The organism is Bariatricus sp. TF06-38A (assembly GCF_027690675.1).
In the GTDB taxonomy this organism is placed as follows: Bacteria; Bacillota; Clostridia; order Lachnospirales; family Lachnospiraceae; genus Allocoprococcus; species Allocoprococcus comes.
The window spans coordinates 1-57,671 of sequence record NZ_JAQFCE010000012.1; the positions used below are offsets into that span (position 1 = coordinate 1).

Consider the following 57,671-nt stretch of genomic DNA (forward strand, 5'->3'; position numbering starts at 1 on the left):
CGAGAAATCAGGAGAGACATTATCCAGAGTCGGCACGACGGTAGACGGAGTTACAGAGGTAAAGATTCCGGATGAATTACTGACACACAGTGCGACAAGTAATTACCGGATCTATGCTTATATCTATCTGACAGATGAGACTTCAGGAAACACCAAATATGAAATTACAATCCCGGTCAGGGTACGTAGTAAGCCAACCTCTCCGGCAGAAGATCCAGAGACGGATCCGGATCTCTTTAGGGAGACAGTAGTAGCGGTCAATGCATCTGCTGAACGAGCGAAGATGGCAGAGCAGAATGCAAAGGAAAGTGCGACAGAAGCCGGTAAGTATGCTGCTAGTGCATCGGAGAGTGCAGTTACAGCAGAAAAGACCAAGGAAGATGCTCTTAGGAAAGTCGGAGAGAAAAAGCAGGAAGCAATCGAAGCTATCCAGAATCAGGAAGAGACTTCTGTAGGCAAGATTACTACTCACACTGATGGCGAGATCCAACGGATTCAAAATCAGGTTGCAGAGTCCAAGGGAGAACTTGAACAGACCATTATAAATGCTGGTGTTTCCGAGGAAGAACTGGATGAGTCTATTCAGACTGCTAGTGACACTAAGACAGCACTGGACAAGTCGGTGGAGCTGGCGGGAACTGCAAAGACAGAGTTAGATACGTCCATCCGGGAAGCAGGAACTGCCAAGACTGCATTAAATGAGTCTACAGAGACGGCAGGAACGGTTCAGGAGACTCTGAGTGCGACTGTGAAGCAAGCGGGTGCATTGGACACTTCTCTTGGTGAGAATATTGAAATTGGGACACAGCTCAAGACAGACCTTACAGCATCTGGCGAGAAAGCAGTCCAAGATATTCAGGCAGCTGGAAGTGAACAGCTGGGTAAGATGCAGGCAGTGGCGGAAGAGTTCACAGCCGATCGGGAGCAGATTGCGACCAATAAAGAGGATATTGGTTCGCTAAAGGAAGATTTATCCAACAAAATTACAAAGTTCTATGCATCGAATCAGGGCGAAACTCATCTTGCCGATTCTGACAATGGGAAAATCATGGATATGATGCTGTATGGACGGAGTGAACAGAAGCAGTATCGTGGCATAAATTTAATTCCTCCTAACATTAAATATGGAGACTTTGTAGAAGTTTCGATTCCAAAAGGGACAAAAGTTTTTGCGATTACAGATGGAACAAGTGTTATGGGTGGTAACTTCCGTTTTTTTAATGCAGATAAAACAGAAAATATGTGGTTCGGAATAGACAAAGGTGTTACTATTGCGACAACTATATTAAAAATTGATGCTAAATATGTGCAGAATCTTATATCACCCGTTTTCGATTTATCAAAAATATGTTTAGGTATTGGAAATGAACCAATATATGAACCCTATGTTGGAGGTCAGCCATCCCCATCACCAGATTATCCGCAGGAGATAAAAAGAGTGGTGAATCCTACAGTTAAAGTAACAAATGAAGATGGGTTAAAGGTTCAATCTGTTACACTTAACAATATCACCCTTAACGCAATATCAGTCTCAAGTGGTGGTAACGTCACAATCGACGGTCAGCAGTATATTGCGGATAGAGTTGTGGAAAAAGACGGTGTATTTGGAATCGAAAGAAATATCCGAGAAATCCATACGAATACAAAAACTATGAATAACAGCGAGGAGTATCCTGGATGGAAAAAAGTAGAAGGCATAGCTGATGCTACATATTACAATGTGGATCCCGTAGGAGAGTCCAAAAAACTTACTTTTATATCTAATTTTACACAGGCTAGTTTTTTGCAAAATAATAAAGGAACAAATAATATCTTGTACTATGTAAAGCATATTATTGGTTATTCACAATCTGAATTGATTGCTAAAGCAATAGATGTAGATATGTATATCAGATTGCAAGATGCTATATTTGAGCCTCTTCCGGGGGATATACAAGCTAAATTGCGAACCCTTGTCACCAACTACCCAGTAACCAACATCTCCGTCATATCCGATCAGTTAGACGGATATACAGTATTTAACTATCCGATTAGCATGGCTAATGGATGGAACTATGTAAAACAGCAGTTAGGAGACACTAGAGACTACATCTACGACATGGATGCTAAGGCGCAGGATATTGACATCCAGAGCGCAGAAGCGTATGTCAACAGTGAGTACGCAGTAGCACTTGCAGAATTGGAGGTATGATTATGTTATACAAGACGCTGAAAAAATTAAAGGAAAGAAACGGTCTGACAGAAGATCTGAAGAATAAGATTGACATTTTCTTCGCCACGGGCAGGATTACTGAGGAACAGTATAATGATCTGATGGATATTGGCAATGAAGAAATTCGCTAAATGGGGCTTTAGCTAATTACATTTTTCTAAAAAACCACTAAATACAGAAGTAACCAATAAAAACAAAAAGGACATTCCTTATGAGGAAGTTGGAGAGGATGCTACGGAAGAAACCGACACAGAATAAGTATTGGAAATCGCCCCTTTTTGCCGTATAATAGCGGTGAAAGGGGGGATTTTTATGGATTCAAAAAGTTGGTTAAACAGAATGAAGAGCAGAAATGATATGTCTAGCCGTCTTATACATCTGACTAGAGGAAAGAATGACGATGAAGCGTTTGAAAATCTTTGGAAGATATTGATTGATAAAAAAATAAAAGGCAGCGGTAGTGGCGGATACGTAATTGGAGCTACAAAGGCTGTGTGCTTGCAAGAGCTTCCATTGACTGCTATTGTAGAAAATTTGCTTTACGAAGATAGTTTAAATGATAAAATTAGATATTCTCCGTTTGGAATAAGATTATCTAAACCTTTTGTGTATAAAAAAGGCGGAAGACCTGTGATCTATGAAAATAGTACGCTTATGAAAAACTATCTGCCTGAAAGTGAATACTGGAGAATTGTTAATTTGAACCTCACAGACAAAGAATCTTGTATGGATTGGACACATGAGCGAGAATGGCGTGTGCCTGAAAAATTAAGATTTAGCTATGGATGTATAGAAGTAATTGTAAAAAACGGCAAATATTATAGAAAGCTAGTTGAACGATGCATCAGTGAAGATAGAATGGACATATTAACGGAGATTCGCGGAATAGTAACACTCAATAGTATACGTGCATAATTATCATCGAAAAGTATCGAAAATCTCACAACCATTACATTATCTGATACAATCAAATAAAAATTGTAAGAGAGGTAATGAAAATGGAGAAATGTGAATTTTGTAGCAGAAAGGTACTCTTTGGCAAAAAGGATATGAGCAATCTGTTGGGCGCACGGCCTGTGGTACTTGCTAAAGGAGATCCGGTAAAGCGGTTGGAGTTGTGGTTGCTTGGCGGTGAAGTTGACGAACAAAGTGTACTGCATATTGGGGTATCTGATTACGGCGGTGAAGAAAACATGATGGAAATGAATATACCGATTAACTACTGTCCGAGATGTGGCAAGAAATTATAACAGAATAACAGACAAAAGGCAGACTCTTCGGAGCTGTCTTTTTTAATGGAGAAAATATGGATATCAGAGCAAAACCAGAAAAATCATTTTCATAAAATATACGAAAGTGAGAATAGAATATTGAAAGCATTTTTATTACAAACATATATGATCGCACTGCCGATTTTTCTTGGATACATCGTGTGGTTGCTACAAGAGCAGAAAAAAACGCTAATAGCGCTGGAACAATGCTACTTTTGAGAGTACAGCTTATCGAATACCACGACAAGTATATGAAACTTGGAACAATACCGTCATATGCATATGAAAATTTCTGTGAGATGTATAAAGCGTATCACAGGCTAGGCGGTAATGGAATGATAACGAAAATGATGCATGAAATTGAAGAATTACATTTGAAAAAGAAAGAGGTATAAACATGAAAAATATTAACTGGGTTGTAAGAATTAAAAACAAAGCGTTTTGGGTTGCACTGATTCCTGCTGTACTTCTGTTAATTCAGGTTGTTGCAGCAGTGTTTGGTTATACCCTTGATCTTGGTGATCTTGGTAACAAACTGCTTGATGTGGTTAATGCAGTATTTGCAGTTCTTGTGATTCTTGGTGTTGTAACAGACCCAACAACCAAGGGTATTACTGACAGTGATCAGGCACTTACTTATACAGAACCAAAGAAATAAGAGGTAATCAGCTATGACAAATCAGGAATTTATTGATCAGGTTGCAGTGTACGTTAAAAAGTACGCTGCAATTTTTGGTATATGCGTACACAGTCCAATCATTGCACAGGCAATCTTAGAGAGTGGGTATGGCAAGTCAAAACTTGCTGCCACCTATCACAACTATTTTGGTCTTAAGTGCGGTACAAAGTGGACTGGTAAGAGTGTGAACATGAACACACAGGAAGAATATGAACCGGGAACATTGACAACGATTGCTGATAATTTCAGGGTCTTTGATTCAATGGAAGAAGGGGTTAAGGGTTACTTTGAATTTATCCATTTATCCCGGTATCAGAATCTTAAGGGAATCACAGACCCTAAGACATACCTTGAAACAATCAAGGCAGACGGTTATGCAACAAGTTCAACATACGTTCAGAACAATATGAACTTGGTTGAACAGTACGAACTTACAAAGTATGACAGCGGAAAGAGTGATAATATGAGTGACAGACAGAAGCCGGGAAACTGGCTTGCACAGTATGAAGGTATTGCAGAAGGTAGTGAACAGCACAAAGCTATTCTGAAAGTATTCAATGATTCAGGACTTTGTACAAGGTATAAAATGACGGTCAATGACGCTTGGTGTGCAACGTCTGTATCAGCAGCATTCATTGCAGTTGGTCTTTCCAACATTTTCCCTTGCGTTGAATGCTCTTGTGAAAACATGATCAACCTTGCAATCAGTGCAGGTATTTGGGTTGAAAATGACGCTTATGTACCTGACGTTGGTGATGTTATCCTGTATGACTGGGATGATAACGGTGTTGGAGATTGTACAGGTTGGAGTGATCATGTTGGTATCGTAGTATCTTGTGAAGGTTCTACGGTCAGAGTTATTGAAGGTAATAAGAGTAATACGGTTGGTTATCGTGACATTGCTGTGAACGGTAAATACATCAGAGGATTTATCACACCGCATTATGTAGCAGGTGGTTCTGTTACACCGCAACCTTCCGGTAAGAAATCAGTTCAGGAAGTAGCCAAAGAGGTATATGCAGGTGAATGGGGTAACAACCCGGAAAGAAAGGAAGCACTGGAAAAAGCCGGGTATGATTATCAGGAAGTTCAGGACGCTGTAAATGCACTTGTAAATGGAAGTACACCGACACCTTCAAAATCTGTACAGGACGTTGCAAAAGAAGTTATCAATGGTCAGTGGGGAAATAACCCTGACCGTCAGAAAAAACTTGAAGTAGCAGGTTACAACTATCAGGAAGTACAGAATGCAGTTAATGCGATCTTAAAAGGAAATGCTGCAACAGACTTGACCGCTATCGCAAAAGAAGTTATTCTTGGTAAGTGGGGTAATGGTCAAGAACGAATTGACCGCCTGAAAGCAGCAGGTTACAGTCCTACAGCTGTACAGAAAAGGGTCAACGAATTAGTATAACAGATGGTTCAGTGGTGGCATTGCCACCGACTTGCCACCATTACAAACATACAACACAAGAACGCACAAGGCGGTAAAGTCTGAACTATTAAAAAATACTTGATTTTATAGGCTATTTGAGAATGTACAAAGCTGTACAAGGATTTAAAAACAGAACACTTAACAAAGTGTGCATGTCGAAGTCGTGTGTTGTCTACATCGGGTGAATTCGTAGAAGTCCTTAATTTCCGCGAAGACAATGAGGAGAGTTCCGAAGAAACAACTGGCTGTAAAGCCAGTGTTTATGCGGAATTTGACGAATGTACGCGATCTGAGAATTTCATAGAAATTCTCAGATTCAGGCAATTTGCGAGGTATATGAGTTTCACACCCACAGGCAAACAAGGCAAGAAAAAGCAGATTATGAACGGCATCGAAGTGTCAGTAGTATTGCATCTGGTATGAGGAAACACATTCGGATGGAATTAACATTTTTTATTCAATAGCATAGAAAAGAACCGAAAGGACGCTTGTTTGCGGGTTTGCAGGCTATGCATTTAGAGGGCGTTGCCTTTTGCAACACTTTTGCAACACCTTCATTGAAAAAGTGATTTGCAACAGCAGTCCTTTATTTCTTCTTCCAGCTGGCATCTGCATCGGTACCGATGCTGGGGCTGGTCCAGAACGGTGTAGGCGCCAGTATCCTGACACCGATCATTTCTCTGCTGATCATCCTTGGAGCTATCTCCACAGCAGTAAATATAATCTCCGGTATTGTGACCCGCTGTGTAAATGCAGTGGAGCGCCGTATGGACCGCTCGGCAAAAAAAGCGCAGGAACACCTTGGAAGAAATGCAGTTTTCACAGCGATCTTTACATTCCTGGCATTTGCCATCGCACAGTTCGGTCTGATGACAGTTGTTAAAAAGGGATATGCATACCTTGGATATGCGGCGTTTATTACATTGTTTGTACCGTTTGTTGTACATGCCGTTGCGACAAAGGGAAAAGAGATCTGAAGAATAAAAAGCTGAACAGAAAATCCCCCGTTGATCCGTATGGCAGGATCATCAGGGGATTTTGTCAAAGTTCACAAAAATATTATAAATATTTTATTAAATATTCCAGATAGACAACATATATTTTTTCTGATATTATTATACACAGTTATTAAATAGTTACGAATCAGAAGGATTGTTACTGAAATATTTATTTATCGTCAGGCAAGACCTTATAGTAGTATAGGAATAGGTTTGGGATAGGTTTTCTATATACTGTAATGGTCTTTTTTTATTTGTCTGGCAGCGGGGGAACAGGAATATGGTTATCTATAAGATTTTGAATAATAATCTGATACTGTCCAGGGATGGACAGGGACATGAAGTTATTGTAAAGGGCTGCGGAATTGCCTTTCAGAAAAAGAAAGGACAGCAAGTGGAGGAGTCCAGGATCGAGAAGATCTTTACTGCGGAAAATGCCCAGATCAGCAAGGAGATACAGGGTTATCTGACTGCTATTCCGGAAAAATATCTGGACTTTGTGGAAGCTTTTGTAAATGAAGTGAAGGAAAAAGAGGGGATGAAATTAAATGACAGTATTTATTTTTCCCTTAGCGACCATATCATGGGTGCGATCTCCAGACTTGAAAACGGGATCCGCCTTCAGAATATGCTGCTTCTGGATATCAAGCAGCTTTATCATAAGGAATATGAGATCGGCTTGGAATTACTGAAAAAGGTAAATGAGATGTTCGAGGTAGATCTTTCTGCAGATGAAGCAGGATTTTTTGCATTGCATTTTGTGAATGCGGAAGATGGCGGCAAGACGGACAGCTATCAGATTTCCATTATCGTACATCAGATCCTGGACATCGTGGAGAAGTATTATGACAATATGGAATTTCAGGAGGATAATCTGTATTATCAGCGGTTTCTCACGCATCTGAAATATTTTGCCCAGAGATTCCTTCATAAAGAGCTTCACTATGATGAGAATCAGGAGCTTTTCAAGATCATCAAGGAGCAGTACAGAGAAGCTTACGGCTGTGTAAAAATGATCTATCTTATGATGGAAGAGGAATATAAATACGCTATGACTGAGGACGAAATGCTGTATCTGACGATTCATATCCAGAAGATCACAGAAGACCATAAACGTCTGAAAAATCTGTGAAAAGAGATTGTTTTATAAATTAGGTGTTAATGGATTGTTACTGAAATACGTGCCATGTGCGTATCTTTTCAGGCAAGACCTTTAATATAAATTTCAATATTTATTATTAAAGGAGGTCCCCAAATGAAAAAGGACTATGCAAAAACTGCAGACACACTGATTGCAGCGCTGGGCGGAAAAGATAATATCACCCGTCTGTTCCACTGCATGACAAGGCTTCGTTTCTATGTGAAAGACAGATCGAAGATCAACGAGAAAGAGATCTTAAAGCTTTCTGAGATCTCCGGTGTTAACTGGCATGAAGATCAGTTCCAGGTTATCGCAGGAAACGAAGTAAACGCTGTTTACAAGGCATTGGAAGACAAAGGCGTTCCTACCGATGATGCACCGGCAGCGAACTCTGACAGCTCAAAGAGTGTTGTTTCAAAAGTTATCGATGCCATCACCGGATGTATGACCCCGATGATCCCTGCCCTGACTGCAGCCGGTATGATCAAAGTTGTACTTACCCTGCTGACAACTTTTCATCTGGTATCAGAAACAAGCAGTACCTACCAGGTGATCAGTTTTATCGGAGATGTTACTTTCTACTTCATGCCGTTCCTGATCGCAGCAAATGCTGCCAAGGTTTTCCGCGTGAACCAGTCACTGGCGCTGTTTATTGCCGGTGTTTACTTAAGCCCTACCTTTGTAACCATGGCAGCTGGTGATGCGGCCATCACACTGTTTGGTCTGCCGATCACAAAAGCAACTTATTCTTATTCCGTTATTCCGGTTATCCTGATGGTATGGATCACACATTATATTGAGATTCTGGTTGATAAGATCACACCGAAAATGGTAAAACTGATCCTGAACCCGACACTGGTAATTCTGATCAGTGCACCGATCGCCCTGATCGTAGTTGGACCGATCGGAACAATTATTGGTAACGGACTTGCGGTAGCCATCAACTTCCTGTCCGTAAAACTTGGTTTCATTATTGTAGGTATCCTTGCAGCAACCTTCCCGTTCATTGTTATGACCGGTATGCACCATGCGCTGACACCGATCGGACTGAATGCCATTGCAACCGGTGGTGCCGATACACTGATCTTTGTATCTCAGGTATGCTCTAACCTTGCACAGTCCGGAGCTTCTCTTGCAGTAGCTGTAAGATCCAAGGACAGCAACATGAAACAGCTGGCAAGTGCAGCCGGTGTTTCCGCTCTTATGGGTATCACAGAGCCTGCTCTGTATGGTGTTACACTGAAACTGAAAAGACCGGTTGTAGCAGCTTCCATCGCAGCCGGAATCGGTGGTATCGTAGGAGGACTTCTTCAGGTTTCTCTTTACATTGCACAGAATTGTATCATGGCGATCCCGGCGTTTATCGGCGAGAAGGGATTAAGCAATCTGATTTATGGAATCATTATGATCGCGGTATCTTTTGGAGCTGCTTTTGTTCTTACACTTATCTTCGGATTTGAGGATGTAAAGGCTGAGACAGAGGATGAAGTACAGAACACAGATACAGAAAAACAGCCGGCACAGCAGAACGCTCCGCTTGTAGATAAGATCGAGCTTTGTGCACCGGTAGCAGGAACTGTAAAAGCACTTTCCGATGTTCCGGATAAAACTTTTGCTGATAAGGTTTTAGGTGACGGAGCAGCGATCGTTCCATCAGAAGGAAAGGTTTATGCACCGGCAGATGGTACGGTGGCAAATATCATGGAGAGCAAACATGGAATCATGTTTGTGACAGAAAGTGGAGCAGAAATTCTGATCCACATCGGACTTGATACTGTAAATTTAAATGGTAAATATTTTAAATCCCATGTTTCTGATGGAGATAAGGTAAAAAAAGGAAAGCTTCTTGTGGAATTCGATATGGATGCCATTAAGAAAGAAGGATATGATCTGATCACACCGGTTGTTGTGACCAATATTTCTGATTATATCAAAGCAGTATGCATGGAAAAAGAAGATGCAGCTGTAAATGCAGGAGATAAATTTCTGACTATTGTATAAGAATAACAACGAAACATCAGGCGGAGATAACAGATCCGCCTGATGTTTGTAAAAAGGAGAAAATTAAAATATGAAAAATTATAACCGTATGCCGGAAAACTTTCTCTGGGGCGGAGCAACTGCTGCAAACCAGTATGAAGGCGGTTGGGATGAGGATGGCAGAGGCCCGTCCATTGCAGATGTCCTGACAGGAGGAAGTGTGGATAAGGAACGTCGTCTTACACCGCCGGCACCGTTACCGGAAGAATTTTATCCCAATCACCAGGCAACTGATTTTTATCATCACTGGAAAGAGGATATTGCTCTTTTTGCAGAGATGGGATTTAAGGTATATCGTTTTTCTATTTCTTGGTCCAGAGTGTTCCCAAATGGGGATGAGGAAACTCCAAATGAGGAAGGCCTTAAGTTCTACGACAATGTGATCGATGAGTTGAGAAAATATAACATTGAGCCGCTGATAACGATCTCTCATTATGAGAATCCCCTTCATCTTTCTCTGGAGTATGGCGGATGGAAAAGCCGTAAGATGATCGATTTCTATCTTCGATTTGCAAAGGTTTTATTTGAGAGATATAAAGGTAAGGTAAAATATTGGCTGACTTTTAATGAGATCAATATGCTGACGCAGGACTTTGGTGCGGTATTCTGTGCAGGAATGCTGGACCCGAAGGATGTATGTGAGCAGAGCCGTTATCAGGCAATGCATCACCAGCTGGTAGCAAGTGCACTTGCAGTTTCCATGGCTCATGAGATCAATCCGGAGTTTATGCTTGGCTGTATGCTTGCTTATCACAATGGTTATCCATATACCTGCCATCCGGATGATGTCTTATATGCACAGCAGTTTGGGCAGATCCACAATTCCATTGCCGGTGATGTTCATGTAAGAGGATATTATCCGGGATTTGCAGCGAGATACTTTGAGGAGCACGGAATCCAGCTGGAGGTTCTTCAGGAGGATAAAGAGATCCTCAAGAAGGGTACGGTGGACTTTTTCACCATCAGCTATTATTCCAGTAGCTGTGTCAGCGTGACAAAGGACGGAGAGAAAACGGCCGGAAATGGAAGTGACAATCTGAAAAATCCATATCTGAAAGCTTCCGACTGGGGCTGGCAGATCGATGCAACTGGTCTTCGCTATGTTCTGAACCAGATCTATGACCGCTATCAGATTCCGATCATGATCGTGGAAAATGGTCTTGGGGCGGTGGATCAGCTGACAGAGGATGGAAAGATTCACGATGATTACCGTATTGAATATATGCGCCGCCATATAGAGCAGATGAAGGAAGCAATCCATGACGGAGTAGATCTGATCGGCTACACCTGCTGGGGCTGTACAGATCTTGTCAGTGCCTCCACCGGAGAATTCAAGAAGCGTTATGGTCTTATCTATGTAAATAAAAATGATGACGGGACCGGAGACTTTTCCAGAATCCGCAAAGATTCTTTTTACTGGTACAAAAAAGTGATTGAATCCTGCGGGGAAGAGTTTTAAATGAATCAACTGTGAAGCAGTTATCTGGTGTAGAATTATGTAGCGAATGAGGTTGCTTTTATCCGGTTGACGACAAAATCCTGGAGTATGACAATGTACTCCGGGATTTTTTGGGAAGGTTGACTTTTACACGGTAAAGTGTAACACTTATTGTAAGTGACTAGGTAATTGCGAAACTCAAATTTGAAATATGAGAGCAGTTATCCACAATAAATGGAGATGATAAATGCAGAAACGTTAAATGATGAGATATTTTAGGCACACTTAAATAAGCCATAGGTCTTATTAAGTTGGTAAGTCCTATGCTATGAGAGGCTTTAAGCTTTGAATATATTCGTGGTGATTGATCTTATCTGCGAGAACAACAGTAATAAGTTGGGTGATACCGGCAAGAATCAGATCAGCATACAGAGTCTTCTCATTTTGGGTTCGGCGTCCTGCAAGACAGAGATTGTCTTTGATGTGGTTGATATCCCTTTCGACAACAGTTCTGATTTTATAGGTATCATCCCATTCTTCGGTGCCACGGATCGTTCCGGGATAAGCACGAAGATCCTTTTCTGGGTAGATGTAGACCATCCGCCCACATTTAGAAGAGGTACAAGGGTTGTCACAGAAACAATGACGATGGGCTTTTTGAGTTGGTTTATCATAAATCCATTTCATTTTTGGACAGACAAATTTATATCTCGTTACTCCACTGCGAAGTTTGGAAGTGCTTTCGTACTTCATTTGTAAAGAAGGATCATGGGGACAACACGGAATACCATCTTCATTGATAGAATAATCCAGATTTTCAAGTCCGGATCTTGCATTCAGCGGAATATAAGCTTTCGAGAAATGTTTGTCATTACCAAAAGTGTCACCGGTAAGAAGGCTCTTATAGAGCTGTGCGGTATCGAAAGCAGCATCACCCAGGAAGGTTTTTGGATTAATCAAAGGATGCTTGGAAAAGAAGTCCTTCAGTGTCGGGATTAAAAGCTTTGAATCATGAACACATTTATCTTCGTCAGGGGAATCGGATTTCTTTTCGACAACGATATCAGGATGTGAAGCCATAAATTTTTTGTTATAAAAAGATATGTGGCGGATGATGCCCAGTCCGCTGGTGACAATGCCGAACTTGAAGACATAGCAAAAATGCCCGTCGATGCATAGAAATGATTTCTGAAAGAAATCGGAATAAACTCATCAATATCGATATGGGTTTCCAATAGAGAAAGAAACGCAGATTTGTCATTTTCAAATTTTTCCTGGCAATCTGAAAAAATATCTGCCAAAGAAAGCTGTTTATATGGTATCATAAGTATCAGAATAACTCCTTTCTTGGATGTAGGTTTATAGTTTTTAGTCAACTCGATTATACCATATCCGGTGAGGAGTTATTTGCTTTTAGGTAACAAAAAATGCCGTATTTATGCGGTGTTGTGGCGTTTCGCAAACGCCTAAATAGTTAATAAAGAGAGGTGCAGATGCTATGCCAGGTATACTCGTGGTTGAAGATGATGAAAATTTAAATCGTGGAATTACATTTTCACTGAAAAAATCCGGATATGAGGTTTTTTCAGCAGAATCAGTGAAAAAAGCGAAAAGAATTGCAAGTGATAATAATGTGGATGTTACCATTTGTGATGTGAATCTTCCGGATGGGAATGGACTGGAATTTGTAAGGTGGATGAGATGCAATTATAATACATACATTATTTGCCTTACAGCACTAGACCAGGAGATGGATCAGGTTATGGGATATGAAGCAGGGGCAGATGATTATATTACAAAGCCGTTTAGTCTTTCGGTACTTCTTTTGAAAATAGAAGCACATTTCCGTCGCAGACAGGAGAAAACGGAAGCCGGAAAGATGATTTCGGGAGATATCGTATTTATCGCAGGAGAAATGAAAGTCCTGATAAAGAGTCGTGAAATCAGTCTGACAAAAACGGAGTTGAAAATGCTGACTTTTTTTCTTCCGAATCCGAAACAGATTCTTTCAAAAACACAAATATTGGAAAATGTGTTTGATCTGGAAGGGGATTTTGTGGATGAAAATACAATCGCTGTCAATATCAGAAGACTCCGTGAGAAAATCGAAGACAATCCGGCTGCACCGGTCTATATAAAGAATATCAGAGGTCTTGGGTATATATGGAATCAGGAAGTAAGGCAGTGACAAAGAGATATCGCAAGAAGATTACAGTAGTGATCTCCTTGGTATTACCTGTCATATTATTGTTTGCAATATTAAATTGCTTTACCACGTATGTGTTTTATGAAGATTATAAATATAAAATGAATCTTATGACAGAGATTGCTGCAAAGGAAGAATTTTCCGGACTGGATGTTGTTTCGGAATTGCTTAAGGATAAGGATATTGAAACGAACGAACAGGGAAGGCAATTATTGGAGCAATATGGATACTGGGGAAATAATGGGAATACATTTTATTCACAATTCCGGCATCAGGTTATGGTGACCGGTGTTGTAAGCACTTTGATATGCGTGCTTCTTTTGACCTTTTTACTTTATTGGAAGAAAAAAGAAGGTGCGTGTCATCAGAAAATTTTAGACCAGTTGGAAGAAATTCTGATCAGATTCCGTGAAAACAAATTTGATGATTTACTGAAAACGGAAAATCATGCAGAACTGGAAAAATTGAATGACCAGCTTGAAGCAATCGGACATCATATTCAGTTGCTAAAGGAAGAAGCAAGGGCAGAAAAGGAGAACACGAAAGAAATGGTTTCTGATATTTCTCACCAGTTAAAGACACCTGTTGCAGCTTTGGATACATGTTTTAGTGTGCTGATGCAGAATGACTTAAGTGCCACAGAACAGGAGGAGTTTTGTATCCGTTGTCGGAGTGCTCTGGATGGACTGGAGACATTATTGCAGTCGCTTCTTGAAATATCCAAGATGGAAACTGGACTGATTCAGATTAATAAGAAAAAACTTCCGCTTATGGATACTGTCATATCTGCTGTGAACCGCACTTATCCTAAAGCGGATGAGAAAGAAATTGAATTCGTTTTTGATTATGAAAAAGAGCTGGAAACATGCACGATTATGCAGGATAAAAGGTGGCTTGGTGAAGCTGTGATCAACGTTCTGGATAATGCGGTCAAGTACAGTCCGTGTGGTTCAAAAATATTTATCCGGTTACAAAAAAGAAACGATCTTGTAAGAATGGAAATTGAGGATCAGGGAATTGGTATTCCGCAGAATGAGTATCACAAAATTTTTCAACGATTTTACAGAGGAAATTCCAAGGAGGTCATGGAAAAGAGTGGTACAGGAATCGGACTTTTTCTATCGAGAGAAATTATCGAAAAACACGCAGGTACGATTACGGTAACCTCCGGCAAAAAGAAAAAAGGAAGCACGTTTGTGATTCAATTACCATATGTTGGTTAAATTTTAAGTGAGCAGAAATCTTACAATTCTGTAAGACTTCTGCTCGTTTTTTGAAAGTAAAATGAAAGATTGCCCTGATACAATTTGGATGTAGGTTGAAAAATGACCAAATATATAAACAGGCAAAGAAAGCGTGCTGAAAAGGTACGCTTTACAGAATTGAAAAGGAGGCAACACATGAGTGTGATATTAGAAACCAAGCAGCTTTGTAAGTTTTATGGCGCAGGTGAGAATCAGGTCAAAGCGGTCAATCAGGTGGACATTCAGATTGAGCAGGGAGAATTTGTCGCAATTGTTGGAAAGTCAGGTTCCGGTAAAAGTACATTACTTCATATGCTTGGAGGGCTAGACACCCCGACAAAAGGCAGTGTTACTTTAGCAGGGAAAGATTTATACAGGATGAAGGAAGATGCCCTTGCTGTTTTCCGCAGAAGAAAAATCGGATTTGTTTTTCAGGCATTTAATCTGGTTTCATCTGTTAATGTCTGGGAAAATATTGTACTGCCACTGGGGCTGGATGGAAGAAAAGTGGATGAAGCGTATGTAAATGATATTATTGCAACTCTGGGGATTGAAAACCGGATTTACAATCTGCCAAATCAGTTATCCGGAGGACAGCAGCAGAGAGTAGCAATTGCAAGAGCACTGGTGAATCGTCCGGAAATTATATTTGCAGATGAGCCGACAGGAAATCTTGATTCTAAGACCAGTGATGAGGTAATCGCTCTGCTTAAGATGACAGCAAAAAAATATGGACAGACAATTGTAATGATTACCCATGATGACGAAATTGCACAGGTCGCTGATCGTATTCTGGTGATTGAGGACGGACAGGTGGTGGATTTCAGATGAAGACAATAAGCAGAATTGCATATAGCAATGACAAAAAGAACAAGACAAGAAGTATACTGATTATGATGTCCATATGTCTGACTACGATGCTGCTTGTGATTATCAGTACTGTGGGAAATGGAATGATCCGTTTACAGAAAAGTCAGGCGACAGGCTCATATGGAAGCAATTATGGTCTGTTTGTTTCCGCAGACGGATCGCAGTTAAAAGAAGTAAACCGCCGTGCGGAAATAGATGCTACAGGCACTATGTGCACCGAAGGTATCATAAAAGGCAATGAAAAAGGCGGGTTTGTCTGCATGGATGAGACTGCAAGAAAAATGCTTCCTTATAATAAAGAATATGAGTTGAAGGAAGGAAAGTATCCGGAAAAAATGCAGGAAATTGCCGCAGGAAGAGCATTTTTTCGTGCAATGGGGTATGGTGATGTAAAGATCGGAGATACGGTTACACTGGATTACCGCGCAGGGATGCAGTCAGAATATAAGCCGGAAGAATTTGTTGTCAGCGGAATCCTATATGATCGGGATGAGTATACCATCGAGGCATCTTATGTTGCTTTCGGGTCACAGGAGTTTTATGATGAGCACGTCGCAGAGAATGACAGACAGTATAATATCTATTTTACGTTAAACGATTCTGCAAATGTATCTATGAATAATATTGAACCGGTTATAAAGCAGATTGCAGCATCTTGTGGAATCGAAGAAAAAAACGTTATAGTCAATGATCTCTATTTGCAATGGGTCTTGCAACCGAGTTATGAAACGATTGCGGTATGTGGAATTCTGATTCTTGCAATTGTACTTTTCTCTGTTGTGGTCATTTATAATATTTTTCAGGTCGGTATTGTCAACAAGATACAGGAGTATGGAAAAATCAAGGCTCTGGGAGCGACAAAAAAGCAGATGAAACAACTGATCTTCAGAGAGGGTATGTTTTTGACAATTTTTTCAATACCGGTTGGATTGCTTCTTGGTTTTCTGATTGCAAAATGCGGTTTTAACTGGCTGGTAGAACAGGGAAACCTTGTATCAACCCAAACTGGTTCTATGGGAGTCCAAAATCAGCAGGTGCCACTGTTTTCCCTGCCTGTTATATTTCTATGTATTTTCGTATCATTTCTTACCGTTGCTTTGGCACTGCGCAAACCAATGAAAATTGTTTCACGGATTTCACCTATCGAAGCAACACGGTATTTAGAAAATGCAGAAACACACAAAAAAGGAAAACGAAATGGCAGAAAAAATGTCACCGTGTTTTCTATGGCAATGGCAAATATAACGGGTAATCCAAAAAGAACCATTGGTACTATCCTCACACTGGGGCTTTCCTGCGCATTGTTTGTGATTATCTCTAATTATGTAGGAAATATTGATACGGAGCATGAAGCACGTCTTTCCGTTAATCATGGACAATTTGAACTGCAGCTTGACTATTCTGCTGAGTATGATGAAAGATATCCGGAGAATAATCTGGATACGATTCTGACGGATGATCCATTGAATGATTCGCTGATTGAAGAAATCAAAAGCATTCCGGGAGTAACAGATGTCATGACGAGAGAGATTGTTTCTGTAAATCTGAACGGAACAAGATTTCCGGCTGATATTGTGAGTAAAAAGGATTTTGATTTTATGCGCCAAGAAGGGGATATTGGCTCTATGGACTATGATCAGGCGGTAAAGAATGGTGATATTTTCTTTGGCTGGTCAACGTGGATGGAACAAGATGGATATGCTCCGGGTGAATCCATTGCATTTGACTTTGAAAATGGAAGTGGAACCTATACCTATCAGGGAAAGATTGCAGGATCTTTTGTAAGTGCGGACACTTATCTTGTCATTCCGGAAGGTGTATACCGTTCCATGAATCCGAGGGGAACAGCTTATGGATATCTGTGGGTGGACTGTGATAAAAAAGATGTTGCATCTGTGGAACAGAGTCTGAATATTTTGATTTCTAATACTTCGCATATAAAAATGGATACCTATCATGCACAGTTACAATCTGCAGAATTCGCAGCCCGCATGATGAAGCTCGGCTGTTATCTGTTTATGGCGGTTGTGGGACTCATCGGTTTTATGAATATGGCAAACACCATGATCATCAATATCACCACGAAGAAGCAGGAATACGGTGTGCTGCAAGCGGTAGGCATGACCAATAAGCAGTTGAATCTGAGCTTACAAATACAGGGCTTGATTTTTACGGTTGGCACCATCTGCGTCGCGCTTGCTGCCGGTCTGCCCCTTGGCTATGCACTGTTTTCCTATGCGAAGCATAATGGGATTTTTGGAATGAACGTTTATCACGTTCCTCTTATCCCGATTCTTGTTATGATTCTTCTGGTTGGTATTCTACAAATTGTACTTTCCTGCGTTTTAAGCAGTAATCTGAAAAAGGAAACGCTGGTAGAAAGAATAAGGTATCAGGGATAGCAAGTATTGTTGGGATATCCTCAGTATCATAACAGGAATTAAAAGCACTTGGCTTCAAAAAGTTTTGTACTTTTGACAAAATGCAACCGATATAAGTTTTTTGAAAACTGTCGTTTGGTAAAATCTATTCCATTTTTAAAAGCCTTGCGATAAAATATGTTCTGTGAGACGGTTGTTTTACTTTCCAAGGGAATGGTCGAAAGTAGAAAAGTGAAGGTGGACTTCTTTCTGGAGGATATGGATTTATCTGAATTCAAGGGAAAAGCAACTTATGAGCAGATAAAGGCATATGTACTGGAACAGACAGAACTTAAGGTTTCATCACTGTATATCGCACAGATTAAGAAGAAGTGTGGATTAGATGTCGGTGAGAACTTCAATCCGGCTAAATCAGAGAATGCGAGACAGCCACAGTGTACACCGGAGAAGGAAGATGCGATTATGCAGGCATTTAGACATTTTGGAATCATATAGATTGTGGATAAGCAGTATCATGTGTTAAAAATATAGTGAAGTATGGGAAAAAGGACATTCCGGAACTGTAGATTTTACAGGTCAGGGGATGTCCTTTTTGCAGATATGGAAGTGTTCAAGGGACAAGGTAATAATACTGATGTATTAAGACTGATTTGAGAGATGTGTGGATGTTGTGACAGCACTGATCTTAAAATATGGACCGGCAATAAAAAGAAAATGGATTTTACGTGATTGGATAAAAAACATACAGGCTGACTGCTTTTGGAGAAGTTTAGCCTGTAAAAGATATCAGCGGTATTTCGATTGTATGAAAGCTATTGTAAAAAATGATGCAACATGACATAATCGGATTGACTAAAGCAACATAGATATTTATAATATAGACAAAACGAAAATGACATGAACGGAGGACAGGGTAATGGAGAAAACGGTAACACTTGAAGAGGCATTAAAAAGAATTGAGGAGCTGGAAAAAGAGAATGCAGAACTTCGGGAGGAATTGGAGTATTACAGAAATCGTAAGTTAAGCGGTCGTCAGAAACATAACGCCAAGTGGATGGCAATTTATAATGATTTTGTTGTTGGGTATGAGAGCGGCATGACAATGGTAGAAATTGCGAAGAGGAACAATGTCAGTGAGCGGACGATTTATAGGTATAAAGCGTATTATGACAAACTGAGGGAAAAAGAGGAATAGACCATTTTACTGACGTCAGTAAAATGGTTTAATGTGGGAGGAGAAAGTCTAATATGGAAAAGAAAATGATAATGAATTATAAGAAAAGATTTGATGAAATTAGGCATGAAGAAAACGGAGTTGAATTTTGGTATGCACGTGAATTAATGCATTTGCTAGATTATTCAAAATGGCAAAATTTTGAAAATGTTTTATTAAAGGCAAAAGTTGCTTGTGCAAATAATGGCATTGTAGTAGAGGACCATTTTGCTGATGCCAGTAAAATGGTTATTCTGGGAAGTGGCGCAAATAGAGAAGTAGAAGATTATATGCTTACACGTTATGCATGTTATCTTATTGCAGAGAACGGAGATCCTCGTAAAGAACAGATCGCTTTTGCACAAAGCTATTTTGCAGTTCAAACAAGAAAACAGGAATTGATAGAAGAAAGGATTTCTTATATTGAAAGAACTGAGGCAAGAGGAAAGCTTCGAGAATCTGAAAAACGACTGTCTCAAAATATATATGAACGTGGAGTTGATGATGTTGGATTTGGACGTATCCGATCTAAGGGGGATCAGGCTTTATTTGGAGGATTCACTACAAAACAAATGAAAGAACGTTTAGGAGTGCAAGATAAAAGGCCGCTTGCAGATTTTTTACCAACACTTACTATTGCTGCAAAGAACCTTGCAACTGAAATGACAAATTATAATGTTGAAGAAAAAGACTTACAGGGTGAGACGGTTATTACTGTTGAGCATGTTGAAAATAATACGTCAGTTAGGGATATGCTGGGGCAGAGGGGGATTAAGCCAGAAAATTTGCCCGCATCAGAAGATATTAAAAAATTAGAACGTAGGGTAAAGAGAGAAGAAAAGAAGTTAGCTGAGCAGTCGGGAAAATTGACAAATGAATAAACTGGGAGGTTAGGTTATTGAAAAAGAAAACAAAATGCTACATATATACTCGTGTATCAACAGCAATTCAGGTTGATGGTTACAGCTTGGATGCACAGAAGGACAAACTAAAAAAATATGCAGAATTTCAGGATATCTACTGCCATGCAGGTGGACGCGAACATGAAGCAATCCTTAGTGTAGAAGACTGGAAAACTGCATAGAAAATAAGAAAAAGAACTGGTGTTAAAAGAATAAAGACAATCAATTAACACAAGAGGAGTTTGGCAAATTATTTCATGTTACCAGGCAAACTGTTTCAAATTGGGAAAACGGAAAAAGTTATCCTGATTTGCAAATCCTTGTAAGCATGAGTAATCAATTTAGCTCGTACCCAGTGCTCTTTAAGATAAAGTGGAAATAGTGCAATTTTCACATGATATTATACAAGAATTACATAGAAATATATCGTATTATTGATATGATATTCTTGAATTGTATGTGAGGAGAAAAACTATGGCAGCGGAAAGAAAAACATTAACACAGCTATCTGTGCCAATATGCTTAGAAACTTTATTTTATATGCTTTCAGGTATGGTTGATACGCTTATGCTATCATCTGTAAGTGATCAGGCTGTAGGAGCAGTGGGAACAGCAAATACATATATAGGTGTTTTTATTATTATGTTTGGAGTAATATCATCGGGTATGATAGCCGTTATGTCACAAAATATCGGAGCTGGAAGACCGGGGATAGCATATCAGGCAAGGCAACTTGGACTTATATTCAACGCATTGATAGGTATCGTAATGTCTGTCGTTCTTGCTACTTTTTCTGGTGGGATACTTAGAATCGTAAGTATTGCTCCGGCTTTGCTTGAGCCGGCTGAAATATATCTTAGAATTGTTGGCGGCACATGTTTTTTAAATGCACTGATTCCTATTTTCTCCAGTTATTTGAGAGTGTTTGGATATACAAAACATTCTTTGATAGGAACTGTTGTTGGAAATGTTCTCAATATAATACTTAATTCAGTATTTTTATTTGCATTCAACTGGGGTGTGATGGGAGTTGCTGTTGCCACGGTTATTTCGAGAGTTGTAAATCTTATTATTGTAGCCGGCATGGGGGCTGTACTTGTAAAAGCAAAGCAGAGTCCTGAGCGAATTACATCAAGAAAGATATTTGCACAGATTGTTAAGATTGGTTTTCCTTCTGCGCTTGAAACAGCACTTTACAACATCGCAATGACATTTATAGTGCGTTTTATGAATCAGATGGATGTGGATGGAATGAATGTTACAGCGCGTTCATATGCGATACAGATTGCAAATTTCTCGTATTGCGTGGGAGCTGCCCTTGCTCAGGCAAATGCAATTATGACCGGCTGGAGAATTGGAGCAAAAGAGTTTGAGGAATGTAACAGGGGGACGAGAAAAGCTGCGATATATGGTATCATCACAGCGACATGCTTTTCCGTGACCTTTGCATTTGCCGGACATTTTATCGTGCATATATTTACGGATGATACACAGATGATAAATCTTGTGGTAAAGTTGTTAATAGTAGATATATTTCTTGAACTTGGAAGGGTAACAAACCTTGTATATGGGCAGGCGTTAAAAACGAGCGGAGACGCATTTTTCCCGGTTATATTAGGTGCGATATTTATGTATTTGTTTGCAGTTGGCGGAGCCTATTTTCTCGGAATACACATGGGACTTCTGGCTGTAGGAGCATATATTGCTATGGCAGGTGACGAATGTGCGAGAGCAGTGGGAATGGTACTTAGATGGAAGAGTGGAAAATGGAAGAGTAAAGGTCTTGTAGAAGTATAGGAGAGAGTATGTACTTTGAATTAAAGGAAAATAAACCACATGGTACAAAGGATGATCCGTTTAGTACATATCATATAAAAAATGAAGGACGATCATTTCAGATACCGGTTCATTGGCATGATGAACTGGAAATTATATATGTAAAAAGTGGTTTTTTGACTGTAAGTATATCAGGAGAAAATTATATTGGAACCCCCGGGGATGCTTTTGTAGTGTCGCCGGGTAATCTGCATTTCATGGGTTCACAGACTGGTACAGTGGATTATTTTACTTTCCTTTTTCCATTAAAATACATATCTTTTTGCATAAATGACATGTTGGATGATAAATTACTGGAGCCGTTAAAAAATGGTCATCTGATGATAAGTCCAAGAGTAAAAGATACAGCAAAAGAACTATGTGAGCAGTTGGTTGAAATATATATGGCAAAAAACAAGAAAACTAAGCCCCAAATAACTGCTCAGATAAAAACAAAAATAATTCTTTTACAGTTTATTCTTGAAATGTGGGAGAAGGGCTTTGTAATCGAAAATGATAAAAGCGGGAGAAATACTGTAGAAAAAGAAATGATTTCATATATACAGCAGAATTTTATGGAAAAGATATCATTAAAAGAATTTAGTGAGCAGTTTCATCTTTCGGAAAAATATATATCGCGATATTTTAAGGAACATTTTCATATTACCTTTTCGCAATATATAACACATTTAAGGTTAGAGCATGCAAAACAGCTGTTACAAGATACGGATATTCCTGTTACAGAGATTGCAATGCAGAGTGGATATCAGAATGTAAGCTATTTTATCAGAAGCTTCAAAAAAACATATGGAGTTTCTCCGTTAAAATATAGAAAAAAATAAGCCAGGTATATGGTTAGAAAGGAGAGGATATCCCGGTAGAATCAGAAAATCTGCCGGAGAGATATCGAGAATGAGTATGGGAAATAAGAATAAATGGTGGAAAAATGCAGTTGTATATCAGATTTATCCGAAAAGCTTTCAAGATTCGGATGGAGATGGAATCGGTGATATTCCAGGAATTATCAGCAGATTGGATTATTTGAAAAAACTTGGAATAGATGCAATCTGGCTCTCACCGGTGTATCGTTCGCCACAGGATGACAATGGATACGATATTTCAGATTATCAGGATATTGAGCCGATGTTCGGAACAATGGAAGATATGGAACAGTTATTTGCGGAGGCAAAGAAACGCGGAATCCGAATTATGATGGATCTTGTGCTGAATCATACTTCAGATGAACACAGATGGTTTTTGGAGGCAAAGAAAAGCAAAGACAATCCGTATCATGATTATTATGTGTGGCGTGACGGAGAAGAAGGTATTTACCCAAATGATATGAATTCTGCGTTCGGAGGACCGGCATGGGAGTGGGTTCCAGAACTGGGACAGTATTATTTTCATCAGTTTTCAGTGAAACAGCCAGATCTGAACTGGGAGAATCCGAAAGTGAGAAGAGAGCTCTATGATATGATTCTCTGGTGGATGGAAAAAGGAGCAGGTGGATTCCGTCTGGATGTAATCGATCAGATTGCAAAAGAGCCAGATCTTAAGATCACAAATAATGGACCAAAGCTGCATGAATTTCTGCGTGAACTAAGCAGAGAAACATTTCAGAAGGGGGATATGATCACTGTTGGAGAAGCCTGGGGAGCAACACCGGAAATTGCAAAGAAATATAGTAATCCGGATGGAAGTGAATTTTCCATGGTTTTCCAGTTTGAGCACATTATGCTTGATCAGGAAGAAGGAAAGGAAAAATGGGACACTATTCCATTGAATCTGGTTAAGCTGAAAAAATGCCTTGCAAAGTGGCAGAATACTTTATATCAGACAGGATGGAACAGTCTGTTCATGAATAACCATGATCTTCCTAGAATCGTGTCGCGCTGGGGAAATGACGGAAAATACAGAAAAGAGTCGGCAACAATGCTGGCGACAATGCTTCATGGAATGCAGGGAACTCCTTACATTTACCAGGGAGAAGAGCTGGGAATGACGAATGTGCAGTTTGACAGCATTGAGGAATATGAAGATATTGAGACATTGAATATGTACAAAGAGCGTCTGGAAAAAGGATATCAGCCAGAAGAAATCATGCAGTCTATCTACGCAAGAAGCCGTGATAATGCCCGTACTCCGATGCAGTGGAGCGGGGATGAGAACGGAGGATTCACAACAGGAGAACCATGGTTTGCCGTGAACCCAAATTATACCAGAATCAATGCCAAAGAGGCACTGGAAGATGAAAATTCGGTATTTTACTATTATCAGAAGCTGATTCGTTTAAGAAAAGAAAATCCAGTATTCGTGAATGGAAAATTTGAACTTCTTCTGCCGGAAGATGAGAGAATTTTCGCCTATACGAGAACAGATGAGCATACAAAGATGCTGGTATGTACAAACTTTACGGATGAGGAAGTTAGCTGCCCATTGCTTGATGAGTGGAAAGCCGGGGAAGTCTGGATCCGGAATTATGAGGATGACAGAGAAGGAAATATATTGCGTCCTTATGAGGCGGTGATAATTGCATTTACTGGCAAATAGATTGAGTTTTTTTGGCATCAAAATTCACTTACTATATTTCTTCCTGCCACGCTCCTCAAGAAAGAACGCCCATTCTTCCTTGAGGTATTTCGGCATACGGGGCATAGAGGACACCTCCTTTGTGCTGCCTAATTGCCGATTTGCTCCCGAAATGCAGAAACGCCCAAAACCTGACCCCGCTGTATAGTTTCGGGACGATTTTGGGCGTTTTCTTTCTGCTGACAATCGTTGTGCCAATGGCTGCACCGCCGCTGACAAACAGCAAGGCAAGCCACAAAGCAAAATTGCTGGAATCGCCGGTCTGTGGAGATTTGGAATCGTCCTTCAGTTTTGCCGTTACAGTTTCTGCTTTTTTGATTTCCTTTGTACCATCCTTGTCGCTGTAATATTTACCGCAACCGTCGCAGTACCAATACTCGATATTGCCCTCGGTGGTCTTTGTCGCCGCCTTTGCCGGGAAGTGCTTTAAGTTGGTGTGGTTCTTCGGATCAAGCTCACCGTATTCCGCACCGCAGACTTCGCACTTTGCCTTGTCCTTGCAGGTCGCTTTACCGCCGGTGTGGTCGTTTAATATCATAACGCTCTTTTCCGCTTTGAGGGCTTCCGTTACGCCCTCTTTTTCGAAAATCTGCTTTACCAGCCGAGAAAACAATGCTTCTGCCTGCTGATGGACTTTTGTACAGTCGGTGTTGCAAAACCTCTGCCTTGTGCTGTTCGGATAAAACTCTTTGTCGCACTGTTCGCAGATACGCTTCGGGTACTTATGACCGTCATTCGCCGCCCAGCGTTCCGCCTTGGTTTTGGCTCTATGCGCAGCATTGCTCTCACGCTGCCGTCTTTTCTTGCGCTTGGCTTTTTCCACCGCTTCTTGCTCGGCTTATGCAAGCATTGCCTGAAATTCGGGATGGTTGAAGTTACGCCCTGTGTAACCGTCATTTTTCAAAAGATTGTTTGTAAAAAATTTGTAATTCTAAAAATTCATATAAACTGTAATCTATGTTATCCTATATAAAAGTAAAAATACTGATGAAGAAAGCAGGAGGAAATTTATGAACATTGAATTAAGTATTTTGGATTGGCTCCAGACGTTGCATACGCCTTTTCTGGATAAAATCATGGTATTTATCACAAGACTTGGGGATGCAGGAATTATATGGATTGTGTTGAGCATAGTATTGCTTCTGATTCCTAAAACAAGAAAAAGCGGCGCGGTTATGGTGGCTGCTTTAGTAGTAGATGTATTACTTTGCAATATTGTCCTGAAAAATCTTGTAGCACGGACAAGGCCATATGATGTGAATACAGGTGTACACCTTCTGGTAGCAAAGCTTCATGATTATTCTTTTCCGTCCGGACATACGGCAGCTTCGTTTGCTTCGGTAACAGCTTTGTACCTGGCAGGTGAAAAGAAGCTTTGGAAATTTGCGCTTGTGCTGGCATGCCTGATCGCAATATCGAGGTTGTACCTGTATGTACACTATCCGACAGATGTTTTTGGAGGAATTCTGTTCGGTGTGATTTCGGGATATTTGGGATATCGCAAAGTATTGAAATGAAGATGACCAAAGATTGCCGATCGGGAATTATATGCCGAAATTCCTGAAAGTGATCAAAGAAGTAACAGATGATGACTCCTACAAGAATGCATCTTTGGCGAGATTATGAGGAAGTAAGCTTTTCTATAAAAAATCATATCCATTACAAAATGATAAATTTAGATACAAAAAAAGGACCTTGCAAGCCCGCAGGTCCTTTTTTAGTGACGGTTCATTGCTTCGAGATACAGATAATTCGCAGCATAAAATTCGATCACTTCATGCATATAATCTTTGATTTTCTTAATAATTCTTTCTTTCATGATTTGTTTTCTCCTTTCTTTTCTTTATGTGGTCATTATAGCTTGAAAAGCGGAGATATGCTTGCCAAATCTGATGAAAAAGTAGACAAATCTTGCAAAAATGCTATATAATAAAATAAAAAAAGCACTTGTTCAAAGAGGAAAGGCTATGTATTTACATTATAAAAATACGAATCGGAAAATACAGACCGTACAGAAAAGAGCCAGGCATGCAGGACCGCATCTGCACAGCACCTTGGAGATGATCTATGTGACAGAAGGCACTTTAGAGCTTGGGATTGGACAGGAATTGTATCATCTGGAAACAGGGGATCTGGGAATTGTATTTCCGGATGTGATCCATCACTATCAGGTATTTGGAGAGGACGCACATAAGGTGTATTGTGTGAATTTGATTCCGGATAATCTTGGATTTTTCAGTGAGGCACTGCAGAAATATGCACCGGTCTATCCCGTTCTTAAAGGCAGAGAATTAGATGAAGAGGTTGCGTATGCCTTGTGCCGGATGATGCTTACTAATGAAGAAGAATTTCTGATTTCGCAGGCTTATTTACAGATCGTTCTGGCGCGCTGTATTCCGCTTTTGGAATTGGATGAAAAATCCAAAATCGGAAGTGACGATCTGATTTATCAGACGGTGGCATATATATCCGGGCATTTTCGGGAAAATGTGACACTGGATAAGATGGCACAGGAGATCGGAGTCAGCAAGTATGCAGTCTCGAGAGTTTTTTCCGGGATATTTCACAGTAATTTCAATCAGTATCTGAATGATACCAGACTTCGTTATGCCTGTGCGAAGCTGGAAAATACAACGGATTCGATTATTGAGATTTGTCTGGACAGCGGATTTGAAAGTCAGAGGACATTTAACCGGGTATTTAAGGAGCGGTACCGGATGTCACCAAGTGTATATCGGAAAAAGATCAAGGAACAGAGCACGCAGATTTTACATTGATTTTACAAAAATAACACGTGACAATGATAGATGGATCAGAATCGCAGATGTATAATCGGAACTAAACGCTATGGAAAAGAAACTAACAGAAATCACGAGAAGGAGATACCAAATGAAGAAGAAAACAATGAAATCAGAACCATATATGATGAATCGTGAATTGTCGTGGTTAAAATTTAATGAAAGAGTGCTGAATGAAGCAGGAAATCCAAGAGTACCGCTTGCAGAGCGTCTTACCTTTGCATCAATTTACCAGTCTAATCTGGATGAATTCTATATGGTGCGAGTGGGAACCTTGATGGATCAGATGGAATCTTCTGAAGTTGTGCGTGAAAATAAAACAAATATGACCAGCGAAGAGCAGGTAAAAGCAATTATTGAAGCTACGAGAGAGCTGGATATTAAAAAAGCGGTGATTTATGAACAGCTTATGGGAGAATTGGAGCCGCAGGAAATCCGGATTATCAATTTCAACAAGCTTTCAGGAAAAGAAGGGGAATTACTGGAAACTTACTTTGATAATGAAATTGCACCATATCTGTCTGCAAATATCATCAGCAAACAGCAGCCGTTTCCATTCTTACAGAATAAAGAGATCTATGCGGTTGCACTGCTTGCAACGAAGGGTGGAAAGACAAAAACTGCGATCATTCCGTGTAGCAATAATGTATTTAAGCGTCTGATCGACATTCCGACCAGACCGGGAACCTTTATGCTTTCGGAAGAACTGATCCTTCATTTCCTGCCGAAATTATTTAAAAAATATGAAATCAAAGAAAAATCTCTCCTGAGAATTACGAGAAATGCGGATATTGATACAGAAACCATTTATGATGAAGACATGGATTACAGAGATGCTATGGAGAATCTGGTAAAACAGAGAAAGCGTATGAATCCTGTCCGCATGGAATTCTCCAGAAAGATCAATAAAAAGCTGATCGCAGAGATATGTAAATATATCCATATGGATAAAAACCACGTATTTATGTCGAGGGTACCACTTGATTTATCATTTGTATTTGCAATCCAGAATTATCTGAGAATGCAGGGAGCAGAAAAGGAAAAGCTGTTCTATCAGAAGAGAAGTCCGCGAATGACACCGCAGCTGAATGAAAGAGAAAGTCTGATCGCACAGATTGAGCAGAAAGATGTTCTGTTATCTTATCCATTTGAAAATATTAAATCATTTACCAACCTGCTTTACGAAGCAGCAAGGGATGATTCTGTAGTGTCCATCAAGATGACCTTGTACCGTCTGGCAGTTCGAAGCCAGATCGTAGATGCTTTGGTTGAGGCAGCGGAAAATGGCAAAGAAGTTGTGGTACTTGTTGAACTCCGTGCAAGATTTGATGAAGAAAGTAACATTGAATATTCCAGAAAGCTGGAAGAAGCAGGCTGTCGTGTCATTTATGGACTGAGTGGTCTCAAAGTACATTCCAAACTTTGCCTTATAACAAGAAAAACGGAAAAAGGTCTTGAATATATCACACAGATTGGAACGGGTAACTATAATGAAAAGACTTCAACATTATATACAGACCTGTCGCTGATTACTGCAAAGCAGGAAATCGGAAAAGAGGCAGCAGAAGTATTTGCCTGCCTGATGCGAGGTGAGACGATTGAGGAAACACACATCCTGCTTGTTGCGCCGAAATGTCTTCAGAACAAAGTCCTTGATATGATCGATGAAGAAATCTGTCATGCTAAGAATGGGGAAGACGCTTATGTCGGAATCAAGATCAATTCACTGACTGATAAAGTGATTATTGAGAAGCTTGTGGAAGCATCTCAGGCGGGTGTGAAGATTGAAATGATCGTCCGTGGAATCTGCTGTATGATTCCAGGAATCAAAGGATATACAGAAAATATTAAAGTAATCAGCATTGTCGGAAGATTTCTGGAGCATTCCCGCATTTATCGTTTCGGAACGCCGGACAGAGAAAAAGTGTATATTGCATCGGCTGATTATATGACAAGAAATACGCTTCGTCGTGTAGAGGTTGCTGCTCCGGTTCTGGATGACAAGCTGCGTGAAAGACTGGACTGGATGTTTGATACCATGATGAAGGATGACGAAAAAGGAAAAGAGCTGACTGCAGATGGCGATTATGTAGATCGTGATATCAATAATGAAGATAAGTTGGATTCACAGGAATTGTTCTATGAGACGGCATATAAAAATGCGGAAAAGAAGAATGTTTAATTAACGTATTGTTTTATAACGAATACGGATCTGTTATAAAATCAGCAGATACAGTTGACAAAGATGGACGTTTGTGATATTTTAATTAAGTCGCAAACGTCATATGGGGGATTAGCTCAGTTGGGAGAGCGCCTGCCTTGCAAGCAGGAGGTCACGAGTTCGAATCTCGTATTCTCCACTTTAGTGTATAGTGTAGTAGCATTGCTATTGCACTATTTTTGTGTATTTGACAAATTTATATATGTGCTTTATAATACACTTAACAGGAAAGTTGGAAGGTAACCGCAATTTACCCACTCCGGCGAAAATAATCTAGTTTAGAAAGTAGTCGTCAACTCGCCAAAAGTTTAGGACGGCTACTTTTTATATGTATAATTAAGTATTGCAACAATAAGTACCGCAACGGATACGATGAGTTGTAATTCTTCATATGTACTCATTAGCACCACCTCCGACAGGCTCGGAGCGGGTGCAGCACGTCCCCCGACTTCCCGGTTAAATGTATTATGTTGATAAATATTATCATTTTTCAACTGCGCAGTAAAGCAAAATATAAAAAAGTTATAACTGAAAAATGTAATTAAAAATGCAGTTCGTGAAGAATTTTCAACCATTTATGCAAGCAGGCTTTTACAGCCTGCTTTCTGTGTTATGCTATTTTCAGCAGGAAAAGAAACAGAGATAGAATAAATAAGGTGGTTTCAAAATGAAAATGAAGTATGAGAATATCATAAAACAAATGACATTAGCAGAAAAAGCACGGATGATGTCAGGTAAAAATACATGGGAGACGGTAGATTTTGAAAAATATGGAATTCCATCGATGACGATGTCGGACGGACCTCACGGACTGAGAAGACAGGCGGGTGCAGGGGATCATTTAGGACTTAACGCCAGTCTTCCGGCAACCTGTTTTCCGACGGCAGCAGGCGTGGCAAACAGCTGGGATGAAGCACTTGGCGAAGAAATCGGTGAGGCGCTTGCAGAAGAAGCGGTCACTATGGGAGTCAATGTAATTCTTGGCCCTGGACTGAATATCAAGAGAAGTCCGCTGTGCGGAAGAAACTTTGAATATTTTTCAGAAGATCCGTACCACGCAGGGAAAATGGCAGCAGCCTATGTGCGTGGAATCCAGAGCAAGGGAATTGCGGCATGTCCGAAGCATTTTGCAGCGAACAGCCAGGAGCTTCGCCGTATGGCGAATAATTCTGTAGTTGATGAAAGAACATTCCGTGAAATCTATACCACCGGATTTGAGATTGCAGTCAAAGAAGGAAAATCAAAATCGATCATGTCTTCTTATAATGAAGTGAATGGTATTTATGCAAATGAAAACAGCCATATGCTACAGGAAATCCTTGTGGATGAATGGGGATTTGATGGCTTTGTAGTTTCTGACTGGGGTGGAAGCAACGATCATGCGCTGGGTGTAAAGAACGGAAGCCATCTGGAAATGCCGGGAACCGGAAAATCCGGTATGCGTGATATTATCCGTGCAGTGGAGAACGGAGATCTGGAAGAGTCCGTACTGGATCAGAGACTGGATGAGCTGTTAAATGTGATTTTCGTAACCCATCAGGCAACCGAGGATGCAAAAGGAAAGCAGTTTGATGTAGAGGCACATCACAAACTTGCAAGAAAGGCTGCGGAAGAAAGCATTGTTCTCCTGAAAAATGAGGATCAGATCCTGCCGTTAAAACCAGGAACAAAGGTAGCAGTGATCGGTGATTTTGCAAAGACACCAAGATATCAGGGAGCAGGATCTTCCCTTGTAAATCCGACCATACAGCCAGAGGCGATTCTGGATGTGATCGGTGATAGCGGACTGGATATGGTTGCATATGAACAGGGATATGTCCGCAACAGAAAGCCAAATAAGCAGCTGATGAAATCGGCAATCGAAGCGGCAAGAAAAGCAGATGTGGTTCTTTTCTTCGGCGGTCTGGATGAGATCAGTGAGTCGGAAGGACTGGACCGTACCCATATGGATATGCCGTATGCACAGGATACCCTTCTGGACGAGCTGACAACGGTTAATTCCAATGTGATCGTTGTGCTTTCCGCAGGTTCTGCAGTTGAGATGCCTTGGTATTCTTATGTAAAAGGAATCGTGCACGGATATCTTGGTGGACAGGCAGGCGCTTCCGCAATGATGAATGTACTGACCGGCAAGGTAAATCCATCCGGAAAGCTGAATGAGACATATCCACTTTATTATAAAGACACACCGGCGTATGCTTATTACCCAAGCAAAGAACGCAGCAGTGAGTACAGAGAATCCCTTTATGTCGGATATCGTTACTACACAACGGTTGGAAAAATGACACGTTTCCCATTTGGATTTGGACTTAGCTATACTACATTTGAGTATAGCAATTTGAAGGTCTATTCTGATGGTGTGAAATTTACTGTTAAAAATACAGGAAATGTGGCAGGAACTGAGATTGCACAGCTTTATGTCGGTAAAAAATCCGATACTGTTTTTCGTCCGGTTCGTGAACTGAAGGGATTCCAGAGAGTATATATGGAACCGGGAGAGGAAAAAGAGGTCTGGATTTTATTCGATGATAAGAGCTTCCGGTTTTATGATACCAGAACAGACAGCTGGGAAACCGAATCCGGAATGTATCAGATCATGATCGGTGAAAATGCAGAACATATGCTTCTGGAAGGCACTTTAGAAGTAGAGGGAACCGTAGAAAACGGAGCCTATAAAAAAGAAGAAATGCCGGAATATTTCAGCGGACAGATCAAAGAAATTTCAGATGAAGAATTTACCCGCCTTTACGGAAGGGAGATCCCGGATGGAAGCTGGAGCGGTGAGATCCAGATGAATGATGCCGTGTGTCAGCTGTATTACGGAAAAGGAATTTTTGGAAAGCTTTTCTATGGTGTACTGAGAGTCCTTTTGAAGATCAGCGAATGGCAAGGCAAACCGAATTTAAATGTACTGTTTAATTACAATATGCCGATCCGTGGATATGCAAAGATGACCGGCGGATTTGTGACGATGGAAATGGCAGAGGCGCTGACCGAAATGGCGAACGGACACCGGATCAAAGGAACGGGACATCTGATCCGGGCTGCAATAAAGAGAGACTAAAAGAAAAAAGTAGAAATAAGCAGGGACTTGTACTAAAATAATTTTAAGTGCAAGTCCCCCTTTGGCGTGTACGATGAGAAAGGAGCAGGGAAACCAATGATAAAGATTGCGATCGTAGAAGACGAAGTGCTGTATGCGCAGCAGCTGCAGGAGTTTCTGCATCAGTATGAAAAAGAAAACGGAGAATTATTTGATATCACGGTTTATACCGACGGAGACCAGATCGTACACAAATATCAGTCACAGTACGATCTGATCCTGATGGATGTGGAAATGAAATTCATGGATGGTATGTCTGCGGCAGAAGAAATCCGCAAGATGGATACCGAGGTTGTCATTATTTTTATCACGAACATGGCACAGTATGCGATCCGTGGATATGCAGTGGATGCCCTGGATTACGTGTTGAAGCCGGTTTCCTATTTTGCCTTTTCCCAGCGACTGAACCGGGCAATCGGACGTATGAAAAAGAGAGAACAGAAAGTGATCATGGTGAATATCAAAGGCGGTGCGGTGCGCGTCAACGTCGCCAATATTTATTATATCGAAAGTCAGGGACATACCCTGATCCTGCATACGATCCTGGGAGATTATGAGACCAGCGGAACGATGAAGGAAATGGAAGAAAAGCTGAAGGGGATGAATTTTTGCCGTGGAAATAAAGGCTATCTGATCAACCTGCAGCATGTGGACGGAATCCAGGATGGATGTGCGACTGTAAAGGGAGAACAGCTGGTACTGAGCCGTGCCCGTAAAAAGGAATTTATGGAAGAACTGACAAAATACTGGGGAGAGGTTGTAAAATGATGGATACAATAATGCCGGATATCCCACGGTTTTATACGGCACTTGCGGAGTGGCTGGCATGTATGATCTTCATCCTGCCATTGAAAAAAAGAATAGATAAGCGAAAGATGGTGTTACTGATGGCAGGGGCACTGGTGGTTCAGAGTGTGTTCCTTGTTGTGACAGGGAATCTGATGATTTATTTCTGGATTCCGTGTATGGTCATTGCGGTAATTTTGATGATCGGATTTATTTATGGATGCTGTGATGTTGGCAGTACAGATGCAATTTACTTTGGGATGATCGCGTTTGTAGTGGCGGAGTTCTTGGCATCAATCGAATGGCAGGTCGTGTGTTTTATCTGGAAGGGACAGATGCCGGCACTTTGGATCCGGGCATTACTGTTGATTGGAATTTATGGATGCATTGCATTTGTTTTGCTGAAAATCATGCAGACACATCTGCCGAAAGACGGGAAAATGAATATCAGTCCGAAAGAATTATTTTCTGCACAGCTGATTGCTATTGCGGTATTTGCAGTGAGTAATTTGAGTTTTCTGACAAGTAATACACCATTTTCCGGAACGTATTCTTTTGAAATCGGAAATATCCGAACTTTAGTCGATATCGGAGGAATTGCGATTCTGTATGCGCATCTGATCCAGTGTGGGGAACTGCGTGTGAAAAAGGAGTTGGAAGCAGTGCAGAATGTCCTTCAGAACCAGTATGTGCAGTATAAGCAGTCCAGGGAGAGTATTGATCTGATCAATTACAAATATCATGATCTGAAACACCAGATCGCAGTGCTCAGAAGTGAGGAAGACCCGAAGAAGAGAGAAGAATTCCTGAACCGGATGGAGGAGGAAATCCGCCAGTATGAAGCGCAGAATAAGACGGGAAATAAAGTTCTGGATACGGTACTTACAACGAAAAGCCTGTACTGTAACAAGCATGGAATCACATTTACCTGCGTGGCAGACGGAACACTTCTGGATTTTATGGATGTCATGGACATCTGCAGCATTTTCGGGAATGCACTTGACAATGCGATCGAGTGCGAAATGAAGATCCCGGAAAAGGAGAAACGCCTGATTCATGTGACGGTATCAAGGCAGAAAAGTTTTCTGATTCTCCGGTTTGAGAATTATTATGAAGAGGAATTGCAGTATAAAGAAGGTTCGCTGATCACAACCAAAAAAGAAAAATCATCTCATGGATATGGACTGAAGAGTATTAAGTATACGGTCAATAAATATGAAGGTGCGGTCAGTATTGATACGAAGGATCATTGGTTTGACCTGAAAATTCTGATTCCGATGAAAGAAAATAAAAAAGAGAATTAAAAAAGATTTTGTAAAAAAGCGTCATGGTTATGTGAAAATGCATAAAAACATGGCGCTTATTTTATGGAAAAGTTATAGCACAGAAACCGTTTGTGCGGAAAAAGTGCAGATTATGCAGATTTTTACCAGGGGAGAAATGATGTGATAGGATAGGAACATAAGATAAATAAAACGGAGGAAAGAGGTTATGAAAACGAAAGAAGAAAGAAAACAGCGAAAAGCGGAAAGAAAAAGAAAACCGCATTTTGTGAGACATTCTTTTGGAATGGTATTTGGAGTGATTTTCCTGGGAGCAGCTATTGTAATTCCACAGATTACAACGCCTTTTAATGGAATGCTCCAGGGATTTATGGGTGATATGGATATTGATATTACAGAAAAAAAGACGCAGGATATCTTAAATCAAGGGAAAGATTTGTCTATGGATATCGAACGGGAAGGAGCAGTACTTCTGAAAAATGAAAATGAAACATTGCCATTAGCGAAAGATGTAAACAAGGTCAATGTATTTGGCTGGGCTTCTACACAGTGGCTTGGAGGTGGCTCTGGATCTGGCCAGATTATAAGTACTGATGAAACAATTCTTACAGCGCTTAAAAATTATGGAATTGAATATAATGAAGAACTGGAAAAAATGTATCAGGATTTCTGTGGTGAAAGAGAGTACAAAAATGCACTGTCAAGCTGGCCGAAAGATTTCAGCCGTCTATATGAGCCGGATATCAATGATGGAGAATCCTATACAGAAGAATTATTGCAAAATGCAAAGGATTATTCAGATACAGCAATTGTTGTAATTGGTCGCCCGACTGGTGAGACTAATGATAATCCGCAGAAGCAGTATAAGATCAATAAAAAGGATGGAGAAGTTGTTGTAGACGATACCAGAACTTTTTTGGATTTATCAACGGAAGAAGAAGCATTACTTACTTATGCAGGAGCGAATTTTGAACATGTGATTGTTGTGTTAAATACCGGAAATGTAATGACGCTTGGACAGATTGAAACGATTGATGGAATTGATGCATGCCTGCTCGCCGGATATACAGGACAGTATGCAGCGAGTGTACTGCCGGAAATCCTGTGGGGAGATGTAAACCCGAGTGGACATACGGCGGATACATGGGCTTATGATTTTAATACAGCAGCCAGTTATGCAAATGCTGGGGAAAATGGTGTAGGAAGTTATTCTAATGGAAAAGGACTTTATCCGTATAATGGAACCAGTAATGGCAACCTTGGAGAAGAATTTCAGTATGATCAGGTATCCTATGTAGATTATGCAGAAGGAATTTATGTTGGATACAAATGGTATGAAACTGCAGATGCAGAAGGCTATTGGAACCAAGTAGAGAATGATCATGGAAAAGGATACGAAGGGGTTGTACAGTATCCGTTTGGATATGGTCTTTCTTATACAACTTTTGACTGGGAGCTGAAAGATCACAGCGTAGAGATAGCTAAAGATGGATCAGTATCGGCTACAGTAAAAGTGACAAATACAGGAGATAAAGTAGGAAAAGATGTTGTAGAATTCTATTATACAGCTCCATATGAGAAGGGCGGAATCGAAAAAAGCGCGGTAGAGCTTGGTGATTATGCAAAAACAAAATTACTTGGACCGGGAGAATCAGAAGAAGTTGTTGTAACTGTATCAGCAGAGGATATGGCAAATTATGATGCTTATGATAATAATAAGAATGGTTTTGCGGGGTATGAGCTGGATGAGGGTACCTATACTTTTTCTATCAGAACAGATTCCCATACTGTAAAAAATCAGTTTAATATTGATCTTAAGGATAACATTCAATATCAGGAAGACGGAACAACCGGAAATACGGTATTGAATAAATTTACCGGTGCAGACGCAGTAGACGGAGTCAGTCTGGATGGCTCGGAAAGTGAATCAGGAATTATATATTTAACACGTTCGGATTTTGCAGGAACATATCCAAAAGAAAATATCAAAACAAGGGAAATGGCAGAAAATGTCAAAAAACTGAATCTGTATACCGATGAGATGGCAAATGACTGGATCGATGAAAATGATGAGCCGATCACAACAGGTGCAAAGAATAATCTGAAGGTAGAAGAAAACGGTAAGCTTACAGAACTTGGAATAGAACTTGGATCTGATTATGATGATCCAAAGTGGGAAGATGTATTGGATCAGTTGACAATCAAAGAAATGCAGACAGCTGTAAATTATGCATATGTAAATACAGGGGCATTTGAAAGTGTTGGAAAGCCAATTGCGTTGGATTTTGACGGACCGAACCAGGTTGGATCGTTTACACAGGGAATGAATGCATCAGGAACTGGTTTCGCAAATGCAACAGTACTGGCACAGACATGGAATAAAGATCTGGCATTTAATCAGGGCTTACAGATGGGACAGGAAGGAGCAGCCTTTGGATATGATGGTTTATATGGTCCATCCGTTAATATCCATCGTTCTCCACTTAATGGTAGAAACTATGAATATTTTTCAGAGGATTCAATACTTTCTGGCTTGATGTCCGGAAATGAAGTAAAAGGTGTTATGAGTGCAGGTATGTATGTGTATATAAAACACTTTATCTGTAATGATGGAGAGTCCGGAATTTACCGTGATTCTGTATATCTGTGGATGCCAGAGCAGGCATTACGTGAGGTTTATCTGAAGCCATTCAGAATCCTGGTTGAAGATTATGGCGCAACCGGACTTATGACTTCTTATAATCGTATCGGAGCTGTATGGGCTGGCGGAAGTGAAGCACTTTTGACTGGAATTCTTCGTGATGAATGGGGATTCAAAGGAACGGTTGTCACAGATTTTTCTGACCATGCAGAATATATGAACGGTGGACAGATGCTTCGTGCAGGTGGAGATATCTGGATGAATATGATGAGTCCGATCAATGGAGAAACAGAGTCGGCTTCTTATCAGAAAGCACTTCGTGAAACGGCAAAACATATTATCTATACTTATTTGAATGCTCGTGTGACAAACATGAATTATGCAGAAAAAACAGGAAATACGGATATATTAAGACCGACGATTACAAAGCAGACGAATCTGGTTCAGAAGATCGTAAAGGTACTTTATGTTCTGGCTGCTGTTTTAATTCTCTGGATGGCTTATGCTCTTTGGAAAGATGTGAAAAAGAGAAAAATTTTAAAAGCAGAAGGCTATTATGAAAAGAAGAAACAGGAAAAGCTTGCGAAAAAGAAAAAATAAGAATGTATGAAAGAGGACTGCATATGATAGACAGTATTAAAATTTCATGGCAGCACTTCGCAGACAAGCATCCCGGAGCCTCCAAATGGATCCGGGAGGGCGGTCTGTTCGTGATCGTCAGCAACCTGATCACAGTGCTCAAATATTTACTCTTGTTGTTCCTGCCGTTGGCATTTGCAGGACTTCCAAAAGTAGATTTCGGATTTCCGGGAATTGACATTACTTTATTCGGTGAGACTTTCAAGTGGAACATCATCGGATATGACGCCGCACATGGCGGACTTCCTTATTTTTGTGCGTACATGATCGCGATGGTAGTCGGAGAGTGTATTAACTTTCCGATCCAGCGAAATTTTGTATTCCGCAGTAAAGGAAAAGTATGGTATCAGGCATTCTGGTATCTGATCGCATTCTGTATTGTTACCTGTATCGTAAACTCGATCAACTGTATCTGGGTTGCGGTAGCCGGGATGTTTGTGCCGGGATGGTTATACAATATTGGAACGACAGTGTTGAATGGAGGGGTATCGATGGTGGTATTCTTCTTCGTAAATAAGATTATTTTCCCGGAAGGGGAAGGAAAGTAAACGTTGTCAGGATTGACGGCGAATAAGAAAATAAAACGGGACAAATCCGTTGCGCAGGGCATTCCGAGAAGCCTCTGAGAGTGAAAATTGTGTCAGCAAAGGCTTCCACAATTTCTGAGTCTTCTCTCCATTGCACAACAATTGGATTTGTCCCGTTTTATTTTCTTATTCGCCTGACAACATTTTCTGCAAAACCAAAAAAAAGTGATAGAATAGAAGTAGTAAATTGTCAGAAAAGGAGAATCATTATCATGAAAGAAAATTTAAAAGTACTTATGATCAACGGAAGCCCGAAAGCAAACGGAAACACAGCCATTGCATTAAAAGAGATGGAGAATATTTTCAAAGAAAACGGAGTAGAAGTTGAGACAGTTGTTATCGGTAACAAAGCAGTTCGTGGCTGTATCGCCTGTGGTTCCTGCTATGAAAAAGGCAAATGTGTCTTTGACGATGTGGTCAATGAACTAGCTCCGAAGTTTGAAGAAGCAGATGGTCTTGTAATCGCAAGTCCGGTGTACTATGCGTCTGCAAATGCAACTCTGATCGCCTGTCTTGACAGACTGTTCTACAGCAGTCATTTTGATAAAACGATGAAAGTGGGAGCAAGCGTTGCCTGTGCAAGACGTGGCGGATGTTCTGCGACATTTGATGAGCTGAACAAATATTTTACCATTTCCGGAATGCCGGTTGCATCCAGCCAGTACTGGAACAGCATCCATGGGGCAGCACCGGGAGAGGCCGAAAAGGATGAGGAAGGAAGGCAGACGATGCGTACACTTGCAAGAAATATGACTTTCCTTATGAAGAGTATTGCACTTGGAAAAGAGCAGTTTGGACTTCCGGAAAAAGAAGCAAAGATTCCGACAAATTTTATTCGGTAGAACAAGTAAAAGGCAGGTATTTGTGAAATATCACGAATCCCTGCCTTTAGAGTTGACAGCCAAATTTTCTTGTTTTATAGTGGAAGTTGCAATTTGGTAGGAAGTATTTAAAAGAGAGGTTTTGGTCATGGCACTTATAAAATCAATCATTATTTTAATTATAGGGTTTGCTCTATTGATGAAAGGAGCAGATTATTTTGTAGAAGGAAGTTCTTCTGTTGCGAAGCAGCTTCATGTTCCATCGATGATCATCGGTATGACCATCGTTGCAATGGGAACCAGCCTTCCGGAATGTGCGGTCAGTGTAACGGCATCCCTGACAGGGAATAACTCACTTGCGGTAAGTAATGTTGTCGGATCGAATATTTTCAACTTGATGGTTGTTTGTGGAGCCTGTGCGTTATTTGCACCTCTTACGATAAAAAAAGATACATTGAAAAAAGAGTTTCCATTATCAATTATCTGTGCGGCCTTGCTGATGGTGCTTGGATATGTCGGGATGCTTTTAGGACATTTAGATGGCGGTGTATTTCTCCTTATTTTTGCAGCTTATCTGATTTGGATGATTGGTTCTGCCAAGAAAGCAAGAGCAGCACACAAGGAAAGTCAGATGATGCTCGAAGAGGGAGAATTAGTAGACGAAGAAATTCAGATCCTGCCACTTTGGAAATGTGCGTTATTTATTGTTGGCGGCATGATCGCAATCAAGTTTGGCGGTGATTTTGTTGTAGACAGTGCTTCAGCACTTGCAAGCGCATTCGGACTCAGTCAGACACTTATCGGACTTACCATCGTTGCGATGGGAACCAGTCTTCCGGAGCTTGTAACATCGATTGTTGCGGCAAGAAAGAATGAAGTGGATATGGCACTCGGAAATGTGATCGGTTCTAATATTTTCAATATCCTGTTGGTACTTGGAGTTGCAGCTGCCATCAGTCCAGTGAAATTTCTTACCGATAATATCATTGATACGGTTGTACTGATTGCGATGAGTCTTGTTGTTCTGGTGTTTGCATGGACTTCAAAAATGATCGACCGAAGAGAAGGCGCTACGATGCTTGGAATGTATGCAGTGTATATGGCATATATTTGCATACGATAAAATAAAAGAATCATAAGGAAAAATGGCTGTGGATGAAACCTGCCCCAAAAGTTAGACCTAAATTCTAACGATTGGAAGTCGGTTCAATCCACAGCTATTTTTATTGGGTCAGTGTACATTCTATTTTATACTTCCATAGAAAAAACATTGACATGTCTAACAAAAAGAGGTATAAAAAACGAGAGAATTTTGCGAAAAGGAGGAAGGCATAAGATGGGAAAATACAATTTTGATGAAGTAATTGACAGACATGGAACGGATTGTTTGAAATATGATTTTGGAATGAAACGAAAGGGAAGAGATGATCTGCTTCCGCTCTGGGTGGCAGACATGGATTTCCGTCTGCCGGATGAGATTTTGGATGAATTTCACAAGAGGATCGATCATGGAATCTTTGGTTATACCGATCCACTGGATGAATATTTTGCAGCGATGAACCACTGGTTCTCAACCCGCTATGGTTATACAATCGAGCCGGACTGGGTAACACTTGGAGCCGGAATCGTCTATGCACTCGGAACAAGCGTAAGAGCATTTACCGAAAAGGGAGATGCCATGATGGTTATGCAGCCGGTTTACTATCCATTCAGTGAAGTAATAAAGAATGACGGAAGAAGACTGGTGAACTGCCAGCTTCGCTATGAGAATAATCATTATTCAATTGATTTTGAAAAGATGGAAAAAATGATTCAGGAGGAAGGCGTAAAAGCGCTGATCTTCTGTAATCCGCACAATCCGGTCGGCAGGGTCTGGACAAGAGAAGAACTGGAAAGAGTTGCAGAAATCTGTCTGAAATACAACGTGACCTGGATGGTGGACGAGATGCACTGTGATTTCATTTTCCCGGGACATACGTTCACAAGCTGCATGAATCTGGACGAAAAGTACCGTCAGATCCTTGCGCTTTACAGCTCCCCTGGAAAGACATTCAATGTAGCAGGATTTCAGCCGGCAAATATCATCATTCCAAATGAAGAGCTGCGGAAAAAATACCAGTGGGCGAATACACAGGCAGCTTACAGCCAGGGAAGTCTGATGGGACAGCTTGCAGTCAAGGTATGTTACACCAAAGGTGCTGAGTGGGTAGATGAACTGGTGCAGTATATTTATGAAAATGTAAAATATATGAGCAAGTTCGTGAAAGAGAATTTCCCGAAAGCGAAGATGGTAGAGCCGGAAGGAACCTATCTGGTATGGGTTGATTTTTCCGGATATGGACTTAGCAATGAAGAGCTGGAGCACCTGATGCTGGAGGAGGCAAAATTGTGGCTGGATTCCGGAATCATCTTCGGACCGGAGACCGCTCAGTTCGAGAGATTCAATGTTGCCTGCCCGCGTGTGACTCTGGAACAGGCACTGACACAGCTTAAAGATGCACTGGATAAGCATCTGGCAGCAAAATAATATAAAAAGAGGATTGAGAGGGGAAAAAGATGGACAGACAAAAGAAAAATATGGGGGCAGTGGCATTTCTTCCACTGATCGTATTTCTGGTATGTTATGTAGGGTGCGGGATTACATTTACCCTGCTTGGAGCAGACGAACCGTTCGGAAAGTTCCCGCGTCACGTCGCGCTTCTTGCAGGGTGTGCGGTAGCACTTCTCCTTAACCGTGGCATTGGTGTACAGGATAAGCTGAATATTATGACAACGAGCATGGGAAATTCAGGAGTTATGATGATCGTTCTGATCTACCTGATGGCTGGTGGATTCCAGGGAGCAGCAGCGGCAATGGGCGGAAAAGATTCGGTTGTGAATCTCTGTCTGCATTTTATTCCGGTGAAACTTTTGGTTCCGGGTGTATTTTTGATGTGCTGCTTTATTTCTACATCGATCGGAACATCCATGGGAACGATTGCAGCGATGGCTCCGATTGCGATCAATGTGGCACAGGGAGCGCATTTAAATGTTGCGGTAGTCGGTGCGGCAGTGATCGGGGGATCTTATTTTGGAGATAACCTTTCCATGATTTCAGATACAACCATTTCTGCAGCAGAAGGATGTGGTTCTGAGATGAAAGACAAATTTAAAATGAACTTTTTCATTGCTCTTCCGGCGGCAATTGTGGCAATGATCCTGTACTCGATTTTTGGCGGAGTCGGAAGCGGAGCAATCGAAGCAGGAAGCTATAGTATCATCGAAGTCCTTCCTTATTTTATTGTTCTAATTGCGGCACTTATGGGAGTTAATGTTGCAGTAGTCCTTTTTGTAGGAATACTTGCATCCGGTATCATTGGACTTTGTGTTGGAAGTTGTGGATTTTTTGAATGGATCCAGGCAATTGGAAGTGGTATGAGTGATATGTTCAGCATCAGTATCGTTGCCATTCTTGTATCCGGTATCATCGGTCTTGTACGTGAATATGGCGGTGTTGAATGGCTGGTGGGCGCGATCAGCAGCAAGATCAAGAGCAGACGTGGTGCGGAATATGGAATCGGACTGATGTCAGGTATCCTTTCCGCAGCTATGGTAAATAATACGATCGCAATCATTGTTACCTGTCCGATCGCAAAAGAAATCGGGGAAAAATATAAGATCGCACCGAAGAGACTTGCCAGTCTGGTGGATATCTTTGCCTGCGCATTTATTGCACTGATGCCACATGATGGTGGTATGCTGATGATTACGGCACTTGCTGATGTATCACCGCTTAATGTACTGAAATATTCGTTCTATATGTTTGGACTGATCATTGCGACCTGCGTTACGATACAGTTCGGATTGATGGACAAGAAAAATTAGACAGGATGAAATTTAAAATATGAAAGATCTAACAAAAGGAAAACCATCCACACTGATACTGGCTTTTGCGCTGCCGATCTTTTTCGCAAATCTTCTGCAGCTTACATACAGTCTTGTGGATACCAGAATTGTCGGAACTTTCCTGGGAGAGGATGCGCTGGCGGCTGTCGGCGCGACCACAACCTTAAGTAATCTGATCATTGGATTCTTGCAGGGACTTTCGGGGGGATTCGCGATTATTATTGCACAGAAATTCGGTGCAAAGGATTATAAAAATGTGAAGAAATCATTCGCAATGTCGCTGACCATGGGTACAGGAATTGCAATATTTTTTACGGTGTTCGGATTGTTATTTTTACAGCCGATCTTAAATATACTGAATGTTCCGTCAGATCTGATGGCAACGGCAAAAAGCTATATTTTCGTGATCATTGCAGGGCTTGTGGCGACATTTCTCTATGATGCCTGCGCGGCTGCACTCCGGTCACTCGGAGATACCGTGACGCCACTTGTGATCCTGGCAATCTCAGTTGCACTGAATATTGTTGGGGATCTGCTTTTTGTCGTAGTGCTGAAAAGCGGAGTGCGGGGAGCTGCGATCGCAACGGTACTGGCACAGGCAATCGCGTTTGTTGTGTGCTGGATTTATATGGTAAAGAGATATGAACTGTTAAGACTTAGCCGGGAAGATTTCAAAGATCCGAATCCGGTTATGGTGAAAAATATGCTGGGTGCGGGAATGTCCATGGGATTCATGAGCTCTCTGATCAATATCGGTTCCCTGACGCTTCAGACAGCGATCAATAAACTTGGGAATGATTATATCGTAGCACAGACAGCAGCCCGGAAGCTGACTGAAATGTTCATGATTATGTTTACAGTATTTGGAAATACGATGGCGACCTACTGTGGACAGAACCTTGGAGCAGGAAAGATCGACCGGATCAAAAAAGGGATCTGGCTTGCGATTTTCTATACTTGTATCTGGTGTACACTTGTGATCGTGGCAAGCTACACGATTGGAGATAAACTGGTCTATCTGGTAACAGGTACACATAATGAAAATGTGATCTTAAATGCGACCAGATATCTGAAATTTGATACATTGTTTTATTATGTAACAGCAGTAATCTGCATTGTGCGAAATGCCATGCAGGGACTGGATGACCATATTACACCGATCGTATCAAGTACACTTGAGATGCTTGGAAAAATTGTGATCGCATTTACACTGGTTCCACATCTTGGATACACGGGGGTTATCATTGCGGAGCCGATTGTGTGGTTTGTTATGGTGATTCCGCTGATCGTGCAGATTTTCCGGATGCCGGTGCTGAAGCAGACAAGCCTTTCTTGACACTATTCATACGCCTGTGCTAGAATAGGCTTGTTTAGAAAAATAAATACAGATGCGTAAGGTGTCAATCAGACGGAATGTCTGGATTGGTGAAAAGGGAAACAGGTGCAAGTCCTGTATGAACTCGTCACCGTAATTTGCAAGCTTAGGCTGTCATACCACTGGGAGACCGGGAAGGAAAGCCACAAGCGTCTGAGCAATCAGTCGGGAGACCTGCCTTTCGCAGTACAGGAACGGAAAGTTCATGCCACGAGTAACTGGCAGTACGAAAGATAGAAACTTCAGACTGATTTTGCGAGGGCAAAATGTCAGTTTCTTTTTTGTACGCCCTCGTTAAATTTAGATACGGGGGATTTTTTTGTTTACAAAAAATATGCTGTAAAGTGTAATGAATATCATTCCGATTCCTGAAAGTATGACAAAAAAGTCAGGGAGGATCAAGATGAAGAAACGAGTATTAGTAGCATTACTGGCAACAGCACTTACGGTGTCTATGATGACTGGATGTGGAAGCAAGAAGACAGAGGACACTTCTTCTACAAAGACAGAAGAAACATCCGAAGACAGCGATCAGGAGGCAGCAGACAAAGTGGCAAAGCTGATCGATGACATTTATGTGCAGGAAAGAACAGACAAGACAGATGAACAGTGTAAGGCTGCAAAAGAAGCCTGGGATAAGCTTACTGATGCACAGAAAGAACTGGTAGAAGGCGAGAACGCTGATCCGGATTATTTTGGAAGGGATACAGGCGATGCATCGAAAGATGATCCGCTGAACGAAGATAACATCGGAGAAAATGAAATTCTGGTTGTAAGCTTTGGTACATCTTTTAATGACAGCCGTGCAGAGGATATCGGTGGTGTGGAAAAAGCACTTCAGGCAGCATATCCGGATTGGTCTGTAAGAAGAGCATTTACAGCACAGATCATCATCAACCATGTACAGGCCCGTGATGATGAGAAGATCGACAATATGGATCAGGCACTGGAAAGAGCAGTCGACAACGGGGTTAAGAACCTGGTCGTACAGCCGACACATCTGATGCATGGTGCCGAGTATGATGAACTGACAGAAGCAGTTGAAAACTACAAAGATAAATTTGAATCTGTAAAAATTGCAGAACCACTTCTCGGTGAAGTCGGAGCGGATGAAACAGCGATCAATGAGGATAAAGCAGCTGTTGCAGAAGCAATTACAGCAGAAGCTGTAAAGACAGCTGGATTTGACAGCCTGGATGCGACAAAAGAAGAGGGAACCGCATTTGTATTTATGGGACATGGAACTTCACACACAGCAAAGATCAGCTATTCACAGATGCAGACACAGATGGAACAGCTTGGTTATGAGAATGTATTTATCGGAACCGTAGAAGGCGAACCGGAAGATACCGCTTGTGAAGCAGTAATTGAAAAGCTCAAAAATGCAGGATACAAGAAAGTAATCCTTCGTCCACTGATGGTTGTAGCAGGAGATCATGCAAACAACGATATGGCAGGCGATGATGACGATTCTTGGAAGAGCCAGTTTGAAGCATCCGGAGTATTTGACAGTATTGATACACAGATTGCAGGTCTTGGTGAGATCGATGCGATCCAGCAGCTTTATGTGGCACATACACAGGCTGCAATTGATGCAGAATAAATAAAAAAAGAGGGATTTATAAGATGAAAAAGAAACTGTTAGTATTGGTATTATCTGCTGTAATGGCAGTGGGAATGATGAGCGGATGCGGTGCAAAATCAGACACATCAGATACGAAAGCAAAGACAGCAGAAAGCTCTTCTGCTAAAGAAGAGGAAACAGAGGAACAGACAGAGTGTGAGCTTGAAGACGGAACCTACACAGCAGAGTTCAAGACTGACAGCGGAATGTTTCATGTAAATGAAGCGAATGACGGAAAAGGAACACTCACAGTAAAAGACGGGAAAATGACGATCCATGTCAGCCTGGTTTCTAAGAAGATCGTCAACCTGTTTGAAGGAACATCCGAAGATGCACAGAAAGATGGTGCAGAACTTCTGGAACCTACAACAGATACGGTAACCTATAGCGACGGTGCAACAGAAGAAGTTTATGGATTTGATATTCCGGTTCCTGAACTGGATAAAGAATTTGATGTGGCTCTGCTCGGAAAAAAAGGAGTCTGGTATGATCATAAGGTAAGTGTGACCAATCCGGTGAAAGTCGAAGAATAATTGAAGATAAGTGAAAGGACTGTTTCCCTGAGAAATGGGAAATGGTCCTTTTTTTTCTTGGGCATGAACTGGATAACACTATACTTTTATATGTCAGATAGTGTATACTAGGCAGTAGAAGATCATACAAAAGAGAGAATGTTTTGTATATAAAAACTAAAATGTGGAGAGGAAGTTAAAATACGATGTACTACGTACCAGATGGCACAAAAGAGTGTGGATTTTATGAATGTAAAAAATGTGGAAACCGTTTCTTATCCTTACAGACAATGAACCGGATCCCATGTCCGGAATGTGAGGCAGAGATCGACTATGAGATCGGACCAGACGAATCCATGGAAGATGCTCTGGACACGGCAGAATTACTGGAAAAGATCATCGGTGAAGAAGAAGTAGAGAAAATGGATGGACTTCTGAGTCTTGCAATTACCGGTGGAGACTGTAACTGGATTTAATTTTCGGTTAAAAGTGTTGAATGGGTGGTTAGGAAAAACAAACGAAGTGTGTTATAATAGAAATATGAGTAAAAGAGGGAGAAAATAGATGGATATTCATGATTTGAAAATATTTCTGATGATCGCACAGGCGTGCAGTGTTTCCGGAAACACGTACAGGAATGGCTGCAAAAGATACGCTCAGGAGAGATTACACGATAAGAAAAAAGTTGATAAGTAGTAACGAAAAGTTGCGGGTAAGTCACAAATTATACAGAATGCATGAAAAAGCGGAGTATAGTTTGTGCCTTTTTGTCTACAATTCCATGGAAATAGATGATGACTATAATAATGGAATATTTATAGAAAAATTAAATTTGAATAAAATGTATAAAAGAATATAATGGTAATACATGGATGCTGGCAAAATATACAAATAATCGTGCTGGCACAAATATATTTTTTACAGGAGGATTTGAAAATGAATATTGGGGTAACAGAAATCAGTCCAAGAGAGGTGCAGAGAAAGGCAGAGAAATGTTTTAAAGATGGATATTACTGCTGTGAAGCTCTGGTCAGCACGATCCGCGATGAATTCAAACTGGATGTGCCGAAAGAGGTTGTAGCTATGGCATCCGGAATGGCAGTAGGAGCAGGAAAATCAGGATGTGTCTGCGGTGCATTTAACGGAGGAATTCTTGCACTTGGAATGTTCTTCGGCCGTACCGAACAGGATGGACCGACCAACCCGAAGAGTATCAAATGTATGGAGCTTACGCACGAGCTTCATGACTGGTTCAAGAAGGCAAATGGTAAAAATGCAATCTGCTGCAGAGTTCTTACAAAGGAATTCAATATGGGACAGGGTGAACACAAAGAACAGTGTATCTATTTTACAGGACTTTGTGCATGGAAGGTAGCGCAGATCGTCTGTCGTGAGCTTGGTATCAAGAATCTGGATGAAATTGATGAACCGTGCGAAAGAAGAAAAATTGCAGATATCTAAATAAAGTGGTAACGACAGCCGCTTGATGAGAGAAAGGGAAAGAAACAATGAAAGACGTAATTAAGAAAGTACCGATTCCGCTTTGCGGAGTCATGCTTGGCGCGGCAGCACTTGGAAATCTACTTCAGAGCTATTCAGAAGGAATCCGTTATGTATGCGGTATATTCGCAGCATTTCTTCTGATACTGGTGCTTTTGAAGCTGATCATGTTCCCGGGAGCAGTGAAAGAAGATATGGGAAATCCGATCATGGCAAGCGTATCAGGAACGTTTCCGATGGCACTTATGATTCTCAGCACTTATGTAAAACCGTTTATCGGAAAGGCAGCTTATTACATATGGCTTCTGGCAATCATTCTTCACATCATTCTGATCATATACTTTACGGTGAAGTTTGTTCTGAAACTTCAGATGCCAAAAGTATTTGCAAGCTATTATATTGTATATGTAGGAATTGCTGTAGCGGCTGTTACAGCACCGGCTTATGAGCAACTTGGAATCGGAACCGCAGCATTCTGGTTTGGATTTGTAACACTGATCGTACTTCTTGTACTTGTAACCTATCGTTATGTGAAGTTTAAAGAAGTGCCGGATCCGGCAAAACCGCTGATCTGTATCTACGCAGCACCGACCAGCCTGTGTATTGCAGGTTATGTACAGTCCGTAACACCGAAATCATACGGTTTCCTGATGGCAATGTTTGTAGTTGCAACGGTTATTTATATTTTTGCCCTGGTAAAAGCAGTGGGATATCTGAAGATGCCATTCTTCCCAAGCTATGCAGCCTTCACATTCCCATTTGTTATCAGTGCGATCGCAACTAAACAAACTATGGCATGTGCAGCAAATATGGGACATCCAATGCCATTTCTTCAGTATGTAGTTCTGGTCGAGACAATTATTGCAGCAGCACTTGTTGTTTATACTTATGTTCGTTTTATGGGGGCTATTTTCGGAGGAAAGAAATAAAAGATTTGACCGGACAGATAAAAAAGGGTAAACTTAAATTTATCAAGAATATGTCGGATGAGGGACGTCCTAGACACCGCAAGGGGCCGAAGAAGCAAAGCGTAAGGTAACATCTTCCTTTCGTGGAAACTGACAGGCAAAAAGGAAGGCGACCTGACGAATCTTTGGAGAGTGTGCAAAGAAAGCACCGCCTACGAGGCTAGAACCAACTGGTAAAAGGACAGAGAAAACAGATGAACGATTTTTTTCGTGTATCTGTTTTTTTCTGCCCTTTTTATATGGGCACTAATATGAGATGAGACTGTTAGCAGGCAGTACGTGGTGGCATACAGAAGTATTATCCGAGGAAGAAGGGAAAGGGCATTTTTTGAATAAAATTTGACAGAAGAAAAAGAAAAGCTGGAGGAAAAAAAGATGAGAATGATGCTTGTAGGAGCCGGTGCTGTCGGTGAAAGTATTTTAAAAGTAATGCAGTGGAGAGACCAAAAGGGAGAATGGCTGAAATATGTGCTGGTCTGCGACTATGATCTGAAAAGGGCAGAGGAAGTTGTCGGTATGATGAAGGGGGATTCCCGTTTTGAAGCTTCTAAGATTGATGCGACAAATACAGAGAAAATGGCAGAACTGATCCGGGAGCATAAGATTGATTTTGTGATGGATGCAGCGCCGCCTTTTGCAAGTAATATGATTTTTGACGCTGCATTTAAAACGGGTGCAGATTACGGAAGCATGGGAACCTGGTCGGTTCCGATGGAAAATCCGGCTTACGGACTTGGTATTGAGAACAGCTATACTGAACCGATGACAAAATACAATTTTGACCGTCATGAAGCCTGGAAGAAGCAGGGGAATATGGCTGTGATCTGTATGGGAATCGATCCGGGTGTTGTAAATGTATTTGCAAAATACGCGGCGACAGAGCTTTTGGATGAAATAACAGAAGTTCATGTAAAAGACGGCGGAAATCTGTCTGTTCCGGGTGCAGATCCGGATGACATTATGTTTGGATTCAACGTGTGGACCGTGCTGGATGAGGTAATGAACCCGAATGTTGAGTATGATAAGGAGAAGGGCGGATTTATCGTAGAAAAAGCATTTGCAGGGCAGGAAGTCTATGAGATGCCGGAAGGAGTAGGAAAAAATACCCTGGTAAAGGTAGAGCATGAGGAAGTTGTGACGATGGCACGCTACTTAAGCCAGTATGGATTGAAAAAGGCAACCTTCAAGATCAGTCTTGATGAGAATCTGATCACGGCACTTAAGGTGCTGGATAAGCTGGGACTTCGCAGTATCAAGCCGGTGCAGGTAGGGGATGTGAAGGTAGTTCCAAGAGATGTGGTTGCAGCCTGTGCACCACAGCCAAAAGATATCGGAGATGAGATGACCGGAAAAATGCTGGTCGGAGTACAGTGTATCGGAAAGAAAGACGGAAAGGAAAAAGAATACTTCTTGTATCAGCCATTTGATAATCAGGAGTCTATCGAAAGATGGGGAACCCAGGCTGTTACCGCCCAGACAGGATTTGGAGCAGCACTTGCACTGGAGCTGATCGGAAGAGGAATCTGGAAAGAAGCTGGAGTCTATGCACCGGAATATTTTGATCCGAAACCATACCTTGAATTAATGAAAGAAAGTGGTTATAAATACGGAATTATAGAGAAATAATCTGGATGCGCTCAGAGATGGTCTGAGAAAATAAACAAAATAAAGTTACGCGCAAAACGGTACAAAGTCATAGAAGAACTTTGTACCGTTTTGTGTGTGACAGGAAATCAGATCAACTTACACTCTTTGGCCCATTTGGTGACAAAGGTAAGAAACTTATCAAGTGCAGGAGAGAGTTCAGGTGTATCCAGATAGGCTACGGACAGATTCCTGCGGAAGTGTTCGGTAAAGGAACGGACACAGACGTTGAATGGAATATTATGAAGCAGAAGTTTGGGAAGTACAGTGATGCCAAAGCCCTGTTCCACCATTTTAATCGCAGTATAGTCTTCATTGATCCGAAATCTTACGTTAGGCGTGATATGGTTTAATCGGAATAATTTTCCGGTTTCATAATCAAAATCATCGGCGGAGAGAACAAAATCCTGTCCGTCAATATCGGCAAAAGATACCGTCAGCTGATCGGCAAGAGGATGGTCCAGGGAAGTAACCAGAACCAGTTCGTCGGTGCCGACAGGCAGATTTGGGAAATCCTTTGCGACATATTGCGAAACAAAGATACAGTCCAGTTCTTTTTTGCGAAGCTTTTCCGTCAGGTTCTGAAATCCGTCAACATAGAGCCGAAAGGTGATATTCGGGTATTCGGCAGAAAAATTTTTCAGTACTCCGGGGAGCCAGTTATAGGCAATGCTCTGCACCGTTCCGATGCGGATAAAGCCACTGTCCAGATTGTTGATATTTGAGACGATCTGATCGATCCGTGTATTGGCGGAGCGGATATGCATAAGTTCTTCAAAGATGGGTTCTGTTCCGGGAAGTGCTTCCATTCCGTTTTTTGAACGCTTGAACAGCTTAAGACCAATCTCTTTTTCATAATTGCGAATGGTCTGGCTGACAGCTGATTGTGTGTAGTTGTGTTTTTGAGCAGCTTTTGAGATGCTCTGATTCTCATAGACATCAAGAATCACATCGTATTTAGACATGATGAAACCTCCCGTGGTGTTGATAAACAATGCTCTTTTACTATCTTACTTAATATAAGGAAGATAATCAATATCCGTGGGATTTTATTATAAATTTTTTTAAAATCAAACATAAGAAAAAATGAAAATATAAGCGCAAATCAAAGAGTTAACAATGTATTAAGAAAAAGTGAAGTCTGATATCAGTTTTACAGACTTTTCAATGACCGGAAACTGGAATAGCATAGAACAGGGGAATGAAATTCAAAGGAGTTTAAGTGTATCATGAATTAAAGGAGAAGAATAATGGGATACAATTACTGGAACGGAACAGAAGCGGCACACCGCCGTGTTATGATGAAGGCGGCGGGATATTCGGATGAAGATATCCGTCAGAAACCGCATATCGGAATACCGAATTCTTACATGGCAGGTTCTCCCGGAACTGCGCATCTTCGCCAGGTGACAGAAGCTGTAAAAGAGGGAATCTGGGCAGCAGGAGGAATCCCGGTAGAATTCGGAATCCCGGCTACTTGCGGAAATGTGGCAAATGGTGCGGATGAGATGAAGTATGAGCAGGTAGGAAGAGATATCGTGGCAATGTCCATCGAATTTGTATCCAGAATACATAATTTCGATGCAATCTGCTGTGTGGCATCCTGTGATCTGATCATTGCCGGATGTTATCTGGCAGCATGCAGACTGGATATTCCGGCCCTGGTAGTGACCGGGGGATCAATGCAGGCCGGAAATTACTGCGGGAAGACAGTTGTAGAGGCAGATCTGGATGCGGCAAGATTCTCAGGTGCTTCCGAAGCTGAGTTATTTGAAATGGAAGAAAGCGTCTGCCCGTCATTCGGTGCCTGCCCGTCCATGGGAACAGCGAACACGATGCAGATGTTAGGTGAGGTGCTGAACCTGGTTATGCCGGGAACATCTACAATTCCGGCATCAGATAATGCAAGACTTCGTGCTGCAAGAACAGCAGGAAAATACATGGTACAGCTTGCCAGGTCCGGAAAGACACCAAAAGATCTGATCACCAAAGATGTTCTGGAAAATGCGATCATGTTTGATATGGCAGTTGCAGGATCAACCAATGCGGTACTGCATATCCTGGCATACGCATATGAACTTGGTATCAAGCTTACACTGGCAGATTTTGAAAAGTATGCGAAGGAAATTTACTGCATCAATGCAGTGATTCCAAGCGGACCGTATACAGTTGTAGATTTTCATTATGCCGGCGGTGTAAAGCAGGTCATGAAGCAGCTTGCCGGTAAAATCCATACCGATGCGCCGACGATTTACGGGGATACAACTTGGGGTGAACTCCTCGATTCTGTGAAAAGCGCGCCAAATAAAGTCATTCATTCGCTGGAAGATCCTGTAGCAAAAGAACCGGGACTTAAAATCATGCGGGGAAATATTTCTCCGGCAGGGGCGATCGTACGTCCGACAGCAGTATATGAAGAAGTAAAATACATCAAAGGTGCGGCAAAAGTGTATGAATGCGATCAGGATGCATATAGAGCCATTATGGCAGGTGAGATTGTTGCGGGGGACATTCTTGTTATCCGCTATGAAGGCTGTAAAGGAGCACCGGGTATGAAAGAGCTGATGCTTAGTATCGATGCGCTGATCGGACTTGGACTTGATAAAAAGGTCGGGCTTATCACAGACGCGCGTTTCTCCGGATTCAACTACGGAGCAATCGTCGGACATGTTTCTCCGGAAGCTTATGACGGCGGTGTGATCGCTTTGATCGAAAATGGTGATGAAATTGAGATGGACATTGCAGGGGGAACCGTCAATCTTCTCGTATCCGATGAGATCTTAGCAGAAAGAAGAAAATCCTGGGTACGTCCGCCGCTTAAGCAGCAGAAGGGTGTTTTAAATATTTACGCACAGAACTGCAGACCGGCAGAAGAAGGCGGTGCAATGCAGCCATGGGCACTGGATGCAGACTACGGATATCATCACGAATAAAAGTATTGGTATGGATAAGGAGAGAACGGGTATGTTATTGCTTTCAAAAGAGGATATTAAAAGTGTAATTACAATGAAAGATATGATCGAAGCGGATAAGCAGGCATTTAAGATGGTTGTCGATGGTACGGTAGATACACCACTTCGTACAGTCATCAATGGAAAATATGACGGCGCATTTCTGTTTATGCCGGCCTATGCTCCGGAATTAGATGCAGCAGCCATGAAGGTGATCAACATTTTTCCACACAATATCGATAACAATCTGATGACATCACCGGCGCAGACCATGCTGATCGACGGAAAGACGGGATATGTGATCGCGATGCTGGATGGAACTTATGTGACACAGCTTCGTACGGGGGCCTCTTCCGGTGCAGCATTTGATCTGCTTGGAAAAAAGGAATGTAAAAAAGGTGCAATGATCGGTACAGGGGGACAGGCAGCAGCTCAACTTGAGGCAATGCTCGCAGCAAGAAAGCTGGAAGAAGTAAAGATCTTTGACCTGAATGAAGAAAGATGCAAAGCATTTGCCGAAGAAATGCAGAAGGGACTGGCTAAATACGGTGCAAAAATCATACCGGCCAAGGATTCAGATGACTGTATCGAAGATGCAGATCTTATTATCACAGTGACTCCTTCCGCAAAACCGGTATTTGACGGAACAAAGGTAAAAGCCGGTGCAACCATCAGCTGCGTAGGTACTTATGAGCCCCATAAGCATGAGCTGGATCCGGCAGTTTTACCGAGAGCATCTAAGATTATCTGTGATTCAAAAGAGGCGGCGCTTTCAGAGACGGGGGATCTTCTGATTCCGATTGCAGAGGGAATCATTACAGAAGAGGATGTGCTTGGAAGTCTTGGAGATGTGATCAATGGAAAGATCAAAGGACGTGAAAATGACGAAGAAATTATCGTATATGAAACTGTAGGAGTTGCTGCGCAGGATCTGGTAGCAGCAAAAGTGATTTATGATAAGGCAGTAGAAGCCGGAAAAGGACTTCGCTGGGGAGAATAATCTAAAAAGAGGATGTAAATACAAAAAACACGGAATATTTCCGTGTTTTTTGTATTTTAAAGAATAGCTTTGTGATAAGATAAATGAGAACAATAATTTAAAGAAAAGGAAACAAGAGAAATGCTAACTACATGGATTCAGGCAGTATACCAATTTTTATGGGGAGATCTTTTAAGGATACCACTTCCGGGAGGCTCCTCTTTTGGTGTGTCACTGCTTATTATTTTGCTGATTCCCACAGGAATCTATTTTACGATCAGAACAAGATTTTTGCCGGTTCGTCTTTTTGGCGATATGGTTCGCGCACTTACCGGGAAAAAGAAGGAAGATGGCAGTCTGTCGACTTTTCAGACACTGATCGTCTCAACTGCAACAAGAGTCGGAATGGGAAATCTGGTAGGAGTAGTCGCTGCCGTTTCCGCAGGCGGTGCCGGTGCGGTATTCTGGATGTGGATCACAGCGATCATCGGTTCTTCAACTGCGTTTATCGAGGCAACACTTGCACAGCTTTATAAAGAAAAAGATCCGCTTTACGGAGGCTACCGCGGAGGTCCGGCATATTATATGCATCATTATGTAGAGAGACGGACAGGAAAGACAAAGAAACATGTCTGTATTGCGGTGCTCTTTGCAATCTCAGGGCTTATCTGCTGGGCCGGGATCAGTCAGGTGATCAGTAATTCGGTTGCATCTTCTTTTGAAAATGCATTTGGGATTCCGCCAATTTTTACGACGGTGATTCTGGTAGCCGTTGCGGCAGTGATTGTACTGCGAAAAAATGCCACAGTAAAGGTGTTGGATATTCTGGTTCCAATCATGGCAGTCTGTTATTTTGTGATTACGATAGTCATTATCTTATTGAATATCCGAAGCCTTCCGGGTGTATTTGAGCGGATTATCCAGGAAGCGTTTGGAATCCGTCAGGCAGCAGCCGGAGGGTTCGGAGCAGTTCTTATGAATGGTGTAAAAAGAGGGTTATTTTCCAACGAAGCGGGTTCGGGATCAGCACCATGCGCAGCTGCGGCTGCAGAATGTGATACGCCTGTAAAAGCAGGATTTATACAGGCATTGGGTGTATTTATAGATACAATTGTGATCTGCAGCTGTACGGCGATGATCATGCTTCTTGTGCCGGAAAAGATGATAGCAGGACTGGAAGGAATGGAGCTTTTGCAGACAGCAATGAATTATCATCTCGGTAAATTTGGCGTGATCTTTATTGCGGTTACGTTGTTCCTTTTCAGCTTTTCAACGTTTCTTGGAATCCTGTTTTATGCAAGAGGAAATGTGGCATATCTTTTAGGGGATAAGTGGTGCTGGCAGACAGCATATAAAATCCTCGCACTTGTGATGCTCTTTATCGGAGGAATTGCGGCTTATCATATTGTATGGGATCTTGGTGATGTGGGAATCGGACTTATGACGATTTTTAATATTGTGACTTTGTATCCTATGGGTGGAGAGGCACTGGAGGAATTGAGGAAGTACGAAAAAAATAAACAGTAGGAGAAACTGGAGAATGTCAAAAGATGAATATTTAATTACAGATGCGCCTCTTAAAGCATTAACTGTTTTTGCAATGCCTATGATTTTAGGCAGCTTTTTTCAACAAGTATATAATATGGCTGATTCTATTATCGTAGGTCAGTTTGTTGGTTCGTCTGCACTGGCGGCAGTCGGTGCCTGCGCTGCACTTACGAATGTCTTCATTTGTATAGCATTGGGTGCCGGTGTAGGTGCAGGAGTGCTCGTGAGCCGTTATTTTGGAGCCAGAGATTATAGTAAAATGAAAACAATCGTGTCAACATCATTGATCAGCTTCCTGATTCTAAGCGTACTTCTGGGTATATTTGGCTTTTGTTTTTCCCATTCGATGATGAGTTTATTACAGACACCTGCTGATATACTGGATGAAGCAGTACTGTACCTTCGTGTTTATTTTGTGGGATTTCCGTTTCTGTTTATGTATAACATCCTTTCAACGATGTTTACCTCGATCGGTGAATCAAAGATTCCATTGGGACTGTTGATATTTTCTTCTATTTTGAATATTTTTATGGATCTCTGGATGGTGGCCGGACTTGGTTTGGGGGTATTTGGTGCAGCTCTTGCAACCCTCATTGCGCAGGGGATTTCGGCAGTGTTTTCACTTTTGATTTTCTTTAGCCGGATGCGTCGATATAAAAGTCATTTTGACTGGTTTGATGGGAAGGAATTGCATTCCATGCTTCGGATCGCTGTGCCATCTGTTCTTCAGCAGTCTACAGTGTCAATTGGCATGATGATCGTACAGGCAGTTGTAAATCCATTCGGTACACAGGCACTTGCCGGTTATTCGGCAACGATGCGGGTAGAGAACGTTTTTTCACTGATTTTTGTATCCATTGGAAATGCAGTTTCACCGTATGTTTCCCAGAATTTTGGCGCAAAGAAAATGGAACGTATCAAAAAAGGATATCATGCGGCACTTGTGTTGGATTTATGTTTTGCAGTTCTTGCTTTTATAGTCATTGAAACGCTGCATACCCAGATTTCCTCGTTATTCCTGGGGAAAGACGGAACCGCCCTGGCATATCAGGTGTCCGGGGATTATATGAGATGGCTTGGTTACTTTTTCATTTTTATGGGTATCAAGATGGCAACAGATGGAGTCCTCCGTGGACTTGGTGTCATGCGCCCGTTTCTCGTTGCCAATATGGTAAACCTTGCAATCCGCCTGACAGTTGCTTTGATTTTTGCACCTCGTTTTGGTATCGAATTTGTCTGGCTTGCCGTACCGGCTGGCTGGTTTGCCAATTTTGTGATTTCCTATGTGGCACTTAGAAAATCGTGGCCAACTGATAAAGCAGCTTCAGTTTGCTAACTGTCTGTTTATTCCGGAAATAGAATTACCCGCACC

At 41.4% G+C, this 57,671-nt stretch carries 46 protein-coding genes, 1 tRNA gene, 3 pseudogenes and 1 riboswitch; of the genes and pseudogenes, 47 read left to right on the plus strand and 3 right to left on the minus strand.

Annotated elements, in window-relative coordinates; genetic code table 11:
- The 11 genes from PG418_RS10290 to PG418_RS10340 form a co-directional block, all read left to right on the plus strand.
- Positions 1 to 2,191 (plus strand): hypothetical protein (locus PG418_RS10290; protein ID WP_498837348.1); only part of this gene is annotated, 2,191 nt, incomplete at its 5' end.
- A 2-nt stretch (positions 2,192 to 2,193) separates the two neighbouring features.
- On the plus strand, positions 2,194 to 2,343 hold the full coding sequence (locus tag PG418_RS10295) for a hypothetical protein (RefSeq protein ID WP_167531634.1): 150 nt from the start codon (positions 2,194 to 2,196) through the stop codon (positions 2,341 to 2,343).
- A 181-nt stretch (positions 2,344 to 2,524) separates the two neighbouring features.
- Positions 2,525 to 3,127 (plus strand): hypothetical protein, encoded by a 603-nt coding sequence (locus tag PG418_RS10300; RefSeq protein WP_498837349.1) that lies wholly within the window; start codon positions 2,525 to 2,527, stop codon positions 3,125 to 3,127.
- Between the two features lie 83 nt (positions 3,128 to 3,210).
- Positions 3,211 to 3,462 (plus strand): hypothetical protein, encoded by a 252-nt coding sequence (locus tag PG418_RS10305; RefSeq protein ID WP_459778057.1) that lies wholly within the window; start codon positions 3,211 to 3,213, stop codon positions 3,460 to 3,462.
- A gap of 236 nt (positions 3,463 to 3,698) precedes the next feature.
- Positions 3,699 to 3,878 carry a hypothetical protein gene (locus PG418_RS10310; protein WP_498837350.1) on the plus strand — a complete coding sequence of 60 codons (180 nt, stop codon included), beginning with the start codon at positions 3,699 to 3,701 and terminating at the stop codon, positions 3,876 to 3,878.
- A gap of 2 nt (positions 3,879 to 3,880) precedes the next feature.
- Positions 3,881 to 4,141, plus strand: coding sequence for a phage holin (locus PG418_RS10315; RefSeq protein ID WP_195196451.1), 261 nt, complete (start codon positions 3,881 to 3,883; stop codon positions 4,139 to 4,141).
- A gap of 13 nt (positions 4,142 to 4,154) precedes the next feature.
- Entirely contained in the window at positions 4,155 to 5,576 is a 1,422-nt protein-coding gene (locus tag PG418_RS10320; RefSeq protein WP_498837351.1) for a glucosaminidase domain-containing protein, read from the plus strand.
- 644 nt (positions 5,577 to 6,220) lie between these two features.
- Positions 6,221 to 6,574 carry a hypothetical protein gene (locus tag PG418_RS10325; RefSeq protein ID WP_227084727.1) on the plus strand — a complete coding sequence of 118 codons (354 nt, stop codon included), beginning with the start codon at positions 6,221 to 6,223 and terminating at the stop codon, positions 6,572 to 6,574.
- A gap of 301 nt (positions 6,575 to 6,875) precedes the next feature.
- On the plus strand, positions 6,876 to 7,727 hold the full coding sequence (licT, locus tag PG418_RS10330; protein ID WP_055155532.1) for a BglG family transcription antiterminator LicT: 852 nt from the start codon (positions 6,876 to 6,878) through the stop codon (positions 7,725 to 7,727).
- A 123-nt stretch (positions 7,728 to 7,850) separates the two neighbouring features.
- On the plus strand, positions 7,851 to 9,737 hold the full coding sequence (locus PG418_RS10335) for a beta-glucoside-specific PTS transporter subunit IIABC (protein WP_055155531.1): 1,887 nt from the start codon (positions 7,851 to 7,853) through the stop codon (positions 9,735 to 9,737).
- A 70-nt stretch (positions 9,738 to 9,807) separates the two neighbouring features.
- Entirely contained in the window at positions 9,808 to 11,235 is a 1,428-nt protein-coding gene (locus tag PG418_RS10340) for a glycoside hydrolase family 1 protein (protein ID WP_055155530.1), read from the plus strand.
- 300 nt (positions 11,236 to 11,535) lie between these two features.
- Here the strand turns inward: PG418_RS10340 and PG418_RS10345 are convergent.
- A pseudogene (locus tag PG418_RS10345) lies at positions 11,536 to 12,539 on the minus strand (ISNCY family transposase).
- A gap of 173 nt (positions 12,540 to 12,712) precedes the next feature.
- Here PG418_RS10345 and PG418_RS10350 point away from each other — a divergent pair.
- The 12 genes and pseudogenes from PG418_RS10350 to PG418_RS10405 all read left to right on the plus strand — a co-directional run bounded on the left by PG418_RS10350 (position 12,713) and on the right by PG418_RS10405 (position 24,395).
- The gene (locus tag PG418_RS10350; RefSeq protein ID WP_498837352.1) at positions 12,713 to 13,402 is read left to right on the plus strand and encodes a response regulator transcription factor; all 690 of its coding nucleotides are present in this window, start codon (positions 12,713 to 12,715) and stop codon (positions 13,400 to 13,402) included.
- Positions 13,378 to 14,643, plus strand: coding sequence for a sensor histidine kinase (locus PG418_RS10355; RefSeq protein ID WP_346997425.1), 1,266 nt, complete (start codon positions 13,378 to 13,380; stop codon positions 14,641 to 14,643). The genes PG418_RS10350 and PG418_RS10355 overlap by 25 nt, the downstream gene beginning before the upstream one ends.
- A 177-nt stretch (positions 14,644 to 14,820) precedes the next feature.
- Positions 14,821 to 15,495 carry an ABC transporter ATP-binding protein gene (locus PG418_RS10360; protein WP_006426335.1) on the plus strand — a complete coding sequence of 225 codons (675 nt, stop codon included), beginning with the start codon at positions 14,821 to 14,823 and terminating at the stop codon, positions 15,493 to 15,495.
- A complete protein-coding gene (locus PG418_RS10365) occupies positions 15,492 to 17,936 on the plus strand; it encodes an ABC transporter permease (protein WP_498837353.1) in 2,445 nt (814 codons plus the stop codon). Before PG418_RS10360 ends, PG418_RS10365 begins: the two co-directional genes overlap by 4 nt.
- 237 nt (positions 17,937 to 18,173) lie before the next feature.
- The gene (locus PG418_RS10370) at positions 18,174 to 18,410 is read left to right on the plus strand and encodes a 23S rRNA methyltransferase (protein WP_227084729.1); all 237 of its coding nucleotides are present in this window, start codon (positions 18,174 to 18,176) and stop codon (positions 18,408 to 18,410) included.
- Between the two features lie 421 nt (positions 18,411 to 18,831).
- Entirely contained in the window at positions 18,832 to 19,110 is a 279-nt protein-coding gene (locus PG418_RS10375; protein ID WP_008368854.1) for a helix-turn-helix domain-containing protein, read from the plus strand.
- A gap of 53 nt (positions 19,111 to 19,163) precedes the next feature.
- Positions 19,164 to 20,009: a DNA damage-inducible protein D gene (gene dinD / locus PG418_RS10380; RefSeq protein ID WP_498837354.1), complete on the plus strand. Its 846-nt coding sequence runs from the start codon at positions 19,164 to 19,166 to the stop codon at positions 20,007 to 20,009.
- 17 nt (positions 20,010 to 20,026) lie between these two features.
- A pseudogene (locus PG418_RS10385) lies at positions 20,027 to 20,146 on the plus strand (recombinase family protein); the annotation flags it as partial.
- 119 nt (positions 20,147 to 20,265) lie between these two features.
- Positions 20,266 to 20,412: pseudogene (locus tag PG418_RS10390) on the plus strand (helix-turn-helix transcriptional regulator); the annotation flags it as partial.
- Positions 20,413 to 20,504: 92 nt separating this feature from the next.
- Positions 20,505 to 21,827, plus strand: a complete 1,323-nt coding sequence (locus PG418_RS10395; RefSeq protein ID WP_498837355.1) for an MATE family efflux transporter — start codon at positions 20,505 to 20,507, stop codon at positions 21,825 to 21,827.
- Positions 21,828 to 21,835: 8 nt separating this feature from the next.
- The gene (locus PG418_RS10400; RefSeq protein WP_498837356.1) at positions 21,836 to 22,687 is read left to right on the plus strand and encodes an AraC family transcriptional regulator; all 852 of its coding nucleotides are present in this window, start codon (positions 21,836 to 21,838) and stop codon (positions 22,685 to 22,687) included.
- Between the two features lie 76 nt (positions 22,688 to 22,763).
- The gene (locus tag PG418_RS10405; protein WP_173692347.1) at positions 22,764 to 24,395 is read left to right on the plus strand and encodes a glycoside hydrolase family 13 protein; all 1,632 of its coding nucleotides are present in this window, start codon (positions 22,764 to 22,766) and stop codon (positions 24,393 to 24,395) included.
- Positions 24,396 to 24,450: 55 nt separating this feature from the next.
- On the opposite strand, the gene PG418_RS10410 is transcribed toward PG418_RS10405, so the two are convergent.
- Positions 24,451 to 25,257, minus strand: a complete 807-nt coding sequence (locus tag PG418_RS10410; protein WP_498837357.1) for a hypothetical protein — start codon at positions 25,255 to 25,257, stop codon at positions 24,451 to 24,453.
- 187 nt (positions 25,258 to 25,444) lie between these two features.
- Between PG418_RS10410 and PG418_RS10415 the strand changes: the two genes are divergently transcribed.
- From PG418_RS10415 to PG418_RS10510, 20 genes are all read left to right on the plus strand, one after another.
- Positions 25,445 to 25,951, plus strand: coding sequence for a phosphatase PAP2 family protein (locus tag PG418_RS10415; RefSeq protein ID WP_498837358.1), 507 nt, complete (start codon positions 25,445 to 25,447; stop codon positions 25,949 to 25,951).
- Between the two features lie 450 nt (positions 25,952 to 26,401).
- Positions 26,402 to 27,211, plus strand: a complete 810-nt coding sequence (locus PG418_RS10420) for a helix-turn-helix domain-containing protein (RefSeq protein ID WP_498837359.1) — start codon at positions 26,402 to 26,404, stop codon at positions 27,209 to 27,211.
- Positions 27,212 to 27,323: 112 nt separating this feature from the next.
- Positions 27,324 to 29,414 (plus strand): polyphosphate kinase 1, encoded by a 2,091-nt coding sequence (gene ppk1, locus PG418_RS10425; RefSeq protein ID WP_498837360.1) that lies wholly within the window; start codon positions 27,324 to 27,326, stop codon positions 29,412 to 29,414.
- 105 nt (positions 29,415 to 29,519) lie between these two features.
- A tRNA-Ala gene (locus tag PG418_RS10430) sits at positions 29,520 to 29,592 on the plus strand.
- Positions 29,593 to 30,120: 528 nt separating this feature from the next.
- Positions 30,121 to 32,517, plus strand: a complete 2,397-nt coding sequence (locus tag PG418_RS10435) for a glycoside hydrolase family 3 C-terminal domain-containing protein (RefSeq protein ID WP_498837361.1) — start codon at positions 30,121 to 30,123, stop codon at positions 32,515 to 32,517.
- 96 nt (positions 32,518 to 32,613) lie between these two features.
- Positions 32,614 to 33,324 (plus strand): LytR/AlgR family response regulator transcription factor, encoded by a 711-nt coding sequence (locus tag PG418_RS10440; RefSeq protein WP_498837362.1) that lies wholly within the window; start codon positions 32,614 to 32,616, stop codon positions 33,322 to 33,324.
- A complete protein-coding gene (locus PG418_RS10445; RefSeq protein ID WP_498837363.1) occupies positions 33,321 to 34,646 on the plus strand; it encodes an ATP-binding protein in 1,326 nt (441 codons plus the stop codon). Before PG418_RS10440 ends, PG418_RS10445 begins: the two co-directional genes overlap by 4 nt.
- Positions 34,647 to 34,833: 187 nt before the next feature.
- Entirely contained in the window at positions 34,834 to 37,866 is a 3,033-nt protein-coding gene (locus PG418_RS10450; protein WP_498837364.1) for a glycoside hydrolase family 3 N-terminal domain-containing protein, read from the plus strand.
- Between the two features lie 26 nt (positions 37,867 to 37,892).
- Positions 37,893 to 38,453: a GtrA family protein gene (locus PG418_RS10455; protein WP_498837370.1), complete on the plus strand. Its 561-nt coding sequence runs from the start codon at positions 37,893 to 37,895 to the stop codon at positions 38,451 to 38,453.
- A 251-nt stretch (positions 38,454 to 38,704) separates the two neighbouring features.
- Positions 38,705 to 39,334, plus strand: a complete 630-nt coding sequence (locus PG418_RS10460) for a flavodoxin family protein (protein ID WP_498837365.1) — start codon at positions 38,705 to 38,707, stop codon at positions 39,332 to 39,334.
- A gap of 127 nt (positions 39,335 to 39,461) precedes the next feature.
- The gene (locus PG418_RS10465; RefSeq protein ID WP_022220053.1) at positions 39,462 to 40,436 is read left to right on the plus strand and encodes a calcium/sodium antiporter; all 975 of its coding nucleotides are present in this window, start codon (positions 39,462 to 39,464) and stop codon (positions 40,434 to 40,436) included.
- Positions 40,437 to 40,649: 213 nt separating this feature from the next.
- A complete protein-coding gene (locus tag PG418_RS10470) occupies positions 40,650 to 41,840 on the plus strand; it encodes a MalY/PatB family protein (RefSeq protein WP_498837366.1) in 1,191 nt (396 codons plus the stop codon).
- A gap of 29 nt (positions 41,841 to 41,869) precedes the next feature.
- Positions 41,870 to 43,177: a Na+/H+ antiporter NhaC family protein gene (locus tag PG418_RS10475; RefSeq protein ID WP_055296528.1), complete on the plus strand. Its 1,308-nt coding sequence runs from the start codon at positions 41,870 to 41,872 to the stop codon at positions 43,175 to 43,177.
- Between the two features lie 19 nt (positions 43,178 to 43,196).
- Positions 43,197 to 44,534 carry an MATE family efflux transporter gene (locus PG418_RS10480; protein WP_022220056.1) on the plus strand — a complete coding sequence of 446 codons (1,338 nt, stop codon included), beginning with the start codon at positions 43,197 to 43,199 and terminating at the stop codon, positions 44,532 to 44,534.
- A gap of 42 nt (positions 44,535 to 44,576) precedes the next feature.
- Positions 44,577 to 44,769: riboswitch (cobalamin riboswitch) on the plus strand.
- 207 nt (positions 44,770 to 44,976) lie between these two features.
- Entirely contained in the window at positions 44,977 to 46,176 is a 1,200-nt protein-coding gene (locus PG418_RS10485; RefSeq protein ID WP_055247979.1) for a sirohydrochlorin cobaltochelatase, read from the plus strand.
- A gap of 23 nt (positions 46,177 to 46,199) precedes the next feature.
- On the plus strand, positions 46,200 to 46,730 hold the full coding sequence (locus tag PG418_RS10490; protein ID WP_022220058.1) for a hypothetical protein: 531 nt from the start codon (positions 46,200 to 46,202) through the stop codon (positions 46,728 to 46,730).
- Between the two features lie 185 nt (positions 46,731 to 46,915).
- Positions 46,916 to 47,185: an FmdB family zinc ribbon protein gene (locus PG418_RS10495; protein ID WP_008368773.1), complete on the plus strand. Its 270-nt coding sequence runs from the start codon at positions 46,916 to 46,918 to the stop codon at positions 47,183 to 47,185.
- 460 nt (positions 47,186 to 47,645) lie between these two features.
- Entirely contained in the window at positions 47,646 to 48,170 is a 525-nt protein-coding gene (locus PG418_RS10500) for a C-GCAxxG-C-C family protein (protein ID WP_022220060.1), read from the plus strand.
- A 47-nt stretch (positions 48,171 to 48,217) separates the two neighbouring features.
- Positions 48,218 to 49,138 (plus strand): TDT family transporter, encoded by a 921-nt coding sequence (locus tag PG418_RS10505; RefSeq protein WP_055247981.1) that lies wholly within the window; start codon positions 48,218 to 48,220, stop codon positions 49,136 to 49,138.
- 414 nt (positions 49,139 to 49,552) lie between these two features.
- Positions 49,553 to 50,803 carry a saccharopine dehydrogenase family protein gene (locus tag PG418_RS10510; RefSeq protein WP_055260452.1) on the plus strand — a complete coding sequence of 417 codons (1,251 nt, stop codon included), beginning with the start codon at positions 49,553 to 49,555 and terminating at the stop codon, positions 50,801 to 50,803.
- Positions 50,804 to 50,910: 107 nt separating this feature from the next.
- Here PG418_RS10510 and PG418_RS10515 read toward each other — a convergent pair whose 3' ends face one another.
- Complete coding sequence (locus tag PG418_RS10515; RefSeq protein WP_008368761.1) at positions 50,911 to 51,786, minus strand: LysR family transcriptional regulator; 876 nt, start codon at positions 51,784 to 51,786, stop codon at positions 50,911 to 50,913.
- Positions 51,787 to 52,071: 285 nt separating this feature from the next.
- On the opposite strand from PG418_RS10515, the gene ilvD reads away from it, so the two are divergent.
- From ilvD to PG418_RS10535, 4 genes are all read left to right on the plus strand, one after another.
- Entirely contained in the window at positions 52,072 to 53,754 is a 1,683-nt protein-coding gene (ilvD, locus tag PG418_RS10520; RefSeq protein ID WP_008368759.1) for a dihydroxy-acid dehydratase, read from the plus strand.
- 31 nt (positions 53,755 to 53,785) lie between these two features.
- Positions 53,786 to 54,772 (plus strand): ornithine cyclodeaminase/mu-crystallin family protein, encoded by a 987-nt coding sequence (locus PG418_RS10525; protein ID WP_022220061.1) that lies wholly within the window; start codon positions 53,786 to 53,788, stop codon positions 54,770 to 54,772.
- 120 nt (positions 54,773 to 54,892) lie between these two features.
- Positions 54,893 to 56,278 carry an alanine/glycine:cation symporter family protein gene (locus PG418_RS10530; RefSeq protein WP_055260372.1) on the plus strand — a complete coding sequence of 462 codons (1,386 nt, stop codon included), beginning with the start codon at positions 54,893 to 54,895 and terminating at the stop codon, positions 56,276 to 56,278.
- A 13-nt stretch (positions 56,279 to 56,291) separates the two neighbouring features.
- Entirely contained in the window at positions 56,292 to 57,635 is a 1,344-nt protein-coding gene (locus tag PG418_RS10535) for an MATE family efflux transporter (RefSeq protein WP_055247987.1), read from the plus strand.
- The last annotated feature ends 36 nt before the right edge of the window (positions 57,636 to 57,671 follow it).

What these genes read in the sequence shown, in the direction of transcription:
- PG418_RS10315 (WP_195196451.1), top strand. Translation starts at nt 3,881, where the DNA reads ATGAAAAATATTAACTGGGTTGTAAGAATTAAAAACAAAGCGTTTTGG.
- PG418_RS10300 (WP_498837349.1), top strand. Translation starts at nt 2,525, where the DNA reads ATGGATTCAAAAAGTTGGTTAAACAGAATGAAGAGCAGAAATGATATG.
- PG418_RS10510 (WP_055260452.1), top strand. Translation starts at nt 49,553, where the DNA reads ATGAGAATGATGCTTGTAGGAGCCGGTGCTGTCGGTGAAAGTATTTTA.
- PG418_RS10305 (WP_459778057.1), top strand. Translation starts at nt 3,211, where the DNA reads ATGGAGAAATGTGAATTTTGTAGCAGAAAGGTACTCTTTGGCAAAAAG.
- PG418_RS10400 (WP_498837356.1), top strand. Translation starts at nt 21,836, where the DNA reads ATGTACTTTGAATTAAAGGAAAATAAACCACATGGTACAAAGGATGAT.
- PG418_RS10495 (WP_008368773.1), top strand. Translation starts at nt 46,916, where the DNA reads ATGTACTACGTACCAGATGGCACAAAAGAGTGTGGATTTTATGAATGT.
- PG418_RS10370 (WP_227084729.1), top strand. Translation starts at nt 18,174, where the DNA reads ATGGATTTATCTGAATTCAAGGGAAAAGCAACTTATGAGCAGATAAAG.
- PG418_RS10530 (WP_055260372.1), top strand. Translation starts at nt 54,893, where the DNA reads ATGCTAACTACATGGATTCAGGCAGTATACCAATTTTTATGGGGAGAT.
- PG418_RS10395 (WP_498837355.1), top strand. Translation starts at nt 20,505, where the DNA reads ATGGCAGCGGAAAGAAAAACATTAACACAGCTATCTGTGCCAATATGC.
- PG418_RS10460 (WP_498837365.1), top strand. Translation starts at nt 38,705, where the DNA reads ATGAAAGAAAATTTAAAAGTACTTATGATCAACGGAAGCCCGAAAGCA.
- PG418_RS10360 (WP_006426335.1), top strand. Translation starts at nt 14,821, where the DNA reads ATGAGTGTGATATTAGAAACCAAGCAGCTTTGTAAGTTTTATGGCGCA.
- PG418_RS10465 (WP_022220053.1), top strand. Translation starts at nt 39,462, where the DNA reads ATGGCACTTATAAAATCAATCATTATTTTAATTATAGGGTTTGCTCTA.
- PG418_RS10435 (WP_498837361.1), top strand. Translation starts at nt 30,121, where the DNA reads ATGAAAATGAAGTATGAGAATATCATAAAACAAATGACATTAGCAGAA.
- PG418_RS10340 (WP_055155530.1), top strand. Translation starts at nt 9,808, where the DNA reads ATGAAAAATTATAACCGTATGCCGGAAAACTTTCTCTGGGGCGGAGCA.
- dinD (WP_498837354.1), top strand. Translation starts at nt 19,164, where the DNA reads ATGGAAAAGAAAATGATAATGAATTATAAGAAAAGATTTGATGAAATT.
- PG418_RS10450 (WP_498837364.1), top strand. Translation starts at nt 34,834, where the DNA reads ATGAAAACGAAAGAAGAAAGAAAACAGCGAAAAGCGGAAAGAAAAAGA.
- PG418_RS10320 (WP_498837351.1), top strand. Translation starts at nt 4,155, where the DNA reads ATGACAAATCAGGAATTTATTGATCAGGTTGCAGTGTACGTTAAAAAG.
- PG418_RS10445 (WP_498837363.1), top strand. Translation starts at nt 33,321, where the DNA reads ATGATGGATACAATAATGCCGGATATCCCACGGTTTTATACGGCACTT.
- PG418_RS10355 (WP_346997425.1), top strand. Translation starts at nt 13,378, where the DNA reads ATGGAATCAGGAAGTAAGGCAGTGACAAAGAGATATCGCAAGAAGATT.
- PG418_RS10535 (WP_055247987.1), top strand. Translation starts at nt 56,292, where the DNA reads ATGTCAAAAGATGAATATTTAATTACAGATGCGCCTCTTAAAGCATTA.
- PG418_RS10335 (WP_055155531.1), top strand. Translation starts at nt 7,851, where the DNA reads ATGAAAAAGGACTATGCAAAAACTGCAGACACACTGATTGCAGCGCTG.
- PG418_RS10365 (WP_498837353.1), top strand. Translation starts at nt 15,492, where the DNA reads ATGAAGACAATAAGCAGAATTGCATATAGCAATGACAAAAAGAACAAG.
- PG418_RS10350 (WP_498837352.1), top strand. Translation starts at nt 12,713, where the DNA reads ATGCCAGGTATACTCGTGGTTGAAGATGATGAAAATTTAAATCGTGGA.
- PG418_RS10420 (WP_498837359.1), top strand. Translation starts at nt 26,402, where the DNA reads ATGTATTTACATTATAAAAATACGAATCGGAAAATACAGACCGTACAG.
- PG418_RS10490 (WP_022220058.1), top strand. Translation starts at nt 46,200, where the DNA reads ATGAAAAAGAAACTGTTAGTATTGGTATTATCTGCTGTAATGGCAGTG.
- PG418_RS10470 (WP_498837366.1), top strand. Translation starts at nt 40,650, where the DNA reads ATGGGAAAATACAATTTTGATGAAGTAATTGACAGACATGGAACGGAT.
- ppk1 (WP_498837360.1), top strand. Translation starts at nt 27,324, where the DNA reads ATGAAGAAGAAAACAATGAAATCAGAACCATATATGATGAATCGTGAA.
- PG418_RS10480 (WP_022220056.1), top strand. Translation starts at nt 43,197, where the DNA reads ATGAAAGATCTAACAAAAGGAAAACCATCCACACTGATACTGGCTTTT.
- PG418_RS10375 (WP_008368854.1), top strand. Translation starts at nt 18,832, where the DNA reads ATGGAGAAAACGGTAACACTTGAAGAGGCATTAAAAAGAATTGAGGAG.
- PG418_RS10325 (WP_227084727.1), top strand. Translation starts at nt 6,221, where the DNA reads ATGCTGGGGCTGGTCCAGAACGGTGTAGGCGCCAGTATCCTGACACCG.
- PG418_RS10295 (WP_167531634.1), top strand. Translation starts at nt 2,194, where the DNA reads ATGTTATACAAGACGCTGAAAAAATTAAAGGAAAGAAACGGTCTGACA.
- PG418_RS10500 (WP_022220060.1), top strand. Translation starts at nt 47,646, where the DNA reads ATGAATATTGGGGTAACAGAAATCAGTCCAAGAGAGGTGCAGAGAAAG.
- PG418_RS10475 (WP_055296528.1), top strand. Translation starts at nt 41,870, where the DNA reads ATGGACAGACAAAAGAAAAATATGGGGGCAGTGGCATTTCTTCCACTG.
- PG418_RS10525 (WP_022220061.1), top strand. Translation starts at nt 53,786, where the DNA reads ATGTTATTGCTTTCAAAAGAGGATATTAAAAGTGTAATTACAATGAAA.
- PG418_RS10415 (WP_498837358.1), top strand. Translation starts at nt 25,445, where the DNA reads ATGAACATTGAATTAAGTATTTTGGATTGGCTCCAGACGTTGCATACG.
- licT (WP_055155532.1), top strand. Translation starts at nt 6,876, where the DNA reads ATGGTTATCTATAAGATTTTGAATAATAATCTGATACTGTCCAGGGAT.
- PG418_RS10405 (WP_173692347.1), top strand. Translation starts at nt 22,764, where the DNA reads ATGGGAAATAAGAATAAATGGTGGAAAAATGCAGTTGTATATCAGATT.
- ilvD (WP_008368759.1), top strand. Translation starts at nt 52,072, where the DNA reads ATGGGATACAATTACTGGAACGGAACAGAAGCGGCACACCGCCGTGTT.
- PG418_RS10440 (WP_498837362.1), top strand. Translation starts at nt 32,614, where the DNA reads ATGATAAAGATTGCGATCGTAGAAGACGAAGTGCTGTATGCGCAGCAG.
- PG418_RS10485 (WP_055247979.1), top strand. Translation starts at nt 44,977, where the DNA reads ATGAAGAAACGAGTATTAGTAGCATTACTGGCAACAGCACTTACGGTG.
- PG418_RS10505 (WP_055247981.1), top strand. Translation starts at nt 48,218, where the DNA reads ATGAAAGACGTAATTAAGAAAGTACCGATTCCGCTTTGCGGAGTCATG.
- PG418_RS10515 (WP_008368761.1), bottom strand. Translation starts at nt 51,786, where the DNA reads ATGTCTAAATACGATGTGATTCTTGATGTCTATGAGAATCAGAGCATC.